Below are 54,574 nucleotides of genomic sequence, written 5' to 3' on the forward strand. Positions count from 1 at the left end.
TACAAATCAAACGGAATGCCGAATGCCTGCATGCAGTCCTGGGCGACTTTTACTTGTGCAAATAAAGGCAACGGCTATTATGCAATTCTGGCGAGCGTAAATAAAAACGGTCATTTTTATAAATCTCTCAAAGAAACTGGCGATGCAGTAATCAATTTTATGTCGGCAGAAATTTTTACAAAATGCATGGCAACCATTAAAAACAATCAGTTTGAGGTTGATGAGATTACTGCCTCTGGACTCACTCCTGGCAAGGCAAGCTGGGTAAATGCACCGCTTGTTGAAGAATGTTTTATGAATCTTGAAAGCAAATACGTTTGGGAAAAAGAAATTGCACCAGGCGATGACCATGTGCTGCTTTGTCTTGAAATTATCGGTGCTCATATTGACGACGAACATCTTTCTGATCGTACAGGAGAAAATGGAATTCTCTTCAATATTCATCATCAGCAGAACCCAGAACTCACCGAAAAAACAGGACACGACTGGGCAGCTGTACTTTCAAAAAAGATTGATATGGGAGAATACTAAAAAATAGAATTAATTTCCTCTCCACTCTTCCAGAATCTTCAAACCTTCTTCAACATCATAGCCAAGAACTTCCTGGATTTTTTCGAACTTCTTTTTGGAATGAATGGTGTCCATAACTTTGAGCAATTCTTTTTTGTCATGTCTTTGAATGAACAGTGCCATCACTCTTATAGCGTTAGTATCTTTACCCAACGCGTAAAAGCCTTTCTTACAATTATAAAGCTCGTCACATTCATAACAGCCGTCGAGGCCTTTTTCCTTGCAGCAGGCAGTATTCGGGCAAACTCCATCCGGCGAAGAAATTGCATAAGAACAGGTATTGTAAATTGTTCTGCATGAACCACACCAGGAAGTCAAAAAGCAGTGTCCACACGAAAGCCCGCAGTAAGCAATCTGATCTACACCTTTCTTTGCCTGCTGGCACAGTTTATTTTTGATACGCTGCATTGCTTCAACATGCATAATCCAGTGACGCGAGAATGGCATCTGTATCAAACCTTTGATATTTTTACCGCACCAGTAATCTATCAGCCACGACGCACGCTCGTCAGAACTTACACATTTACTTTCGACAAGTCTTTCTCTATCCTCACCTGTAAACGTTTTTTTCAAGTCTTCAAACTTCAAATGTTCCAACATCTCATTTGTAAAATCCATCACAGCCTTGCAGTAATCATAAGTTGCCTTGATATTAAGCTTCTTTGAAAACTCAATCAGTGTGTCACCAGCAAGTTCGTTGCCGGTTGTGATGATTGGACTGGATGTTTTTTCCTGCCAGCCGCCATCAAAAAGAATCCGCTTATTTTTCAAAATCAATTCGTGGGAAACAATATCTTCAATGCGGAAAGTATGCCAGAGGGACCACGCAAGGGTTGTGCAATGGTTCCCCTCGCCGTCTCCGAAAGGCAGCTGGTAAAAAGCCACCGGTGGAAAAGTTTTCACAATGAAAGAAATCTGTTCAAAAAGTTCGGTACGCAATTCAATCAGCAGCTTTATGCCTTCATCAAAAGTTGCTTCCTTTGAAATGAGAGCCTGCATTTTTTTATTTTTTTCAGACCAGTCTTTATTCATCTAAGCCTCCGCTAATCACTCTGCCTCTTTACAATTTTCAAGAATCCGCGCCAGCATCTCTTCAAACTGAATTATTTCATCATCAGAAAATCCCTTGTAAAAAATTTTATTCATCTGAGTTGAAACCTTCTGAATAATCTTTGCAAATTCCTGTTCTTTTCCGGTAAGGGAAATCAAGGTAGAACGCTTGTCCGTTTCAGATGATTTTCTTTCAACATATCCATCACGTTCAAGCCTATCGATAATCCCCGTTAATGTCGATTTATCCAGACTCGTTTTTTCGCAGAGAGTTTTGATTGGAACACCATCTTTTCCCCATAATGCAAAAATGATTCGTCCACGGGCACCTTCTAAATCTGCCATATCGTTTTCGCGTAAGATTTTATTCCAGACTCTTCCGCAAACCTGATGCACCTGAGACAGAAGAGTTCCACCACGTGTTTTCTTTACCATTAGTTTATGTTCCCAAAACAATGCGGACTGGCATTGTACCAGCCTTCAATTTTTGTAGAAGTAAATTTGAGCACAGTGTAGTCAGGATCAGTCTTTCCCTTATGATAATAAATAAGCCAGCCAGTCTGCCACAAATCTTCTTTAAGACTCTGGTCAGTTACTTCTTCGATTGTTCCAGTAGCGCAGATTCCCTTGAACTTTTCCGGCTCACAAAAATAAAGCGCCGCATTATGATTGTTTCTAATTCGCTCAACCTTTTTAGAAGACGTATTAGTTGTAAAATACATAGTCAACTTTTCACCCTCGACAATCAGCGTCTTGCCTTCTAACTTCTTATACTTCTTCGGGTTACAGAGATTCAGCAATGCACGGATTTCAGGCCGACCTTCCTTATCAACAGTTGCAAGATAAGCCGCTTCAGATTTCTGAATAATCGAAATTACATCTTTCATTTTTCATACCTCGATTTTTAATATAGTTTGCATACAAACTATATTAAATCACAACAAATAAACTGTCAAATTTTTCTTACCAAGACTTTCAACGCACAAGCTCACTAATCATATCCCAGTCAAAACATCTCTTATAATTCTGATTTGGAAACTCACATTCCCTATTCCACGGACGGTCAAAGACCATAACCTTCAAATCTGGAAGATGGTTTAAAAACTTAAAAGCCGCCGGAGAATCTTCAACTGCAAAATCAAAATGCATTTTGTAATAATCTTCAAGTTCAAGATTAAAACTGCTTCCCTTTATAAAATTATCCCGACCATATTTATTAAGACAATACAAATTAACACGTTCCAGTCCGTGCACATTCAGCCATTCCCGAGAGGCCTCGTAAGCACTGAAAGGACGTCCGGTTATTATTTTTACATCATGTCCCTTATCAATCCAACTGTTAATAGTTTTGATTGCCCCTGGAGTCTCCTCATAAGCAAGCAGCACATCCTTCGTATGTCCTTTAATCATCATCTGATCATACTGCTCATCTGTCAAAGAAAAAGATTGCTGCAAATTAAAATATTTAATCTTCTCATAAGGAATATCAAGCCCAAAAAGTTCATCAACAAGTTTAGAAAAATGCCGTGCCGTCTCACATAAACAATCATCAAAATCAACATAAATAATCATAATTTCACTATAAAACTTTTCCTTCGTAATATCCAATCATTTCATATAAATAGCAATCTTCTGAAATCAATTTTAATTTTTGTCATAAATTTTTGGCTTGCCTAAAAAGAAACCTTGCATAAGTGTTATTGGATAATTTTTGAGATAGTCATATTCTTCCTGGGTTTCAACACCTTCCGCTAGAATTATAATATCTTTCTTCTGCAGGTAATTACAGATATCAATCAATGTTTTTTGATTTGTGATATTTGTATGAATATTTGAAATTAGTTTGCGGTCAATTTTTACAATATCGGGGTTATAGAAATTGATACATTCCTCATCGATATTTTTTCCAGTACCGTAGTCGTCAATTGCTACAAACTCACCTGTCTGAGATCTTTTAAACTGTGAAGTTTTTTTATAGTGGGCATGACTGTCAAACTCTGTGTATTCGAGAATTTCTAGTACAAGGCGTTCTTTTAATCTGTGCTGTACCAGCTGATGTACTTTTTCAAGCATTTCATCTGAAACAAAGGCTGAGGGAAATGAATTTAAGAAAAGTTTTCCTGTAAGATTATTTTCTAAAAAATGTTTTGCTCCATAATAGGTTGTAAACTCTTCAATTTCATTTAGCCGATTGTGACGGGCATATTCTGCTATGACTTCCATTGGTGTATAAGGTGTAGGTCTCATGAGTGCTTCATAGCCATAAATATTGCCTGTCTCAATTTCGAAAATCGGCTGATAAGCGAAATTAATCTTCTCCGGTTTTGACATCAAGTCAAAAATTACAATATCTTCTTTGCACATTACTATAAGTATAGCATAGTATTGAAAATTTACACTTTTTAATTTGTTTCATCTTTTATTTAGCTTTTGACTTTGTGATAACCGGAATCAAAAGAATCATCAAAATCAGAACGACAGGGAAAGCAGTTCCAACCAGTAAACCTGCTTTTAGGTTGTTGCTGAAAATCTGTGAAATGTTTCCAACAAGAGCAGGCCCTGCTGCGCCACCTAAATCTCCAGACATGGCGAGCATAGCAAAAAGCGCTGTTCCGCCCTTAGGGATTCTTGGAGAGCAGATACTGATTGTTCCCGGCCACATGATTGCTACTGAGAAGCCGCAGAGAATACAGCCCAGAAGTCCGAGCATTGGAATTGAAGAAAGAGATGCAAGCAGATAACTTACGACACACAAGGCTCCTGAAAAAATCATAAAGCGCATAAGGTTAAGCTTGTGACCGAACTTTCCAAAGAATGCGCGGACTGTTCCCATCGCAACTGCGAAGAGACATGGACCTGCAAGGTCGCCAATATTTTTTGAAAGCCCGAGAGCCGACTCTGCAAATGCCGAAGCCCACTGTGCCATAGAAAGCTCGGAAGCACCTGCGCAAATCATAAGGATGATTGCCACCCAGAAAAGTGGAAGTTTGAACAACGCCACAAGCCCCATTCCCTTTTCACCACCATTAGGCTGTTCAATCGGACAGGTTGCAAAATTGTAAATGTTATAAAGCGGAATTACTGCCCAGATGCAGGCAAGGATTTTCCAGTTGCCAATACCAAGGAACTTAAAAAAGAGCGTAGAAATAACAATCACTCCTACAGAGCCCCAGCAGTAAAATGAATGCAAAAGACTCATAACAGCTTCCTTGTGATCAAAAGGACATGCCTCTACAATCGGGCTTCCAAGCACTTCGACCAGCCCGCTTCCAATTGCGTAAACGACAACACTTATGATGATTCCGACAAACGGATCAGGAAAAAGCTCCGGCAGAAAAGCAAGAAGAATAAGGCCCGCAGCAGAACACAGACAGGAAGTTATGATGCATTTTCTGTAGCCGATTTTATCTACAACCTGAGCACAGATTATATCTACGACAAGCTGTGTAAGAAAAAACACAGCTGGTATAAGTGCAATTTTTCCAAGCGAGACCTCATAACTTTTGTTGAACATCAAAAACAAAAGCGGTGTAAAATTCGCAGTAATCGCCTGAGTAATAAATCCAAGATAGCAGGCAAGCAGTGTTTTGTTATATTTCTTTGAGTTCTGTGTCATGGGAATCTCCTTGTTGATTTTAAGATATCACAATCCAGCTCTTTTGTATCGTATTGAAAATCTTATCATCAATTTTCAACTCACCGATTAACAGCGGAGAAACTGGATTATGCGCTTTCATATTTTCCAGAACCAGCTTTGAATCTGCATTTGCATAACAATAACGGCACAAATGACCACAGGAATTGTATGCACCTATATCGCCGTTTAAAAAACAGGCACATTCTTTTCTTGCTGAATTCTTTTTCGGAATCTTAAGCTTTTTACCGACAGCATTTTCAAGAACTTCGATAGTCTGACAACCGGAACAATCTGCCCCAAACTGCTCCAGTTCTTTTCCTTCAGCACAGGGGCGCAAAGTCATTCCATATTTTGCAGCAATTTCTACAAAAGCTTTTCCGAGAGTCAGTCTCTCTTCCCTATTCACTTCTCTTGCTTCAGGAAAATTTCTTCGCACTTTCGGATACAAATCAATAAAGCTGATTACAGCTGTTTTCGTTGCACCACACAATCTGCGTGCAATATTTTCAAAAGCCTTAAGGTGATATGGAATCGTATATTTTTCAGAAATAAAAATCGGGTCGTATCTCCAGCCAACTTTGTCAGCTCCAAGTCGTTTTCCAAGTTCAATAATCCCATCTGCAACTGCAGCTTTCTCCGGAACGTTCGGTTCAATTTCCTTACCATAAGGAGTGAGCGAAACATACCACCACTGGTTATATTTCGAAAGCTCATTCCATAGTTCTTCATTTTTCAAAACTGGCAGAGGATTCTTTGTGCAGAAAGTAATCAAATCTACAATCTGAGGATTCAATTCATAACTCGAAACAGATGAAGGATAAAACGGATTTCTCACCATCACATATCCTTCTTTAAGCCGGTTCAAAAACCACTGAGAATAAAAAGCCGGTATGTCTGTTCTCTGCCCAGTCTGAATTATCATATCTATAATTATATCGTAATGACACGTATTTTATTCAATGACTTTCAAATAATCCTATGTTATACTTAAAAAATAAGTAAAATGTCTTATTCAATCATAAGTTTACTGGCATTAATACTCAACCTCATTCTAAACCGAGAAACTCTTATAAATGTTAAGAGCCGGTCCGGTGAACTGAAAACTGAACAGAAGTTTATTACCCGTTACCGACAATTTCTAATTATTTCGAACTTTTACTTCATTGTCGATTTTGGCTGGGGTCTTTTGTACGAATATCACGACATCGATGCTCTCTTTCCAATTTTATATTCCGATTGTGTTTTCTATTTTCTGCTTATGTTCATGACAATGCTGACATGGATGCGTTCTATTGTTGCTTATCTGGACAAGAAAGGTCGCCGCAGCAAAGTTTTGCTTTGTGCAGTATGGACAATGTTCACGCTTGCACTTATATATCTGATGATCAATCGTTTTCATCCATTTATTTTTTCTTTTAATGAGAAGCATGAATACGTAACCGAATCGGGTAGACATATAGCTTTTATTCTTCAGATTATACTTTATTTTGTGACTACAATTTATATGTTTTTTATAGCCCTCAAATCAAAGGGTACAGAGAAAGCAAGGTATAGAGCGGTCGGGCTGACTTGTTTTGTGATGAATTTGTTCCTGATATTACAAATTTTTGATTACAGATATCCTTCTTACGCTACGGGGCTTATAATCGGAATCTGTGTGATTCACTCCTTTGTCGAAGCCAGTGAAAGAAAAGAAAAAGAGATCTATGATAATATCGCATCATGTATGGCAGAAGATTACGAAGCAATGTACTACATCAATATAGAGACTGGAGAATACAGGGAATTTTCAACCAGCCAGAAATATGATTCTATGAATGTTCCGGTTGCAGGCAAAAATTTTTATACTGAAACTCAATTAAATATTGAAAAATATGTACACCCCGATGACAGGGAATTTGCTAAAAACCTGCACTTAAAAGAGACAATGTTAAAAAATCTCAAAGGTAAAGAATCATATTCTTATAAATACAGGATAATGATTAACGGACAGCCCCGACATTTCCAATTTACAGTAATGCTTGCAAATGATAAGAGGCATTTTGTTCTGGGCGAAAAAGATATTGAAGATGAATTTACCGCCGAAAATATGCGGCTCGAAAATCAGAAAAAGAATGTTACCTTCACTCAGATTGCAGAAATCCTTGCTGTCAATTTTGACGTAATTTATTATGTTGATGCAAAAGACTCCAGTTATATCAGTTATGAATGCAGGAATATTTATGGACAATTAGATATGCAGAAATCGGGTGATGATTTTTTTGCTGATTCTAAAATTGATATCACAAAAATTGTTCATAAAAATGACCGCGACCTGCTGACCAATTTTATCAACAAAGATTATATAATCAGTGCGCTTACAGATAAGAAAAGCTGCAGCGTAGATTATCGTATTGTAACATTCAAGCAAACGCATTTTGTCAGAATGACAGTTCGAAAAACTTTGGATGACACTCATTATATCTTTGGAATCGAAAATATTGATGATGAAATCAAAAAAGAAAAGCAGCATCTTAAAGCACTGAATACAGAAAAAGAACTAGCCAGACGCGATGAGCTGACAGGTGTAAAAAATAAAACTGCCTATAACGAACTGGAAAAATCGATTCAGGATAATATCGACAACGGAATGGATTATCTGCCTTTTGCACTTATTGTATGTGATGTAAATAACTTAAAGAAAATAAACGATACATTAGGTCATGTAGCCGGAGATGAATATATTAAAAAATCAGCAATGCTTTTATGTAATACATTTGTACACAGCCCTGTATTCCGAATTGGTGGAGACGAATTCGTTCTGTTCCTTGCTGGTGATGATTTTGCAAACAGAGAAAAACTTATAATCAGTTTGCGTTCTCAAGTTCAAAAAAATCTGCAGTCAAAATCAGGTCCAATCATTGCTTCCGGAATGACAGATTATAATCCCGAAACAGATACTCTTGTAACAGAGGTATTTAATCGGGCTGACAAAGAGATGTACAAAAATAAACGTGAACTAAAGAAAGAAGAGAATCAGCTTAAGAATTAAATTTTCTTCTGAAACCATTTAAGATCGTACCAGCGATCAAATTTTTTCCCGATTCCAATCATATGAGCTGCTTCTCTGTAGCCCTGCTTCAAATGGAACTTTGGGCTGTCCTGTGTAAGATACTCATCTTCCGTTTCTATAAAAGCTGTTCCTGCCAGAAGATTGATAATTCCCATTTCTTTTAAACGAGCTTCCAATTCTCTATAAAGCAGTGTTCCTGCCCCCTGCCTTCGATAATCTTTATCAACATAAATGGAAGTTGAAACTGTCCAGGAATAAGATTCTCGTGAACTGTACGCACTGGCATAGACATAGCCGATTATCTTTCCATCTTTTTCGCAAACAAGATATGGATATTTCTTTTTTGTATTTCTGATTCGTTCTTTGAATTCTTTTAAGGTTGGAACATTATATTCAAACGAAACCACTGTATTTAAAACATAATGACTGTAAATCTCTAAAAGTCTTTCAGCATCTTCAATCTGTACATCTCTGATTTTTAATTCGCTCATTTTTTTCTCCAGTAATATTGTTATAGCAGTTTACGAATTATTTCTCTATAAAAAGATTCTTTAATGCGTTTGATATTTTATTTTTTTTCTGATCTGGATGTCCATGTTTTTAATCCGCGTTCAAGTCCTTCATATAAAGCACTTCATCTTCAACAACTTTTCCCATTACAGTCTTGGTAAAAGATTTTACAAAGGTCATACCATTTCGTTCTGCTACATGGCGGGATGGAAGATTGTCAGACTTCATATAAGAAATGATTTGTTTCACTCCCCTGTTCTTTGCGTAATCTGAACAGGCACGGGCTGCTTCAGTTGCATACCCCTTTCCGCGGTATTCTTTTCTAAGATGATAGCCGATTTCATGAAACAAATCATCTTCCACCTGCTGCATTGTGATTCCGCAGTCGCCTATAAATTCGTCTGATTCTTTTTCAATTACAGCCCAAAGTCCAAAGCCATATTTTTTGTAATTATCAATATTCCATTTTATCCAGTGCTCAACTTCTTCCCTCGAAAAAGGATGTGGATAAAATCTCATAGATTGTGGATCCGAAAGCACAAGAGCAAGTTTATCGGTATCGTCCAAAGTTAGTTCCCGTAATTTTAGACGTTCTGTTTCAATTATGTAATTCATTTTTAATTCCTGCAAATCCATATTCCCGTATATTCTTTTATTACATTCAACTGCTTTTGAATTATATCATTCTTCATTGAATCACCAAAAAAGGCACCCATTATTTTTCCAGCATCTTCATAATTGTTGAATTTATAATCTGTTTGAATTATGTGTTCCTTAAAACCATTTTCAACAAGTGCTTGGTAAAATTTAGAAAGCTTTTCTCCCGGAGGATTTGGAGATTCAACATTCGTTCCCAATGTTTCAATGAAAATGATTTCCTTTGCGCGTTTTTTAGTTTCGCTGATAAGATACTGAATAGTCTGATCTCTATTTTCATTTTCCTGAACAACCAGATGACCGAAACTCCAGCCTTCAATTATTATGTCAAAGGTATTTTCAATAGTATTTAATTTACTGTTATCAAGAACTGAATATTCAATTTTATCCGTCCACTTTGATAAGTTCTCTTTTGCTTTATCTAGCATATGCTGTGAATTATCATACGCAAAAAGTTTTTTCGCCTTGTCGATGTAGTTTCTGGAAACACGTCCGGTTCCTATTCCAAATTCACCGACAACTTTATTTTCCCACTGGATATTGTCATTCAAAAACTTATAAAGATTGTTTTCGTAATCTTCATGATTTACTAATTCATCATATAAATCTGAAAAGTTTTGATAGACATCGAACATGTTTGACATAAATTGACTCCTGTTTTTTAATCGAATATTATTCTATAACAACATCTGCTGTTTCCAGACAAAATTGTTTCTATACATTCAATTTTGAATTTTCGGTCTGGTACAAGAGTCTGAAATACATATATCATACTTTGTCTCGAGCATTCACAAAGCTTGCTTGATTTTATTTCAGCCTCGGTATACAAGGGACAGCCACATTTTGTGAAAATAAGCTCATAGACTTTTCCTGATTCTATAACTTTTCCAGCAAGTTCTTTCTGTTCATTAACCTGCAAAAAGAATTTATCCAGATTGCCGTTGCATTCAGAAAATAAATCTCTGTAAAAATATTTTAATGCATCACAGGCACACTGCTGGGCGCACTTGGAAAATAATCGCGAACATTCTTCTGTACCCATTTTTTCAAGGCCATCATTTAAACCTTTAAACCAGTTATTAAAAAACTTTGTATCCATATTTATCCTTTTTGAGATTAAGCATTTTTACAGTTTCTTAAGGAACGAATGTTTTGTATCCTTTTCGAAACCGTTTTCTTTATAAAAGTTTAATGTAGTTTCGCGGTTTGAACCTGTTTCCAAAAAGATTTTATAACAATTCTTGTTCTGTGCAATTTTAATTGCTTCCTGCAAAAGCATAGATGCAAAACCTTTTTTACGATAATCCTCGTGGGTAACTACATTTTCTACAACTGCAAATGAACGCACGTTATGAGTGAGGCTCGGAATAATTGCAAGCTGTACGGTTGAAACGACACGATTATCTTCCTCAACTACCAGGAGATATAAATTTTCGCTTCTATTCATTTCATTGATAAGCTTTTTCCAGACCTCAATGTCCTGTTCTTCTTTGGGCGGATACTGTGTAAGGAAATTGAAATACAAATCCTTAATATCAAATACGTCTTTTTCTTCGGCTTGTCTTATTAACATTTTTTAACTCCTTTTTGTACTACTTATGTACTTAAATTAAATTCCCATAATCACGTTTCGCATAAAAAATACGCATTATGTAAACTTCTTTTTTATCATCATTAATCAAATATAGTGCTATATAATTTTTGTAGAAGATAAATCGATGATATCCTTCTGACTGTAAAAATGAATCTGGACTTAAAGAATACATATATGGATTTTCTGCAATATTATTTGTCTCTTCAATAAATTCTTTAAGGAGATTATCAGCAGCCTGTTTATTACAGAGCGTATTGGAAATATAAGTTACTATTTCTGATAAATCTTCCTCTGCCTTTTGCATAAGATGAACATTATAAGCCATGCGATTTCCTTATTCTTGAAACCGCATCTTCAACGGAAGAGTAGTTTCCATTTTTCAGGTCCTCTTTTGCTTCTTCTAATTTTCCATAAACATTTGCAAGGAACATATTTTTTTCGTAAGTTTCCATGCTCATTATTACCATATCGCCATAACCATTTTTTGTTATGAAAATAGGTTCTTTGTCTTCATGACACAAATTAGAAATTGCTGTTGTATTTTTCAAATCTCTGATTGGAACTATTCTTGGCATATTTTCACCTCGTGGGATTATTATACCACGACATATAAAACTATGTCCATTAAAATACGCAAATTCAAAAATTCTTCCATTTCGGGATTCCAAATATATGTCATTTCAATATTTGGATTTATAGAACTATCATATTTTGTACCTTTATAAATATCAACTATTTCAATTTCTATATTTTTAATTTTCTTTGATAGAGAAATCTCATTTCTTTTGTATATTACCCCCAAAGTTTTATAATCCAAACTTTTTTGAAACGAGTTCTAAAGTGCCCTGAACACCTAATTTTTCGTCACGGAGAATTACGTTGAAGCCGGAGTTTAGGAGGCGGTTGTAATTTTCCTGAGAATTGATGAGTTCGAGGCCTTTGCGATAATTTTGGAGGGCGGCTTCGGGATCGGGCTCTTCCATAATCAGCTGATATAAAAACTGCTTTTCCTTATCGGGACGTTCGAAAAATTTTCGGACAGAAATATCCGGGTCGGAAAGCATAATCAGGACATGGTCGTGTTTTGCAATTTTTCGCAAGGTTTCTATTGAGATATTTGTATCGACGAAAATCTTTTTATTCTGCGAATCTTCTTTTTTAAGCATGTCCTCCAGAATCCGTAGTTCGAGGATTTCGCACTCTTTTGCAGCACCGTTAATCCATGCAAGATATTCTTCCGGGCTTCGTCTGATAAACTCGTGCCAGTCCTGCAAATCACGTGTATATGTAACGTATGGAAATTCCTTTGCATCTAACTCGGGCAGTAAAACATCATGATAGTTTTCCTCGCAGGCAATACCGTTGTATTTTTCTGCAAGCAGTTTAACCATTGTAGATTTTCCTGCATAAGCAGTTCCGGTTATAAAATAAACATTTTCAAAAATCATTTTGTAAACTCCGTATTCTCATCTGGCTGTGATTCTGCTTCTACCCAGAAAGGTTTGAAACCGCAGTCGAGAGCGGTTTTCCAGGACGGAAGATTTGCAAGACTCGTACCGTAATATGGAATTGCTCCGCGACGGAAAGTTTCGTTTCGTAAAAGTGTTACGAGAGATTTTGCGATTCCACGGCCACGGTATTCTGGTAAGACGTCGATTCCAATCTGCCACAATTCTGGTGTATCTGCTGAGCAGCCGGCCATTCCCATACTTTTATCGCCATCCATTGCAACTACTGCAAGTACGTCGGGACGCTCTGGTTTGAACTTGTCGCAGATTGCGTTCGGAAAGTTTTCGTTTCCGTAAAAGGGAGTGATATCATTCTGCTCAAGCCATTTGATTTTCAGGTCAGTTTTTACATCTATCAATTTTGCTTCTGGCACAAACATGTGATGAGTCAACGCCATTTTATAACCATGCTTTCTAAGCTCTGTTTCTAGTTCGAAATAATTATGCTGCTCGAACAGCCAGATTCCCTGTTTGCCTTTTACCCAGTTTGTAAGCCAGGGATGTATTGATTCATCAGCTGAAATTACTGTGTTCTTTCCAAGAGTCGCCATCTGCAGGAAGAAGGGCTTATCTGAAAACTTTCTGCGGTCTGGATGCTGGTGCTCAGTGGTTATTATATTTTCTGTTTTATCAAAATCCTGCGGCGAACAATTAAACTCGACCGCAAGCTGATTTTTTATCTTTTCTTCAATTTCTTTTTTACCTGGATTAAAACTCATTTTTACCTCTGATTTGATTATATCAGAAAAATCCGCCAACACCACAATTTTTGTCACTCTGCCGTTACATTTTTGCAGCCAGAAAGCGGTGTAAATAAATCATCTTCTGTGTTACCTTATAGTCAGCGAGGTGAATATGATTTTAGGTGAAAAACTCAGCTTACTCAGAAAGCAAAACGGATATTCGCAGGAAGAACTGGCAGATAAACTGCACATTGCACGTCAGACTGTAAGCAAATGGGAAAACGGGCTTGCCGTTCCGGAACTCGACGGGCTCATTGCTCTGAGTAATCTTTATCATATTCCGATTGACCGCATTGTAAAAAATGATGATGACTGTAATATTCCCCTGACGGAAAATGAAGATAAAACTGACCGCACAGAACTCATCCGATTCCTAATAAAAGCAAAGCAGAAAACCTACGCAGGACACGGAGCTGAGGTTGCTCCCAGCCGCCCTGCTTCACACGATTTAAAATATGAAGAAAAAACTCCGGCTGGTGAACTCCTTTACATAGACACTTATCTTGGTGGAAAGGATTTTGCTGGTGAAGAAGCTGTCTGGAAAGATGGAGTACCGCTGTGGTCTATGAATTACTACGGCCGGGTAACAGGAGAGCCGTTCTCTGGAGATTTTCTAAAGGCAGCCCTTTTTGAAGTTCCAGCTGATAAGCCTTACCGCGGTCCAGACATTTTCCGGCAGGGAGATTATACCTACCACTGCCAGACCAACGGGGACTTTAACTGGTTTCAGGGTTATGAAGATATCTTCTATCTGGATACAAAGATTTACGAATTACATTTCCATGGCGGGATTATTGTATAAACGAAGTACCTGAAATGCTGACGGCGGAACAGCCCGCCTACTGAATCTCAATTCCTGTCATATCAACACCAAAGCCGGTAAGCACACCTTTTATTTCTTCGGTATAGGCAAAAACATCAGGCTCATAGCCGACACCCTCGCCCTTCCATTTTCCATCATCGGGAATACCGCAGATTATTGTTGGAATCCAGCCCCATACATTATTCTTGTGTATTGATTTGCATTCACCATATCTTTGCATTCCGCCGGTAAAAGTGCCGACAGTTGTAATGTCCAGCTTATTTACGTATTTCCCGGCAATCATCCACATTTCGGCGGCAGAAAAACTGTATTTATCCTGAAGAATGTAAATCTTTCCTTTATAGTTTTTATTGATGAGTGATTCAAAAAACCGAACCTGCTGCATCTGGCCGCCACCATTATTTGAACGCGGATCAAGAACTATATAATCATATTTACAGGCCTTTGAGGCGGCTCTTGGAAATTCTTTCCAGTAAGGATTATTAAAATCTTTTGTACTTTCTGAACAACTATTAAAGCGGATGTAATAAGCGTTTGAAGTTGCTTTCTCAAAATAGGTGACTATAGGATCAATACTTTTTTTGCTTTTTTCATCTGTAACAAGATTCTTGAACTTCCATTCAAGACATCCTTTTTCACCCCTGTCAATTGTTATCGAGAAATGATAATCAAAAACGTATTTATCTAACAGAGCAAAGAGTTCTCCAACGTTTTGGCATTCATCAATCATCTTGAGTTTAAAACCCTTTTCTTTCATTTCTGTAAAACCAATGTAGGTAGTTCTAATCATAGTAGAAACTGCAGACTTCTCTTGTTTTGTAAGAGAAAAAAAGGAAAAGTCGTATTGTTTAAAAGCATAGCCGGGTTCCCATGTATTTGCTTCAGTGATAGGCCCTTCAGCGAAGCCCCACCAGCAATTATTATCACTTCCCCACGAAAGATTGTATTTGATATTATCTGGATCTATAAGTTCATACGAAAAAGTCTTTTCTGACTTGGGAGCCACATGCAGTTCCTGTGCTGAATCTCCCTGAAAAACTGTAAGCCAGACTTCAAGATCTGTTGTGTTTATTACCTTTGTTTCAAATGCAAAAATACTGCTGAAAAGTAAACAGATAATAAAACTTGTAAATAATCGCTTTGATGTTTTCATTTATAACCTCTCTTCTTTTATTCTACCATAAATTGTTCCCCCCAGGAACACATTGCATCCAGAATTGGAATCAGCGACTGACCAAGCTCCGTGAGACTGTATTCAGTTTTTGGAGGAACAACCGCGTAGACCTTACGGTTAATCAATTTATCATCCTCAAGTTCATGAAGCTGCTGTGCCAGCATTTTGTCTGTTATCTTTTTGATTTTTCTTTTGATTTCATTGTAGCGCAAAGTTTCATCTTTCAGATGATAGAGAATAACGGCCTTATACTTGCCGCCAATTTTGCTGATAGTTGCATCTACAGGACAGTTATATTTATTCATAGCTTATACTTTCCTTTTGGATAGTATATAACAAAAAAGTACATTCTTGTCAAACCGATTTAATATGCTATAATGACGGCGACTAGTCGTAATAAATATTTTTGGAGAAATATTATGAATTTTTTGAATCTTGCTAAAAATCGTTTTTCTGCCAGAAAATATCTGGATAAGGAAATCCCACAGAATGTTCTTGATGAAATTCTTGAAGCCGGCCGAGTTGCCCCAACTGCTGCTAATTTACAGCCAGCCAGAATCATCGTTATTAAATCTGCAGAAGCTAAAGAAAAGCTTGCAAAAGCTGCAAATATTTACAAAGCACCGGTAGCTTTACTCGTTTGTGCTGATGCTTCAAAAGCATGGAAACGCCCATTTGATGGACATCAGACAATTGATATCGATGCCTCAATCGTAACTGATCATATGATGCTCAGTGCCGCTGATAACGGAGTTGGTTCTGTATGGATCTGCTATTTTAAGCCGGATGTTATCAAAGAAGAGTTCAATCTTCCAGATAACCTTGTACCGGTAAATATTCTTGCCCTCGGCTATACAGAAGAAACAACAGACAGCAACCGTCACGCGACAGCAAGAATCCCTATGGATGAGCTGGTGTCTTATCTGTAATTGCTCCTGGTAATTTTCCACACAAAGCGCTGAATAAACTCTTGTTTCGTGATATTCTATAGACAAACATGAAGTCAATTTTTACAATTCGTGTGGAAAAACCGCGCGATTAAGGAACAAATATGGCAAGCATTTTGATTAAAAACACAACCCGAGAACAGCGCGAGCAGATTGTCCGCGAGTCGCTTGGTGATGAATATGATGTTGGCTGCGGATACGAATCTACAGGTATCAACTATCAGCTTTATATTGACGGTGTAAAAGAACTCCGCGAACTCAATATGGAAGCAAACTGCGGCTTTGAAGTAGCTCATCCGGAAGAAAGAAAATCCGGCTGCAATATGATTTAAACTGATATAAAAAGAGGACAGAAAATGGTAAAGCACATCATCTTATGGACATTAAAAGAAATGAGTGATTCTGAAAAAGAATCAGTAAAAGCCGGAATCAAAGAAGGTCTCGAAGGCCTCAAGGGAAAAGTCCCAGGCCTCGTAGATATCAAAGTAATCACCAGCGGCCGCCTCGCTTCTTCCACTGCCGACCTTATGCTGGACTCAAGCTTTGAATCAGAAGAAGCTCTGAAAGAATATTCAAAACATCCGGAACACGTTGCCGTGGCTGACAGCAAGGTTCGTCCTTATACTGCAAGCCGTTCATGCCTTGATTTTGAGGTGTAAAAAATGAAACTCTTCGGTAACAGTAAAAAGCAAGAGCCTGCCGTACATTTCAATCCCGAAACTCAGTATGCCGTAATCCGCTCTTCAATCTGTACCGGAGAAAAAGTCGCCGGCTTCAAAAACAAATCCGACGGCCACTTCACCGAAGTAATGCTCATCCGTTCTGCTGCGGATGAAAAAGAATTCAAAGAGACATACGGTGTTGAATCGGTGTAGGTGGAGTATTAGCAATGTTCTTCAATTAGAACTGAACAAGGTTTAATATTTCCATCGTATTTGTAACCGTAAATTCCTGCCCATAATCCTGCGATGGCCCGCCTGAGCGGTTTATCAGAATTGAATGACAGCCGATATTTTTTGCAGCGTTAACATCTCGGGATGTGTCGCCAATCATAACCATGTTTTCTGGTGCAATTCCAAAATGTTCAGAGATGTCTCTAAGTCCTTTTGGATTTGGCTTTTTATATCCGCATGAAAGAGACGAAACATATAAATCAAAATAAGGAAAAAGTGGCGATACATAATTCTTGTGCATAAGATCGGGCATGCCGGTCGCGACATCTGTCATAGCTGCAATCTTAAATCCGGATTTTTGCAGCTTCTTCAGGACAGGAATCGAATCATCATAAATTACTGGCTCAAGATGAAGGGACTCAAAAAAGACATCGATGATTTTGCTGATTGGAAGAGTTGTGTTCCACCCTTTTATGATATCTTCAAAAATTATTTCCGGATCAATCTCCTTTTCTCGAGGATTCACTGCCGGGTTATAATCTGTAAAAATCTGAACTGAAGCTGCAATCTGCTGATCGGACAGGCCGAGCTCTAATTTTTCATTTACATACTCAAAGGATGTTTTATAATACCCGGCCCAGCTCAGATGCATGCCCTTATATTCCATCAGAGTTCCACCCAGGTCAAAGACAAATAGTTTTATATTATTCAGCATTCTCTAAATCTCCAGCGACACTGCAGAATAAACTGCATCACGCAAGGTGGTCCATTTATTATCTTTTTCAACTTTTGCAAAAAGAGTTCTGTCTCCAAATGCATCAAAGTTATTTATCTTTGCAGTGAAGGCCAAGCCTGTCGATATGACATCCTGCTCTATTGATTTAGCCAGGTTTTCAGTTGAATATTCTTCAGGCAATCTGAATGGCGGAATCAAAGTAACATGAATCGGAGTTAAATGTCCGGAACGGCAGCCGTAAGCCTCGTTCATATAACGGCGGCAATCTTCAAGTGTAAGGGTAATATCCTCTGGCGTAAGAACTCCAATAAAATGTGTCTGCTGTGGAAGGTTTTGTTTTTTCATATTTATCTGATTATATCATATTTGAGATATTTTGAAATTAAACTACAATTTTAATGCAAAGCAGCTTACTTCTATGCTACAATCCTAAAGAGATATAATTATGAAACATATATTCCACGTACATACATTCAGATGCAAGCATGGTTCCAATGAAAGTGACGAAGAGTTTATAAAAGAAGCTTTATCTTTAGGAGCTGAAAAAATAACTTTTACAGAGCATTGTCCATTCCCGGAAAATCCGTTCAACAACCGTATGGAAATAGAACAGCTTTCTGAATATATTGAATCGCTAAAAAATCTACAAATAAAATATCAGGGACAGATTCAAATAGAAACAGGTCTTGAAGTTGAATTTCTTCCTTCAATGATAAATTACTATAAATATCTGTATGAATTAAATCTGCATCCTCTAATTATCGGGCAGCATTTTTTTCAGCATCCGGATGGAACTTATAGTTTTGATGACAAGGACAAATCTGATGAATATATCGGCTGTTGCAATGCAATGATAGAAGGAATGAAAACCGGATATTTTAATATTGTTGCTCATCCAGACAGATTCTTTCGTCGTTGTAAAAAATGGACACAAGAGCTAACTGATATTTCAAACAAACTTATAGCCACCGCTTCTCAATACAATATCATTCTCGAAAAAAATCTTTCGTCATATGAAAAACATATCGAAAAATCCCATCATATTTTCTGGAGAAAAGAATTCTGGAATCTGGTTGAATTGTATAATCAGACAACATCAAATCCAATAAAAACTATTATTGGTTTTGATGCCCACTCAACAGAACATATGATTAAACGAATGGAATATATTGAATTATTAAACCAGAAAAAATAGAAACCTCGGAATAAAAGGATTCAAATAAATGAAAGTAATCATACTAAACGGACCGATGGGGGTTGGAAAGACCGCTGTTGGCAAATACATTGCAGAACATACTCCGGGAACAGCCTTTATTGACGGCGACTGGTGCCTCGACATTCATCCTTTTGTTGGGAACCGCGAAACCAAGACTATGGCCGTGGACAATATTCTTCACATGATCGGCAACTATAAAAAATGTTCTGAATGTAAGATGATTGTCCTGGTCTGGCTGATGGATAATGAATGGGTCTACAATTCGATAATCGAAGGCATCAAAAAACTGGAACTGGAAATAAAATCCGTTACCCTGACCTGCAATCACACAACCCTTACCGACCGCTGGCACAATGACAAAGAATGCCCGTGGCGAACAGACGAGTGGCTAAAAGTCAGCACAAAATCTCTTGATTATTTCTCGTCGCTGGGCAATACTCTTGATACAACCAATCTTTCAATAAAAGATGTTGCTGAAAAAATTATAAACGGATAGTTCCTATGAGTTACGAAAAGCCTTTTATCACATATGCAGTTTCTCTTCATTTTACTCAGGATGTAAATGAAATCATTTTTAATACAATGTCCTCAATCGCAGAACAGACTGGCAATGATTTTATGATCAAAAACAAGGTTCCGCCACATGTGACAATCGGCGCATTTCACGGAACAAAAGAAACAGAAGAGAAACTGATTCAGATTGTTAAAGACTTTTCCAAAACACAAAAGTCCGGCGTAGTGAGATTTACAGAAATCGGAAACTTCAACAACAAGGTCCTTTTCCTCAAGCCTGCAAAAGACGACTTTCTTTCTACAATAAATGATGAACTTCACAAAATAGTGCTTCCAGAATTCGAAGCAGGCGAAAACGAATATTACATCCCGGAAATCTGGTTCCCGCACACTACCCTTGCCACAGGCCTGAATCAAACTCAGTTTTCCAGAGCGCTAGAACTCGCAGAAAAAATCACCCTGCCACTGGAAGCAAAAATCCACGACATCGGCTTTTACCAGTGCTCACCGTTCCTGGAATTAAATAGATTTCCGTTATCTTCAAATCTGCCTTAATCAGGTTACCTCGTGCAGCCACTTTCCGCTTAATATTCTGATTACGCCAATAATCGCCTTTACAATCGATTCACTTGAAAGGAATAAGAATATCATTGGAGCTGGAAGATGGAGTACAAAGGCTGCTACATATCCCAAAGGAATCGCAACACCCCATAGAACAACCAGTTCACCGACCGCAGAGAAAACAGTATCTCCGCCTGCCCTGCACACACCGACAATCCAATCCATACAGAAAGAATTGAACGGATAAAGCAGAATCAGAATCATAAGAATCTGAGTTGCCATCTTAATTATTTCAGGTTCAACATTGAAGAGGAACGGCAGTAATTTAGAAAGTGGTAACAGAAAGATTCCAACGGCCGTCCCAATCAAAGGCATAAACCACATTGAACGCAGTGCATATGCGCGGGCTTCATCAAGTTTCTTTTCACCGATTCGTTTTCCAATCAGAACACCCATTCCGTTTCCAAAGCCCATACAGAATACCCATGTCAGCTGACTGATAGTTCCCGTAATACTGTAGGCAGTAAAAGCATCTGTTCCTGCATGAGCATAGATTCCGTTGTATACAGAAGTTCCAAGCCCCCAGAAAGTTTCATTGATAATAACCGGAAAAGCAATCTTTATATATTTGAAAACAAAACTCCAGTCAAAGCCCAGAAGTTCACGGAGCTTACCACTGATTTCATATTTGTGAGAATATGACCAGCTTACAAGAATTATAAGTTCAACAACACGGGCAAACACAGTTGCAATTGCAGCCCCCTTAACACCCAGATGAGCAATAAAAATCAAAACATAATTTGCACCGGCATTTGTAAACAAAGAAACTGACGTACAAACGAGCGGTAGTTTAACACGCTCTGTACTTCTCAAGGCCAGCGTAATAGAAAAACTGATAGCCGTAGGAATGTAAGACAAACACGCCAGACGAAGATATTCACCGCCAACCTTTACAACCTCAGGATCCGGAGAATAAATACCAATCAGTTTATTCGGAATAAAAATTCCAAGAATAGTAAAAACAACAGAAACAAACAGCGCAATCAAAGTCATCAAACCTAATGACTTTCTGATTCCCTTAATATCTTTCTTTCCCCAGAACTGAGCGATAAAAACTCCGCCGCCAGAAGTAATTCCAAAAAGAATCATATTGAGAATAAAAAAGATCTGATTGCCAAGCCCTACCGCTGCAATTTCAACACTTCCAAGCCGCCCGATCATAACAGTGTCGAGCATGTTTACAAAGTTCTGTAAAAGCGCCTGAAGAGAAATTGGAATTGCGATTGCCACAAGTGATGAGTAAAAGCCTTTAAGTTTCATATCGCACTATTATGAGGATTATTGTGAAAAAATCAATCTTTTCGATTACAGTTGTACTTTAATGAAATCTAGTATCCCATAGTTCCATCTATAGATTCATCATTTTCAACCCAGGATGAAACTTCAATAGTTTTATATTCTTCGTGATTCAGTCTAATTACAACAGTTTTTATACCAGCATTGATTACCATTCGCTTACACATAGAACAGCTGTTTGCATTTTTGATATAAGATTTGTCGCTTACTTCAATACCAGTCAGATACAAAGTCGAGTCAATCATTCTGTCTCTAGGAGCCGAAATAATCGCATTAGCTTCTGCATGAACACTGCGGCAAAGTTCGTAACGCTCACCACGCGGAATATTCAGTTTCGCCCGAATACAATAACCAAGGTCCGTACAATTTGCCCGTCCCCTTGGCGCACCCACATAACCCGTCGAAACAATTTCATCATTCTTTACGATAATCGCCCCATAATGTCTGCGCAAACATGTGCACCGTTTAGAAACCTCCTCCGCAATATCAAGATAGTAATTTGTTTTGTCTCTTCGTGTGTCCATTTTTTTCTCCTGGCCCGACTCGTAATATTCATATAGTATAACACAGATTTTTATTTAGGGAGTTTCAATTTCAAATTTTTATGATGAAGGGGAAAGTCTTCCCCTCGCTCCAGCCCGCTGCGCGGTCTTCCTCTACCCCTTCTCCTAGGGGGACACCCCCTAAAACCCCCGCCGCATCCCATAACAAACCGCACATTGTATAACACACTCTCTACTTATTATAATAAAACCAACAATAGTAGAGAGAAAAATCTAAAAGTCTGGAGATTTGAAAATGAAGAAATCAATTATCACAACCTTCCTTCTAGTTTTTACGAACCTCTTATTTGCCAATGAATATGAAATAAAAACAGTTCAGGAATATAATAACGACAAAAACCTTATTTCCATAAGGCCATCAGAAAAAGTTGTCCCACAGGATGATGAAACCGGCAATCGTTTATTCATAAATGATAATGGAGATTTTTTTATTTATAACTGGGACAAACTTACAACCTTTAATCTGGCAGATAAAACCCATCTTCCTGAAAAAGAATATAAATATGACTTATCAGATTTACCATGTCTTTATGGATTACACAGAGTAAGCAGTGATTATTTATATTATTCGTGGACATATACTTCTTATCTGGCAGTAAACATTAAAACTGGAAAGCGAAAATTTCAGGTTAGCATAAATGATATTTTTTGGGATGATTTTGTTTACTATGATGAATCAACAGATATTTTGTTTTTCCGTGATTCAAACAAAGCTATGCATAGTATAGTTCATCCGGGAATGAATGATGAAGAAATAGAGTCCATCGCAATTCATCCAAGCGGCGACATCTACATCCTCCGCATAAACTGGCAGACAAACAAGCACACCCTTTACTGCATAGAAAACACCTGGGATCCACAGTGGCGCGAGCAGTGGTACAAAGAACATCAAAAGAACTAAGGTAGCAAAAATGAAAAAGAAACTTTTACTTACAGCAACCATTTTCTCCATGAGTCTTTTCTGCTTTGCGCAGGAAGTTGAAAGATTATTTCAAACCAGCGAAATAAAGCATCATGAATCACTAACTTCTGAAAGCCCGTTTGGAATATATGTTGATGAGGTAACTGATAATATCGAAATAATGAATGGTAACTGGGATGGAGGTACACGCATCTCTCTAAACGGTAATCATGAATCTGAAACGATAAATGATTTTACTTCGTTCTGGGCATCAGCATCTATTAGATTAGAGAATAAAATTATAAGTTTTTCTGATTCATTAATTACAATTCAGGAAAACAAAAACATATTTGTAAAAATAAAAAATGAATGTGCTAATGGAATTAGTTTTATCCTGAAAAAAGGAAACGGATATATTGTCTATTATGTTGACGAGTCAGGCTATCCCGGAGCCGTAGATACAACCAGTCGAATTTATTCAAGTGAAGAAGCAATGGCATATCTTAAAGAATATGACCCCGAAAAATATAGGCAAAGCGAAAAAAGGGCAGCGGAGCTGGAACTCTATAATGATTTTATCTGCAATCGTATCTTAATTTGGGGAGAAACATATTATACTGTTAAAAATGATTCATATATTTTAAATGGGTTAATTCAGTATGACAAAAATGGATATGGCTATCAATTATCATTTGATTATGAAAGTACAGAGTTATGTATTGTAAATCCAGAAGGAAAAAGAAATATGCTCATACAAATTGATAATGGCTATAAACATCTACTTAAGAATGAATATTCAGGTCTTTCATCCAGCTGGTATGTTGGATATGGTGGTAACATCTACTATTATATGGCGGGTGAAGCTTACACCGAAGTTTTCCGCATCCGTCGCACCTGGGGTGATCCAGATTTTTATGCTATGGCCATCAACGGGTACACAGACGACTCTTACGGCCAGTACGTAAACAAGATTCTTCCAACCTTGAGCAAAGCAGAACTCCGCCTTTTGCGGAACACAATATTCGCAATTTACGGCGTTCATTTTAAGAGCGCAGACCTTTCCGCTCATTTCGCAAAACAAGTCTGGTACACAGATGAAGGCAAAACCTCCGGCGAAATCACACTACCAGCCCATCGCCAGAAGCTTGTTGAAATGATACAAAAGTTAGAGAAATAATTAGAATATATCTGGAGATAAAAGAAATGAAAAAACTTATTTTATCAGTAATATTTTTACTAAACACCATTTTTATTTTTGCTCAAAAATTTGAAGTCACCAAAGAAATTAAATTCGGACAGCCAATCAAATATTATGAAAACTGGGATCCAGTAGAAGGTGGAAATCCTGGTATTTATCAGATGCAAAGCTGGAAAAATCAGTTGATTCTATTTGATACAGATAATCATTTTTATTTTAATTTAGAGAATCCAAATCAGAAAAGGGAATATAAGTCTTTATATAACATTCTTTCTTTTTCCCAGAATGATGAGATACTTGTTTTAGGTGAAAAAGGTTCTATAAATAAAATTGATATCTATACAAAAAGCAAAAATATAACCCAACCAGATTATTCTATTGATTATAGTGATGTAAAAGATAACTTTAGTTTTTCTCTTTATTATACTGAAAATAAACTTTTTTCAAATGGAAATTCTGGTTTGATATATTGGGAGCTTCTTCCAGATGGAAAAACAAAGTTTCATAATGCTACTCAAACAAAACAAGAAATGGAAAATGGTCTTGCTGAACATTTAGGATTAAAAAAAATTGGCTCTCAAAAATATTTTGGTGATAATTGTATCAATGTAAAAAAAGCTCCAAATTTTGCTAATTATTGGAAAAATATAAGTATCAGGAATGAAAAATATGAATGGCTTTCTAAAAGTTTTTCAACTGCGTTTAGCTATGAGGGAACCGATAAAAAAGGTTTATCATATTATTCTGCTATTGGTAATGGCTTTAATATTAATTTATCAACTCATCCAGAAATACCATATGAATTTATTGTAGCAGTATTAGATCCTTGGACTTATGAAGTTTATATATGCGAGTTACCTGCTGGGGATTGGAATCCTGTTCGCAATTCAAACGGTCTTATTGCAATGAATAGTTCTTGTATAGATTTTGAAGGAAATTTTTATTTGACCGACTGTAACAAAGAAAAAGGCTGTTATGAAATTAAAAAGCTCAGTAATGACTGGATAAAACAATATGATTTCTATAAACGAGAAATCGGAATCATGAATACAAATCACATTCCACTTCAAAATGAAGCAAAACTTTCAGCTGAAAATAATGGCTATAATTTTGATCATGAATATCTGTGGATATTAGAACACCAAAACGATTGGTGCAAAGTTCGTAAAGTAGACGGCCGCGAAGGTTGGGTAGAAACCAAATACATCAATTTTGATAATCAGGATTCAGCTTCATCAACAAACGTAGCTGTAAGCAAAGTAATGACTTGCAACGACAATCTTCGCCTTCGTTCTCAGGAAGCAACATCAAGCAGTGTAATCACAACCATGCAAAAAGGTACAAAAGTCAAAATCCTGAAACTTGGTAAAGCAGAAACTATCGATGGCATAAACAGCAACTGGGTACAGGTAGAAGTTCTTTCCGGTGCAAAAGACAAAGACGGTAAAGAAATAAAACCAGGCACCACAGGCTGGTGCTACGGCGGATATTTGGATTAAGGTTTGAATATGAAAAGAACAATTTTACTTATGGCAATTATTTTCTCAATGAGTCTTTTCTGCTTTGCGCAGGAAGTTGAGAAACTTGGTGAAATACAAGATATATATTATAGGGATGGTGTCGCAGGTGGCCCCGGAAGTCCAAATGAGCTTGCCGTAAATGAAGTTGATAACACGATAAAAATCATTAATAGCACATCTGATTATACTTATTATGATTTGACTACTCTGGAAGGTATTAAAAAAACTGAATATAGGAATACCTTTGCTTTGATGCAAATAGAATTGGGAGATTTCGATATAAGTTACTATAGCGATGTGTTAATTCTGGAAAAAGACAATGAACAAATTCAATATATAGCTGGATATGAAAATATCTTGTCTGGAATCAGTTTCATTCTCAAAAAAGATAATGGCTACATAATTTATTATGTCAACGAATACGGATATCCAAATGCCGTAGATACCACCGGTCGTATCTATTCATCTGAAGAGGCTATGGGATATCTGAAAACTTATGACCCCGAAAAATATGCCCATAGCGAAAAAAGGGCAGCGGAACTCAAGCTCTACAATGATTTTATTCGTAATGATGTTCTTATTTGGGGTGACACTTATTATTCAACTTACGATATTTTAACGGATTTTTGGAAACCAGAACAATATTTATATGGAAAAACTGACGGAGCCATTTTATATGATGAACAAGGAAATGGTTATGGTGCTAATATCCGGTTTGAAGGTATAAACAGTAATATCTGCATAAATGACACAAATGGAAAAAGAATTGCAAGAATTTTATTGCAAGACTATTCCAACATATTGTCCGATCCTGATGTTTATAATCATTTATTTGTATCAAGCTGGTACGTAGGCTTCGGCGGCAACATCTACTACTACATTGCTGGCGAAGAATACACCGAAGTCTTCCGCATCCGCCGCACCTGGGGAGAGCCGGACTTCTACGCCATGGCAATAAACGGCTACACGGACGACAATTACGGCAAATACGTTGATGAAATCCTGCCGACTTTGAGCAAAGCCGACCTTCGCCTTTTGCGCAACACAATCTTTGCAATTTACGGCGTTCATTTTAAGAGCGCAGACCTTTCCGCGCATTTCGCGAAGCAGGTCTGGTACACGGATGAAGGCAAAACATCCGGTGAAGTGACGCTTCCGGCACACCGCCAGAAGCTTGTGGAGATGATACAAAAGCTGGAAAAGCAGTAGCTATAATCCCAAAAGAAAATCTGTGATTCCAATAATTGTAAAGCCGTTTTCATCTTTTGTTTCTTTGACAGGACGGTTGATTACTATGATTTTTTTTATCTGGTCGTTCAATAGGATAAATGGGCGGACTTCGCGTTTTTTTGTTTGTGCATCCGATATGTTGTCGGTAATCTGAAGGTATATTGTTTCGTTGCCTTTTGTTGCCATAAAATCAACTTCGTAAGTTTTTCTGACGCTTTTTCCGTTTTCGTTTTTTTCTACAGAATCAAAACAGCCGACATTCACATTGTAACCGTGGTAAACAAGCTCATTGTAAACAATGTTTTCAAGAATCTGTCCTTCATCTGGATACATAAAATCAAGTCTGGCATTGCGAAGCCCTGTGTCGCAGAAATAATACTTTCGGGTAGAATTGATGAAATTCCTGCCTTTTAAATCGTATCGTTTGGCTTCACGGATTATGAAAGCATCTTCGAATGCCTGAATGTAAGAAGAGACCGTTTCTTTGCTGATTTTTTCTTTTCGCTTTGAATGAAAAGTATTGGAAAGCTTTTCGGCATTAACAAGTTCTCCTGTGCATGTAGCAAGAATTGTGCATAATTCGTCTAGAGCTTCTTCGCGACGGAGCTTTTTTCGTTCAAGGATGTCCTTAAAATATGTTGTCTTGAAAAGTTCCTTAAGGTAAGTTTCTTTTTCATCGCGAGATTTTAAAACTGCAAGTGGCATGCCTCCGTGCTGCATATATTCATACAGGGCTTCTGATTTTTCCATTTTAGTCCAGTCACAGAATTCTGCAAATGAAAGTGGCTGAAGATGAATTTCTGTAGCTTTATCACGAAATTCTGTCACAATGTCACTTGAAAGCATTTTAGAATTTGAGCCGGTAATATAAAGATCAATGTTGCTTTCGTGAGAAAGCCCAAGCGTTACATCTATAAATGAAATTACTTCGGAATCTTCTTCTTTTGCAAGAACGGTTTTTCCGTCTGTTAAGTCAGGATTTACAATCGTGTAGACACGTTGGATTTCGTCAATGAAAACATAGAACTGCCGTCTTTTGTCGGAGCATTTTGAAAGAATGTATTCATTTAATGTAAGGGGATTTCGGTAAGCCGCATTTTTTGCATCATCAAGTTCAAGAATTATTATGTTGTCTTCTTTAACACCTTCATTTATCAGATGAGTTCTATAAAGTTCTTTAAGGAGATAGGATTTTCCGCATCGCCGTATGCCAGTAATAACTTTAGGAAAGCCGTCATGTTTTGCATTTATAAGCTGATTGAGGTATTTTGGACGATTCGGCATTGATTTTATTCTCCTTTTTTGTAGAATTCTACAGAATTGTCGATTAGATAATAGAGCATATAGTGATAGTTTTCAATAGAGAAATAAAATTTATGCGCTATTTAGTGAAAATTGCTAAATCTGATTTTTGTTATTGAACGAATAACATAATTGGGATAGGCTAGGTGTTGAATTATTTAGGAGTACAGGAAAATGAAAAAACTGGTAGTTTCAATACTGTGCATGATGATTTTTGGCGCAATATTTGCAGATGACTATAAGCTTGAAAAACTGCACGAGTTCGAAAATAAGAAAGAAAACGGATATCTCTTTATAAGGTCTAACGATATGTTAGGAGCTTACGAAGATGTTACCGGGAATTCCCTGAAGATAGATTCAGACGGCAAAATCTATGTATATCAAGAAGATACAAGGGTTGTATATACTCTGGACACAGCGGATTATTCTTTGAAAAACAGAAAAGATTTTGGCCTGTTCCCTGGAACAGCCTTTTTGTCTGTGGACAAGGGCTTGTTGGGCTTTCAGGTTTATGAAAATGGAGTTTGTATAATTGACGAACAAACAGGCAAGAAAATCGTTGATATCGAGAATCTGAGCACAATTATCCGAGCCTCTTATTATTCAAAAGAAAATAACGTATTTTTATATGTAGATTATAATTCCGCCATTCACAGCATAATTAATCCGGGGGTGAGCATTGAAGAGAACAAAAAAAATTACAAAACCCCAGATCAGACGATAAGGCTTTTTTCTAAAAACAGCGAATATGGCAAAAAAGGACTTTTGATAGAGGACGATGCATTGTATATAAACGGAGTTGTTTATTATTGGTATGGTATACAGGTAAATGGATATATGTTCTATACTTCAGATGCCCCAAATATCTATTTATTCAAGAACAATGAGCTGATAAAAACTATGAAAGTATATTCTGAAAATGAACAATTAGAATCGGTGGCTGTTCATCCTTGTGGCGACATCTACATTCTGCGCATGAACTGGCAGACAAACAAGCATTGCCTTTATCGCATCGAAAACACCTGGGATCCAGAGTGGCGCACACAGTGGTATAAAGAACATTCTATAAAATAGTAATGATGTGCATAATGAGGTAAAAAAACATGAATATAAAAATCACAAATACAATTACCACAGAAGAATATTTAGGATTACGACAGGCTGTTGGCTGGAGTGTATTTCCGGCTGAACAGGCTGAAGGTGGATTGCAAAACTCTCATGTAATTTGTTTCAGAGATAATGATAAAGCGGTCTCACTGGGACGAGTAATCTGGGATCATGGATATTCTGTTCTTATTGCAGATGTGATTGTTGCTCCCGAATATCAGGGAAAAGGACTCGGCCGAAAACTGATGGAAGCAATCATGGAATATATCCGAAGCCTTCTTAAACCCGGCTATCGAATTATGATTTCGCTGATGGCCGCCGAAAACAAACAGGGCTTTTACAAAAAGTTCGGCTTTATCGAAAGACCAAGCGATTTGTTCGGTCCTGGCATGCATCAGTGGATTGAATATTAAATGGACTACAGTTATATTTTTCGATCGGCAAAAATTAAGAAAGACTCTCTGAAAGCGACTGGTTTTACAACAAGCGATGACAACAGTTATGAAATGGGAGTGCCAGTTTCCAACGGTTCATTCAAAGCCGACATCACTTTAGTGCTTTCCGACCAGACACTCACCGTCCAGCTTTTTGATTCTGCAACCGGCGAAAAATATCCGCTTTTTGATATCCCTTCTCACGGCGCATTTGTAGCTTCATTACGCGAAGAAGTCCAGAAGATTATTGATGACATTAAAACAAAATGTTTTGAGTCAAATGATTTGAAAGATGATTACATCGCCTGGATTAAATCAAAATTTGAAGCAGAGCCTGATTACCCGTGGCCGGATGATGCGCCCTACTCTTTTGTCTTCCGCTGTCCGAATGAAAAATGGTTTGCACTTGTTATGAGAATTAAATACCGCCAGCTCGCTCTCACAGGCGATGAAAACGTCTGGGTTGTAAATATGAAAGCCGACCAGGATGCCATCCCGAATCTCATAGATCACAAATCAATCTTCCCCGCCTGGCATATGAATAAGAAACACTGGATTACAATTCTGCTCACTGCAGTAACTGATTTCAATAAGCTGTGTGAACTAACAGAAAAGAGTTTTACGCTTGTGAATAAAGCATAAATCCGAATCCGATATACTATAAGCTCTTTTCTTCTTCCAGAATCAGTTTAACATTGTACTTTTCAATGTCTGATAATTTGTCTTCTGAAAAGTTTTTATCTAATGGGTAATAGCCTTTATATTTTCCATCTATTTCCTTAAAGCCAAACCATCCGTATTCTGCACATTCGACTTCAAACAATTCAATTAAATCTTTTGATTTAAAAGGATAGCCATTAAAAGCATAGATTGCGTTTCTGAGCAAGCGTAACTGAGGCTTTGTATACCAGAATAAACTCTGCTTAGTCAATTCCACGTTGCAAGGAACAAATCTCTTTTTTTGCAGAACTCTTGGACCTGTATCGCCAAAAATATTACCCATCACAATTGTAATGCATTTTGTGTATTCATCCGGTTCAATATTTGTATAAACAGCTTCCCAAACATTGTCACTGACTCTTTTCATTGAACCTTCTTCTGGAAGTGCAAGCTGAATTGGAGAAGAATAGATGAGATTACTCTGGATTCTTACTGTCATCTTTCCAATCGCATTTTTCCAGCTGGAACCGGTGCCATAAAGATACTTTGCTATATTGTAGGATGGAGCTTCGCGACCATAAGTAGCTTTATATGAAATTCTGGTTTTTGTTGTCTTCTTAGAAGGAAACTTAATTGTTCTTACATATGCATTTTCAAGTTCTGTAGGTTCATTTGAACTCCAGTTCTTCTTAATCGGGTAATCGGTATAACTGGTTTCAACATCATTAGTCCAGCATTTGAAATCAGAAATTGTTCCTTCTCCTCCAATTCCTAAACAGAAAAAAGGAAAACCGATTTCGAGACTGATATCTTTCCCGGTATTGTAAAAAGAGAAATCAACAGTAATTTCGTAATCCTTAGGATTTAATACAATGTTTATGATTTCCTCAGACATTTCGACATCAACATTGCCTTCCTTAGTAGGAACAAGTTGGCCGCCTGCCATAAAGAAATAAGTATCGTTTGCATAAAGGCTGAAAACCGAAAATAAAAGGCTAAATAATATAATAATTTTTTTCATAATTTTTTTTAACTCCATTTTTTAATATATAAAATCGAACCTAAACTGTCTATCTATTCTCTAAACAGATCCGTAACATGGAACTGAGTTAAATCTTTTACAACCTCTGCAGCAATAATCATTCCTGCAACCGAAGGCACGAAGGCATTGCTGCCGGGAGTCTGTTTTTTTGGAGAACCTTTGCGGTCAGGTGTAACTCCGGAAGTATCTTCAAAATCAGGATCAGCTTCATCGACCTGCGGAGGAATTGCAGTCTCAGTTGAGAACACAACCTTGAGTCGTTTGATGCGTCGCTTCTTAAGTTCGTTTCTCATAACTCGGGCAAGCGGACACACTGAAGTGCGCGTGATGTCAGCAACCTTGAGCTTAGTCGGGTCAACCTTATTTCCAGCACCCATGCAACTGATAACCGGCTTTTTAAGCGCCTTTGCACGAGTGATGATTTCAAGTTTTCCGGTCACAGTATCAATGCAATCTACAATATAATCGTACTGAGAAAAATCAAACTGATCGGCAGTGTCGGGCATGTAGAAGGTCTTCCATTTTGTTACTTTACAGTCCGGGTTAATGTCATGAATACGCTCTTCGGCAACATCAACCTTGTCCCTGCCGATTGTAGACTGCAGCGCGTAAAGCTGGCGGTTCAGATTTGAAAGACAGATTTTATCATCATCAACAATATCAATTGCACCAATCCCGGAACGAACCAGAGCCTCAACAACATAGCTGCCTACCCCGCCAATGCCAAAAACAATAACACGGGCATTGTAGAGTTTTTCCATATTCTCTTTTCCGAATGTAAGTCTGGTTCGTGCAAACTGATTTGTGTTCATATTAAATTATTTATCAAACTCAGCAGGTTCTGCTGCAGGTACTTTTGCGAGGACATCATTGAACTTATCTTTTGAAGCTCTCTGAGCACGTGCTTCGAGGTAATGCTGAGTTTCAAAAGCGGCAATCTTTTCTGCTACAGCTGATACGATAAACTGATTAATTGAGATATTGTCCTGATTTGCAATATCTTTTACAGCTGTGTGATAAGAATCTGGTAATCTTAAGCTCAGTGTACTCATATTTATACCTCATCATTTGAGTTAATCACTACATTGAGTATATGTAATACATTAAAGTAAGTCAATTTTTAAGCTGGTTTTCTCATTCTACGAATTTCTTGTTGACAAGTTTACTTGGCAGTGTTATAACACTCTTAGTTGCAAAGTATACTTGGCATTGCCGGTGGTTGAGCCAGTCGAAACCACCATAGGAGTTACTATGAAATTACAAACCTTTCGCAAATTTCTTATTACATTCTCAATGCTGCTTTTTCCAGTTACGATTTATTATTTCTCACCCTACCTCATCATTATGGCAGCGATGCAGCATATCATAAACGGAAGCTTTATTGTTTTTACCCTGATGTTTATTCTTGGAATGTTCTTTGGAAGATTATGGTGCGGCTTCCTTTGTCCTACCGGAGGTTTGAGTGAATGCTTTGAACGCTTCTCTCCAAAAAGTCCGAAGCAAGGCTGGCGCAATTATCTCAAATATGGAATCTGGGTAATCTGGCTTTCTGGACTGATTATCTGCCATGTACTGGGAAAAGGCGATTACACGATTCAGCCATTTTTTATGACTGATCATGGGATTTCAATCTCGAACATTTACAGCTATGTAATTTACTATGGAATTGTAATTTTGTTTCTGATTCCAGCAATCATTCACGGAAAACGGGCTAACTGCCACTACATCTGCTGGATGGCACCCTTTATGATCATGGGGTATAAGGCAGGACGTCTGCTTCATCTGCCACAACTGAAAATTAAAACAAAGCACGAGAACTGCATTGGCTGCGGTGCCTGTAACAAAATGTGCCCAATGAGTCTTGATGTAAAAAATTTAGTTGCCGACGTAAAGCATGACGAGCTTCGCAACGCCGAATGCATCCTCTGCGGAGAATGTATTTCGACTTGTCCTAAAAAGGTTTTAAACTATAAAATTACAAATAAATAAGGAGCAACCGCTAACGCGGAGTTTATAAGGAGAACGAAAAATGACAAAAGAAGAAATCCTTGAACAAAGCAGAAAAGAAAACAACGATAAAGACGTATTTGATTTAGAGGTTCAGAAAACAGCGGCCACAGCAGCATTCTTTTCTTCATTCGGATTGTGTGCTTTTGTTTCAATCCTCAGCTGGATATTCACAAAGCGAGTAAGCGTTCAGTGCTGGATGATTTTCTTCGGTATGCTCACAGTTGCTTTTTGCGTAAAGTTTTTCAAGATGAAAAAACTGCATGAACTTTTTGTTGCGCTCGGCTATCTTGCCATTTTTATTTTGCTGACAGCAGTATTCATTCTGCAGCTGACAGGCCGCCTTTAAGGAGATTTAGAATGAATGACACACTTGTTTTAAAAAATCATCTTAAAGAAATCCGAAGTGAAAAAAATCTTTCTCAGAATGCACTTGCAGAAATGGTAGGCGTTTCGCGCAACACAATCAGTTCCATAGAAACCGGCCAGTTCTGCCCTACAGCAAAGCTCGCCCTGATTTTATGCGTTGCGCTCGATAAGAAGTTTGAAGAGATTTTTTATTTTTAAGAAGGGGAAAGCCTTCCCCTGTCTCCAGCCCGCAAGCGGTCTTACGCCACCCCTTCTAACGGGGGCCAGCCCCCGTAACGCCCCCTAAAATTATCTGTACAATTACACAGTTATATTGCGTGTTATTTTTTTATCTAAATACATTTCATACAAAATATCACCATCAAAGCCTATAATTGATATTTCATACTCTTTATTATCTTTTGTTTTAAGTCTTAACTTTGATAGCCCTGTTCTTTTTCTCAATTTTTTAATTTCTGTAATTTCAGAAAATGGTACATAAAGATTCAGAAAGTGAAAACCATCTTTATCTATGTATTCATATTCAAGATCCGAATGCTTTATTCTTCTGAATGACAAAATAAAAGCAAATAATGATATTGTAGCTAACAAACCTGTAATACCCAGAAATAAATAAATAAAATAGCCTTTAGATCTTTCTACATAAAGGTTTAAAAAGCATAATGATGAACCCAAAAATATAAACAATACATCTCTTTTAGTGTTTTTATGTCTTTCTGTAATATGAATAAATCGTTTAGAGTTTTCAAATTCCAGGAATTTCTTATTGTAAATATTTTCAATGCTGTTATTAAAAAAGTATTCCAGGAGTTGAGCTATATTTTTATCATGAAATACTTTTATTGTTTCTTTTGGAAATTTAAATGAAAATACAGGCTTACTTGCATTCTCTGATACTAACACTTTCTCCAGTTCATCAAATAAATATGTTTGCGTTCTAAATAATTTTTTTATAATCAGAGAATCATTATCTATTTTATATTTATACCAGATATATCTTTTTTCTATTATTATGTAAGGAATTGCACAAAGAAAAAGAATTGAAAACGCAACCGGATATAGTTTTTCGACAAATCCAAATACAGACAAAGCTGGCATAATAATCAAGCAAAGCAAGTAAATTATCTGCTCTTTTGTTGTATAACCAATGTATTTTTTCATTTTTTACTCCAGATACGCTGCAGAATCTTGTACAAAAAATCTTAGAAACCAAGTTTTGTCTGGATTCTAAAAAATTCTTCAGGACTTACTTCCATCGATCTTTTATATAACTTTTTTAAAGTTTCTGCATTTTGCTTTTTGTCAGTATTGTATCGTTTGTATGAAGTTGCCAGAATTGAACTAAAACATGTATCCTGGTATTTTGTTCCAGGATATACTTCTTGAATTGTAAGTCGAATTTTTGTTGTTGGTTTTTCAAGAATTACTTTATTGAAATATACATAATCATCAAAGGAAATCGATTTTGTAATATCATTGTCCAAATCTTCTAATTTAAAAGTTTTTACACGGGCATTCTCTTTATAAAGCTTCATGTTATTAATATCTGAGTATCCATTAATCAGTTCAAGTTCAATTACAGGTTCTGTAAATTCAACTGTAATGAATTCTCCAATACCGTTTCCATCAACTCCTTCTACCCATGGAATATGATTATAGTTCCACCAGTATGGATGACATCTACAACCTACTTCAAAGGCTTTACCTAAATTGTCAGGAGTATATTTTATAATGCGTCCTTTTATTGTTTCCTCAAAAGAAGATGAAGCTGAAATTGATTTAATATTTCCATTATGAAAACCTTCAGTTCTATCTGAATCATCATAAGTGTTTTCTCCATCGTTTTTAAAATCCCTGAAGACCTGATTAATTCCACCTGTTATGAACAACATAGAATACTGATTGTATTTACATTTCAAGTAACCGTCCTTATCTATTGCCAGACAAGATCTTGGAAGTACTGTATATAAACCAAGATATCCAGTTACAAACCATATATTATTATCATCATAAAAGAAATAAGATTCTGCATCCGGTTCAATATCAAAACAATCTAATACAGCAGGTAAATTATCTGTATCAGCTTGAACAATTTGTACTACACCTGCTTCTTCAAGTTTATCTATAAATGATGCAAAGCGTTTTTTTGATACATCTTCTTTATCAAACCTGCTTGTTGCTTTTCTATTTATCCACCCGTATTTTGAATCAGTAAGATTGTCGATTCTTACATAATACCAGACTTCCTCTTGTTTATCCGTTGCGACATATGTTGCCCTTGTCTGAAGACGCACACCTTCAGCAACAGGAATAGAAAACTTCTTATTTATAATTTTGAGTTTCTGATTAAAATTTCTTCTATCATTTGAATAACTAAAATCAGCGATTGGGTTCTTTGTTATAAATATTTTATTGCTTGAAGAATCCGGGGCTTCAAAAAAATACGTTTCTTCTGAAACTGTTATATTTATATGAGAACAAGTAACATCGTAATTATTTATTTTAAAATTATTTAGAGCCTTTGATCTGCTATCATCTATAAAAGAAAATCCATTTATTACATATGTTCCTGATTTTTGTTCCTCTAAATCAAAACCTTCTGGCTCCCATATTAAGAAAGAATTGTCTTTATTAGGAAACAGAATCTTCTGCCATTTTGAAATATATTCAGGATCAGATTCATCTGCAATGTACTCCGGATATTCCAGATGAATTTCATCTTTTGTCATTCGAAGATTTCCTCTCATCAATGGAATTCCATTTTGTTGAAATTCATAAACTGCTGATGTATCATCATCTGTCTTTGGGCCATTAAAAACTATCTGTGAAACAACCCCATCATCATCAATATATTTTAATTTTCTTGTTCTTGATGGAATGGTTATAAACTGTTGTGAAGCTTGATCACTAGATTCAACTTTTATTTCTTCTGTAAGAATATTAGATGATTCAGTTTTTTTTGTGCATCCAAAAGCAAATATACAGATAAATAAAATAATAAATAATTTATTTTTCATTTTTCTTTCCTTTGCGCCTTAGTACAGACATTTACATATTTTCTTCTAAAATATTTTACCATAGTTTTTTACACGATGTAAAACATCGGAAAGATCTATATAATTTCATATTATTGCTTTCTCCTAGATTGAAATATAAAAGATTTGTATAGATTTATTCTTTCTTTTTAAAAGTGAGAAGATTATTATAAAAATATGGCTGATTTCTTTTCAATGTCTGCAATCTCACAGGAACGTCACTTTGAATTAGTTAATGATAAATCTGATAATTATGATGTTCCTCTTTCTTCATTCTGGTTTTCTTGATACTAAGCTATGCTAAAATATATTCAATCTAATTTAAGGAGTCATTTATGAACGAAATTATCAAAGCAATGAAAGAACGCAGAAGTATCCGCAAGTTTAAGGTAGAGCTTCCATCAAAAGCAGATCTTGAGCAGATCGTTGAAGCTGGACTTTATGCCGCAAGCGGAATGGGAAAACAGGCTACAAAAGTCATCGTTGTAACAGACAAAAAGCTTCGTGATAAAATCATGGAAATGAACCGCAAAGTTGGCGGATGGGACAAAGGTTTTGATCCTTTTTATGGAGCTCCGGTAATGATCATTGTTCTTGGAGAACTCGAGAATGGTAACCGTGTTTATGACGGCTCGCTTGTAATGGGAAATCTTATGCTTGCAGCTCACTCTCTTGGACTCGGAAGCATCTGGATCCACCGTGCAAAGCAGGAGTTTGAAAGTGATGAAGGAAAAGAAATCCTGAAAGAACTCGGCATCGAAGGTGAATGGGAAGGTATCGGCCACTGCGCTGTAGGCTACATGGATTGCGAACTTCCACCACCTCCTGCTCGCAAAGAAGGCCGCGTTGTCTGGGCAGAATAAATCCATTATGTTCAGACAAATGAAAAAATTCGATAGAAAAACCGTAATAGAATCTTTTCGAACTTCCATTCCGATTATGGTAACCTTTGTTGTTATAGGAATTGGATATGGAATTCTTATGCAGAAGCACGGCTTTGGACCTCTGTGGTCTTTGCTCTCTGGTTTTGTTATTTACAGCGGAACAGCTCAGTTTGTAAGCGTTGCGATGCTTGCTGATTCTTCTTTTTTTATGGCTGCAGTTACTGCACTGATGATCAGTGCACGCCATATCTTTTTCAGCATTTCCATGATTGGCAGATACAAAAACGAGGGCCACAGAAAATGGTATCTTTATTACGCTCTGTGCGATGAAACCTATGCCATGCTGAGCAAAGATAAAATGCCCGAGGGCGTGAACGTCAGCTTGTACCGTGTGCTGGTAACCGCCTTAAATCAGTCATCATGGATTATCGGTTCTGTACTTGGCGGCCTGCTCGGCTCGCTGCTGGAGTTTGATTCAACCGGAATTGATTTTGCGATGACGGCTCTGTTCACAACTGTATTCATCGAACAATGGCTTTCTTCAAAATGTCACATTCCATCAATACTTGGTGTTGCCGCTACTCTGATCTGCCGCCTTCTGTTTGGAAGAGATTTATTTCTGATTCCTTCAATGGTGGTCATAATTATTGTGCTGACACTCTTACGTAAAAAAATCGAACCAGAAGGAGAACTGAACGATGAGCGACTTTAAGCATTCCTTAATTATAATTCTTGTCATGGGTGTCGTTACGCTTGCTACAAGAATTCTTCCTGTTCTGATTTTTGGACGGAATGAAAAAATCCCGAAATACATTATGTATCTCGGAAAAGTTGTTCCTTATACTGCAATGGGACTTTTAATTGTCTATTGTTTTAAAGATGTCTCTGTAGTCCAGGCACCGCATGCAATTCCAGAACTGATTGCCATGACCGTCGTAATCGCTTCATACCTTTGGAAACGCAATGCAATTTTCAGCGTGGTCATTGGAACTGTGCTTTACATGCTGCTGGTGCAGCTGGTATTCACTGTCTGAAAGTCTTTTATCAATTTGTCAAAAATCCCTTTTACCCTATCCTCTGGATTTCCATGCAGGAACTCATGCCAGAACTCGAACGTTGTTATAACATTTGACGCCGCAATATGTTTTTTTATAAGCTCAGGATTTATGACTTTTCCAGAAATCTCTTTTACGGCATTGGTATACATATTAAGAATTTTATCCAAATCAATCTGAATGCCATCAGCTCCGAGTCTGCTCATAAAGAAACTCAAGTCTTCGGAAGCTCCGCCTATAGCAACGTTCTGCCAGTCGCAGACGCAGATTCTTCCATCATCAGTTTTTAATAAATTATCCCAATGAAAATCTCCGTGAATCAAAACTCTGTCTTCATTATTATGCCAGCAGATTATTTCATTTATCTTTTCAGCGATAGGATTCAATGACTCTTCATCAAAAACTTTTGGATGCTCATTCAGAACACTTCTCCAACCGTTGAGACAGTAATCAACACGTTCTTTATCTAAAGGCTCTTTTCTGTTCTTCTTCAGAAACTCAGGGATTTTATCATTATGAATCTTCGCTAAGGTATTAATGATTTTTTGAAGCTCACCATCAGAATTGGAACGTTCAAGCGAAACATATTTTTTCATAAGAATGATTATCTCATCATCAGATAATTCCACACTTAATATTTCCGGGAGATATTCAGACGAAGTATTCATTTTGCTCTGATAGAACAAGGCCTCTTTTTGATATGTGTCGAACATATCGTTCTTTAACATATCCCTCTGAACATGTTTTAAGATTTGTTCGCCATTGATTTCATATACATTTGCGCCGCTTTGGCCCACCCTGATTTCTGAAACTTTATTTCCTGATAAATACTTTTTGATGTCCAAAATATTATTTCCTTCTTATTATGTTTAATATAGAAAAAGGCAAACTGAATAGCCCGATAACGATAAATGCTATTCCCATTACAAAACCAGTTTTTTCCTTAATACCAGACACCATCATAATACCGGCAAAGAGGATCATCAATGAGTTTAATATAAGAGTCTTAGGATATCGTTTTACCTTTTCTTCTTCAGATGCATCTTTTTTTAAAACTGGAACAACATTAATCATTTCCAGAATAAAAAGAACAACAATTGCAGAAAAACCTAACCAAAAACAAATATTCATTTTTAACTCCTAATCTATTATAACATATTTTATAATCGAAATTGGAAATATTCGTATAGATCTATTCTTTCATTTTACTGATTTGAAGATTATCATATAATTATGATTCCGCAGATACCTATGGTTTGAGCTATAAGAAATGCATCGTTTTACCCTTTTCTTATACTCTGCATACTCGTCGCCATAAAGTGTGGAAGTACAGGCGTCATACTAAAACCCTCACATAAAAAGTACCGCTACCACTTCCCTGCTTTTTTATTTTGCCGGAATCGCAAAGTTGCTTAAGGGCTTTTTCTATGGTCTGACGAGCTAAAGATGGGCACTCTTCCTGTATGTCACTTTTTGTAAATTTTCCAAGACGAGAGCTCGTTACCTTTTCAACCATTTCAAGAGCAGAAAGCTTATCATCAATAAGATTAAGGCGTTCTTCAAAATCGCGATAAGCAGAAAGAATAATTCCTAAAAGATATTTTACAAAAGAAGTGTTGTCATTTTTACCTTCGTTCCATTTTTCTGAACTTTGTTCCAGAACATCATAATAAGTGTCTTTTGTTTTTTCGATCTTCTTCTCAAGACTTATGTATTTACAGACAACAAAGCCGGAACGATAAAGCAGAAGCGTTGTAAGAAGTCTGGACATACGACCGTTACCATCATTAAAAGGATGAATACACAAAAAATCCTTGATGAAATTTATGATTAACAGGAGAGGTTCTATTTCACCAAGCCCCATCGCTTTATTAAATGTATCGCAAAGCTCCTGAACTGCACCCGGTGTTTCAACAGGAGAAAGCGGTGTAAAAAGAGTACGAGAAGTTCCGTCCGCAAAATTGGCAACAATATAATTCTGCGTGTTTTTTAACTTTCCTCCAAAATCAGGATTAGAATACTGATACAAATATTTATGGAGCTGCAGAATGTAATTTGGAGTAACAGGAATATATTCATAGTTTTCATGAACAATATTTAGAACATCCCTGTAACCCATAATTTCTTTTTCATCGCGGTTGCGTGGAGTAGTCTTGTCCTGAACCAGTTGCTTGATTCGAGTGTTTGTAGAAACAATACCTTCTATTTTATTTGAGCTTTCGGTGCTCTGGATTTTGGCAATTTCAACAAGTTTTTCCAGCTTGTCTTTTTTCTGTCGCACAAATAATTCCTGTCGGCCTTTGTATTCATGAATTTTTGCAATATACCCAAGCACTTCGGTATCAACTGTGCAATTTGAAAGCTTTGAATAATTAAAACTTCGCATCTCCTACAAGACCTCTTTATCTCCTATTTTAGTGCTATAAATAGGAGATGTCAACAAAAGGTAGGAGAAAGCTGAATTTACTCAATAGTCTCGATAAAAAAGACCGGCATGCCTCAAATGAAGTATACCGGTCTTACAGGTATTTATGCCGTTATTTTTTAGCCGGCTCCCACTTACACCTTACAGGTGACATAATTGAGCCATCTTTCTTCATTTCTGCAAAAGCCTTATCAACAACCTTGCGGTCTAGTCCGGTCAACTCAGCAACCTTTCCTGCATTCAATGGTTCTCCGGCCTTTTTAATGGCATCTAATATTGTTTCCTTTTCAGTCATGGCAATATATTTTTACATACATCATTTCCTCGTGGGTTAGCTTCCGATTTCCATTGACAGAAAGAATGTACTTTTCCAGAGCAGCGCAATTTATTTCATTCATATATCGTATAAATGAATCGTAACCCGAAGTGTGCAGCAGGAGATTCACAAGATATTCTTTATTTTCTTTATACAAACGTGCTCCATCATAAAGCGTTTGCTTCCACGGATAACCATCTGCCCCAATCTGATTCATGATGTCTGCAACAGCTCTGGTGTGTTCCCATGCAATAAGATCATATTTATCTTTAAAATGGCGGTAAAAGGTTGCCGGTGAATATCCGCAGTTGTCTACAATCTCTTGTATTGTAATCTTATCAATAGTCTTTTTCGCAGCAAGCTCCTGAAAAGAAGCTGTTAAAATTTCTTTTGGCGTTTGTCTTTTCATATCTGATTTTTCATCCACTCAATATTCATCAGAATAAAATCTTTTACATCGCGCTCAAGATTTAATTCCTATTGAATTTCTTTTAGATCTTACAGCATCATTTTGTGATATTCTTAAATTATTATTTGAAATTAAGGTTCCGATTTTATAAATTGTATTACTTCTAGATTCAAATTTCAAACTTTTTATTCCCAAAAGAAAACTTGTGATCTTGTTTCTTCTATTCGATTAATAGTTTTATATTGTCGACTACGAAATCAATTTCTTCATCAGTTGCCTTTTCTATAAAATCGCAGTTTCTTTGTTTCCAATCGAGATTCTTTATTTGGTCACTAAGAATACAACCATTTATTGAATGATAATCTAATACCCCAATAATCTTTATAAGCAAAGTTATCTATACCAATTAAAAGTTCAGTAGTTTTTTTGAATCCGATTTTTTCGAAAGCAGCCTGGCGCTCAACGGCATACAAAGGGATTTTTGTTATTATTTTATCTGTATCAAATAGCTCGTAAGCAGGAGGAACAATTAAACCTGCAATACTTTGAATAACCTCTGCAGTTTCGAATTCAGATTTCAAATCAAGTCTGAGAACTCCTGTGTGATTGAAATAATCTTCGGCTGTACGATGAAACAATTCTATTGTGCCGATAGCGGTATTGCTCTTTTTTTCAACGATGGCCCAGCGTACAAAATATTTTTCTTTGTACGAATACAGCCAAAATTGAATTGCTTCATTCATTCGTTCAATTGTGGAATAATAAAAGTTGTCACCATGGCAATTGTCGCTGTTAAAAAATGGCAGCGCGTTTTTATCGCTGTAAACTTTCAGCAAATCATTTGCATCTTCGGGTGTTACAAAGCGCAAGAGATAATCGCTGTTTTCAAATACTGGAACTTCTTCGTATACGGGCTTCATTGTTTTCTCCTTATCAATAAATTAAGGGAAATTTTCCTCTAATTTCCCTTATTTCCCTCTATTAATTATTCATATCTAGAATAAACTTTTTATTAATATATTTCGTTATCAAAGCGTTAGCGATGGGAGCCCCTGGCCGACCGCAGGCGAAGCCGAGGACGGTGAGCGCCCAAATACTTTTCATTGACTATACCGTTCCTGACTGCTATTATAACCCTACCTATACAATAGGCAAATAAAAAAAAGAGGACTATATGAAAACAATCGAAACAAAAACTGCACCGGCAGCAATCGGACCTTATTCACAGGCAATTCTTGCAAACGGATTTCTTTATACTTCGGGACAGATTCCGCTCAATCCTGAAACTGGAACAATCGAAGGATCTTCTATCGAGGCTCAGGCTGAACAGGCTATAAAGAACCTCGGCGAAATTCTTAAAGCCGCAGGAACAGACTTTTCTAAAGTTGTAAAGACTACCTGCTTCCTCGCCCACATTTCAGACTTCGCTGCCTTCAATGCAGTTTATGAAAAGTACTTTGTTTCAAAGCCTGCACGCAGTTGTTTTGAAGTTGCAGCTCTTCCAAAAGGCGCGCTTGTTGAAATTGAAGCTGTAGCTGTTGTAGAGTGATGCAACCGGCTGGTGCGATGTCTGTAAGGGATGGGAAGAATGATTATTATATCCACACACTTATAAACTTTTTAGTAATCATGATTTTGCCGTACTCTGTTGTAATTGGATAGGCATCGCCAAAGTCTATCATCTTTCCTGAATCATCAAATACTTTTCGATCTTTTACAAGCAGGGCTTTCTGTCTTAGATTGCCATTTTCATTGATTTCCAGAATTAGAATCGCATTGTCACCTGAGTTTGATTTTCTTTTTATGAGGACTTTTACTCCGTTTTTTATTTCAATCCATTTATCAAAAATTATATTATCCATAAACTATACTTTCTGTACTTCAATTATTTAGAATGCTATATATTTTTGCTTAAACGAAGCATATAAAATTTTTCTGTTTCATTCTCATTACTTTGAAAAGAAAAATCTATATTTTTAAAACCCATTTTTATCCAGAATAAAATTGCTGCAGAATTTTTCAAATCAACATTCAGTACTATTCTATTAAACCCTGAATTTTTCCATTCGGTCTCAAGAAGAGTATAGATTTCCTTACCATATCCTTTTCCATGAAATTTTTTATCTTCAAAAAAATCTCCAAGAAAAATAGTATCAGCAGACATAAATTTTTCGTAATATTGAACGTATACACAAGGTTCTTTGCTTTCAGTCAGTCTGAAGCCAATAAAATGATTGTTTTCTAATACCCCATTTTCTGGTATTGACGGATTTTTTATATCAGCATCGTACTCAAAATCTGAATCATATCCATTGAAACTACATATATATCTTATTGAATCTATCAAGCACTTATAATCTTTTATATTTTCTTTAGTTATTGTTTCTTTATAAAATTTCATTGATACCTCTGAGAGATAATACTTTACATCATTCTGATTGCGTCGTTTTTTATTTATACCAAATTCTTCTTAAAACTGATATATCATCATTTACAGAAATCTCTTATTTCTATAATGCAAAGAATTATTTAAAAAACTAGACTCTTACATTTTAATTGATTACTTTTTAATTGTATACAATCTATTATATAAGGGGTATTTTATGACAATTTATGATTTTATCGTACAAGACAAAGATGGAAAGAAAGTTAGCCTTTCTGAATACAAGGGAAAAACTGTTCTTATTATTAACACTGCTACAACATGTGGATTCACTCCGCAGTATGCAAACCTTCAGGACTTATATAGCCGCTACCAGGATAAAGGATTTGTAATTTTAGACTTCCCTTGTGATCAGTTTGGACATCAGGCTCCGGGAAGTGACAATGAGATTCATCAATTCTGTACATCCCGTTTTGGTATAAAGTTTCCTATGTTCCACAAAATTGAAGTAAACGGTGAAAATGAAGAGCCGCTTTTTAAATATCTGAAATCACAGAAAGGTTTTAAAGGCTTTGATATGAATAATACTCTTGCCAAAGCCATAGCTTTCCAGCTTAAGCTCAAGGATCCAGATTATGAAAAGAATGCTGATATCAAATGGAACTTTACAAAATTCCTTATTGATAAAACCGGCACTGTTGTTGAGCGCTACGAGCCAACTGCCAGTATGGAAAAACTGGAAGATGATATCAAGCAGATTCTTTAGTAATTCTTAATGGTGGAAGTGAACACCACAGCCAGAAAAAGCACTTGTTGAAATCGAACCCTTGGCTATTGTAGAGTGAGATTCAGGTTAGGCTAGAATCTCACCGTTTCGCGAAATCACAACAACTCGCCATGGAAGGAATTTTCCGCTGGCTTTTAAGGCTTCGGTTGCAGCACGCTCAAGACCTCCACAACAATGTACTTCCATACGAACGATTGTAATGCTTTTGATGCTGTTGTTACTGATTATTTGAGTGAGCTTTTCTGTGTAATCACCTTCATCAAGTTTTGGACAGCCAATCAGAGTAATATGATTTTTGATAAAGTCACGATGGAAGGCCGCATAGGCATAAGCTGTACAGTCTGCCGCAATTAAGAGATTTGCGTTTTCAAAGAAAGGTGCTTGTGTCGGCAAAAGTTTTATCTGAACTGGCCACTGCATAAGTTCACTTGGAACTGTGTGATTATCATAACTTTCAGAAGATTCATTCCGATTAAAAGTATGCATTGCGCTGCCAGGACATCCTCCTGCATGAGCATGTGCCATATGACCGGCTCCGCCTTCATTCTGAGCTGCTAAAATCTGTTTTCTCATTTCTACAGCTTCAGGACTATAAGCCGCGCTTTCGCGCTCTTCAATTGTGATTGCATCTGCAGGACATGCTGGAAGACAATCCCCAAATCCATCACAAAAATCATCTCGCAAGAGATGAGCTTTTCCATTCTCCATAACAATCGCATTTTCATGACATGCAGAAGCACATAATCCACACCCAGTACATTTTTCTTCATCAATCTTTACAATCTTTCTAATCATTTCAAAACCTCACTATGGAAATCATAACAAAGATACTAAATAAAGAATGTTGTTAAAACAACAAAATGCGATTATTATAAATAATATGGAAAATCAGGTTCTTCTGAAAAATCCGCTTTTCTCTGGAATTAAGGAAACAAAACTTCCTGCCGTTCTGGAATTTCTATCTGCAAGCGAGCACGACTTTATTAAGGGTGAATCAGTTTTTCATTCGGGCACTGTAACCAACCAGATTGGAATTGTTCTTGAAGGACGAGTTCAGATTGAGAGCAATGATTTCTGGGGAAACAAAACTATTTTGGATAGTCTTGGAAAAGGAAAAGTTTTTGCAGAAACTTATGTACTTACAAAAGTTCCTCTGATGGTTGATGTTGTTGCGACTCAGGATTCAAAAATCCTTCTGCTTCAGATTGACAATCTGGGCCTTGGCAAAAATTCATTCTCTCAAATCATTACAAAAAATATCCTTGGAATCTCAATGAAGAAAAACCTTCACCTCTCCCAGCGGATTTTCCATACAAGTTCAAAAACAATTCGCGGCAGACTTTTATCATATCTTTCTTCTCAGGTTCCAGCCAAAGCACCCGCCGCTGAGTTTGACATTCCCTTTGATCGTCAGCAGCTAGCCGACTATCTTGAAGTTGACCGCTCTGCCCTTTCCGCCGAACTCAGCAAAATGAAAGCCGATGGCCTGATTGATTACTGGAAAAATCATTTTAAGCTGCTGTCTGGAGTTGAAAATTGAGCATATGACGGGTAAACTAGTAAACAAATAATAAAGATGTACAATATGAAAGTAGCAGTAACTTACGAAAAAGAAACTGGAAATATATTCCAGCATTTTGGAAAAACTCAGTATTTTAAGATTTATCAGATTGAAGATGGAAAGATTGTTTCATCAGAAGTAATTGATAACGGCGGAAACGGACATCACGCTCTTCCACCATACCTTAAGAGCCTTGGAGTAGAAACTCTGATTCTTGGAAATCGTGGACAGGGTGCTGTAGATGCAATTACCGCAGCCGGTTTAAAAGAGCTTCCAGGAATTACAGGTAGTGCAGACGAAGCAGTTGAGCTTTTTGCAAAGGGAGAACTCAAGCCTAACTTTGATGCTAAGTGCGATCATCACGGAGAACACCACGAAAATCATCACCACGGAATTTTGGCCAGAGGCTAAAATGAAATTCGCGGCAAATCTTACAAATTGATTGTGCAGATTTTATAAATCATATCAGGAATGATCTGGCATCTGGTTTGATGATAACGTTCCTGATAGTACCCTTCTCTACCGAGGAGGGGAACTCCAGTTGTAGAATTATCAGAAACAACAAGTAAAGCAATGGAAGGCACTTCCATTAATTCTGTGACTTTATAAAATGTACTGGTTTCCATTTCAATCAGTTCTGCTCCAGTAGCTTTGATTTCATCCAGATGTGAATACTCTAAAGCAATTGAATCTGTAGAAAAAACTTTTGCAGTCTTTAATAAACAACCATTTTCTTTTGAAAGCTGACAAATCTTATCTACATAATTTTTATCTGGATAGATTTTTTCAAACGGATGAAAATCACTAAGTTTGTTATCAAAATAATGAGAAGCATAAACTCCTGAAATACACTCCACTGGCGTACAAAAATCACCTATTTCAAAGTTTTCAGATAAGCCTCCAACAGCTCCAATGAAAATACACTTTTTGAACTTCATTTCAGAACAAATAATCAGATTATCCAGTAAATTACATCCCCCACTGGCAGTCTGAGCCCAGGCTATTTTATAACCATCTTTTTCAACTAAAAAACCAGAAAAGTATGCATGCTGAGCTAATTCCGTAACCTTGAAACTTGGATCCTTAATAATTTTTGTTGGTTTCCAACCTGGAGCAACTACAAGAGCGTCATAGAAAATGTCAGAAGGAAAACCAAACACTTCTTTGTACATTACCCCTGAGTTATATTTCTTCATGTTTTCAATTGCTTTTTTTAATTCTTGTTTCATTCTTTTATCCTGAATTTTTTTATAGCAGATTATAAATTATTTCTCCATAAAGCGTTTCTTTAATTTTTAAACTAACTCTTTGTCGATTGGGTATTTGGTTTTCATTGTAATCTCCTAATTTCCTAACCCAAACTTTTTTGAAACAACTTCCAGTGTGGTTATAAAATAAACGTTATCAAATATCATTTTTTTTCCTTTTTTTATTATATCATGTTTTTTAGAAAATACACTCATTGAAATCTAAGTAGTGGCTATTGTAGAATAACAGATATGAAAGTCGCAGAAATTTTTACAGAAAGAGCACATTTAATGTGTCCGAACATGTGCTTTGGAATAGTAATTTGCATAAACAAAGAACTTAATGAAAACAAGATAGCCGATACCGTGAAAAGGCTTTCTGCGGCTCATCCTTTTCTCAGGGCACTTATTTCACACGAAGAACAGAGAAACAGATTCTTTTATGATGTAAAGGAAGACTCGCAGGTAGAGTTTTCGCTCTGTTCCGGTAATGTTTTGAATGTAGATTCACCTGAGATTATTGCTGAATTTGAGAGAATCACTTCAAGGGATTTTGATCTTTTCAAAGAAGGAATGCTAAAGATTTCTGTCTGGCCATCGGGCAGAAAAACTATCGTACTTATGGTTTTCCATCATCTTCTTGCAGATGGACGTGCCGCCCTGGAACTTTCAAAAGAATTCGCGGATTATTATGCACTTGAAAAACAGCCTGTATTTGCGGAAGAAAAGCTTATATCATCTGCTGCGGAATTCCCTGAAAACTCACGTCTTTCATTTATCAGCAGATTGCTCGTAAACAGAGCAAACAAACAGTGGAAGAAAGAAAATAAAAGACTGACCATCGAAGATTACCACCACTTTGCAGATGATTTTCTCAAAAATGATAAGGTAAAACATAACCTTTCTGTTTTTCAAATTTATGAAACTAACAGTATCGCAGAAAAATGCAAAGCGGAAGGCATAACGGTAAACGATTATCTTCTGGCAAAACTGTTTACCGAAGATAAAACCAGAAGAATTGTTATAGCAGCGGATCTCAGAAAATCCTTAAAATGTTATAATCCCGGGGCAATGGGAAATTATTCCACAGCTTTTTCTGTTGAGATTAATAAATTCGATGATGATCTTTTTGCAGTAGCAAAGCAGGTGCATGACAAGGTTCGAATAACAGCTGCCAAGCCGTCATCTCTTTATCTTGTATTGCAATGCTATGCCGCTCTTGAGCCAGGTCTGCTGGATGCGGCAATGATGGCAAGCAAAGGCAAGTTTGAAAGTAAAGCTGCTGAGTTCATAGGCAAGAAATTCTTCCACCTGGACAGCCCGGAAGGATACAGCATCACAAATCTCGGAAAAACAGAATGCGCTGTAATAGAAGATGCATACTTCATTCCGCCTGCTTCACCCGCAATAAAGAAAACCTGGGGCGTACTTACAATGAACGGCAAAATGAGAATATGCACAAGTGAGCGATAAGTAAAGAGTATTTTGAAGAAGGCATTCCACAGAAGAAATAATCCAACCTTACCCTTCAATAACCCGCTTCATCTCTTCCAAAAAGACATCTGCAGCCTTGGTAAACTGCTGACCTCGTCGCCAGACTACATACATTGCTGTTGTAAGCTCCGGCATTAGCGGTTTAAAACAGAGAGGACTTTCTGCGCTCGTATCTACAAGTCCTTCAAATGTTAATAGATAGCCGGTTCTTTCGCGGGCAAGAACAGAGCCGTTGTAAGTCAAATCAAGAGTAGCGACAACATTGACCCGCGAAATATCATCGCCCATCCATTTTGGAAGGTCGGCCGCAAGTGACTGACGGGATATCATAATCGGCTTATCAATTAAATCTTTAGGCTCAATAAAATCACGGTCAGCAAGTTCTGCATCGCGTCTCATTACAACCCCCCATCGGTCAACTGCATGGACAGTAAGACAGTTGAATTTTTCAAGATCTACATTTTCTACGATTACGGCAAAATCAAAAAGCCCTTTATCAAGCTTTTCAAGAACTCGTTCGCTGTCTCCTGCATAAAGATGATATTTTATTTTTGGATGTACAGTTTTAAGATGATTTATACACTTTGCCAGAAAAGAAATATTTTTGGACTCTGCGCAGGCAATTGCGATGTTTCCGGTAATCTCATCTTCTTTAAGCGCCTTAAAATCAAGCAAGGTCTTATCTGCCATCGAAAGAATGTCTTCTGCACGGTCGCGTAAAAGTTCTCCGGCTGGAGTAAGCTTTATTGCATAGTTGGTTCGTTCAAAAAGCTTTTCGCCAAGCTCCCATTCCAGGTCTTTAATCTGGCGGCTCATGGTTGGCTGAGTAACATTCAGATTTTCGGCGGCCTTTGTTATGTTGGCACAGCGGGCAGCTTCAAGAAAATATTTTAAAACACGAAGTTCCATAAGATTAGTATAATACAATAGGAGAAATCAGTCATTCATAAAAAGCATTTCTAGTTATTAAAACAAAGTATTGGTAATATCAAAAAACATGCGTTATCTTTTAAGCATGGAGGACGCAATGAACGAACATTACACATTTGAACTTTTACCAGAGGTTTCACGCAATAAAGTAACTTTTAAAAATCATTTTGGAATTGAACTGGCAGGTGACCTTTATATTCCAAAAAACGCTGCCGAAAAAGGCAACCCAGCTATAGCAATTTCAGGCCCCTTTGGTGCAGTAAAGGAACAGTCATCTGGATTTTATGCAAATCAGCTGGCACACCGTGGATTTATAGTTCTTGCTTTTGACCCTTCATATTGTGGTGAATCTGGAGGACAGCCCCGCTACATGAACAGCCCGGACATCAACACGGAAGATTTTATGGCAGCAGTAGATTTCCTTTCAACACGCGAAAACATTGACAGCGAGAAAATCGGGATTCTGGGAATCTGCGGTTGGGGTGGCATGGCTTTGAATGCAGCTGCAATTGACACAAGAATCAAAGCGACCGTTACTTCAACTATGTATGATATGAGCAGGGTTACAGCCAACGGATATTTTGACAGCGCCAATTCCGCACAGGCAAGACACGAAGAGCGCAAAGCTCTTATGGCACAACGAACAGCAGACTTTAAAGCTCTTTTGGCTGGCGGAACTTATGCACTTGCCGGTGGAGTTGTTGATCCTCTTCCTGACGATGCACCTTATTTCGTAAAAGATTATTATGATTATTACAAAACTCCACGCGGTTACCACGAACGCAGTCTGAACTCAAACGGCGGCTGGGCTATCAGTGCCTGTACATCACTATTGAACACAAAGCTTCTTGCTTATGCAGATGAAATCCAGAGCGCAGTTCTTGTAATGCACGGTGAAAAAGCTCATTCGCGATATTTTTCTGAAGATGCATTCAAGCGTCTTACCGGCTGCAACAAGGAACTGGTAATTATTCCCGGTGCAAGTCACACCGATTTGTACGACGGCGGAAAAAACAATGCAATTCCTTTTGATAAGCTTGCGGATTTTTTTGCAAAGTATTTGAAGTAGAGGGTTGCTGATGAAAAAAATATTTATAGTTTTAATGTCAATTTTTCTTCTTGCTTCTACGGCCTGCGCTAATGGCAGCAGGGGAATAAAATCATCTGACATAGGAGTACTTTCTGATATGAAAATCTCAATTCAAATTACAAGTGATAGTGGCAGCCACACGCTCGCCGCCACACTGGCCGACAATTCTTCTGCCATGGCGTTTTACGAGTTGCTGGAAAAAGGCCCTGTCACAATCAAAATGACCGACTACGGAAACTTTGAAAAAGTTGGCCCGCTTGGAACAAAGCTTCCACGCAACGACACCCAGATTACCACACAAGCCGGCGACATCATTTTGTATCAGGGAAATCAGATTACAATTTACTATGACTCTAACAGCTGGAACTTTACCCGCCTTGGAAAAGTAGACGGGGTAACACAGGCCGAGCTCAAAAAGATTCTTGGCAAAGGCAATGTGACGGCTGTCTTTTCTGTAATGGAATAGAAGGAAATGCTTTTGAAAAAACTATTACTGATTTTTGCGGTATTGCTTATGACAGACTTAATAGCAGCAAAAGAAAACCAAACTGTAAAACTAAACTCTGGATATGAAATGCCTACTCTCGGTTTGGGCACATGGACGCTCACAGGCGAGACTTGTGAAAATGCCGTTTATGCCGCGCTCAAATCTGGCTACAGATTAATTGATACTGCAAAATATTATGGCAACGAGAGTGAAGTTGGAAACGCAATTCGTCGTGCTATAAAAGATGAAATCTGTAAGCGGGAAGAAATCTTTGTAACTACAAAACTCGTTCCCTGGTCAAACAATCCGGATCGTGATATTGACGATTCGCTTAAACAGCTTGGTCTTTCTTATATTGATCTTTGTCTGCTTCATCAGCATGGATCGACTTCGGGTGATGATGCAGTTTACAAGGCTATGATTCGTGCAGTTAAAGACGGAAAAATCCGTTCCATCGGAATCTCAAATTTTTACACCGAAAAAACTGTTTCGCATTTCATAAAGGACTTTGAAATCCCACCGGCAGTCATTCAAAACGAAAACCACTTGAAATATCAGAATAATTCTTTACGTGACTGGGCAGCCAAAAAGGGAATCTTTATAGAAAGCTATTATCCATTCGGCGGTCGCGGCCACACAAAAGAGCACCTGCAAAATGAAACCGTGCTGGAAATCGCTCGTGCCCACGGCAAGACGGCTGCACAAATCATCGTCCGTTGGCACCTGCAGTCGGGCTACATCACAATTCCCGGAAGTTCAAACCCAGCACACATTGCAGAAAACTTTGATGTTTGGGATTTTGAACTTACTGAGAATGAAATGAAAAAACTAAACGCGCTCGATACAGGGCGACGTTATGAAAACTGGTAATAGATTTAACACAAGGAGACTATTATGATTTTAGACAAGATAAATTCACCGGCAGATTTGAAAAAGATTTCTGTTTCAGAACTTCCAGTAGTAGCAAATGAAATCCGCGAAGGTCTTTTCAACCGCCTTACAAAAATAGGCGGACACTTTGGACCGAACTTTGGTTTTGTAGAAGCAACAATTGCTCTTCATTATGTTTTTGATTCCCCAAATGATAAATTTGTATTTGACGTTTCCCACCAGGCTTATGCCCATAAAATGCTCACAGGTCGAAAGGCCGGCTACTTTGACGACAGCCGCTTTTCAGAAGATTCTGGCTATACAAATCCAGATGAAAGTGAACACGATTTTTTTAACATCGGGCACACTTCTACTTCAATTGCACTGGCTTTAGGTCTTGCAAAAGGAAGAGACATACTCGGCAAAAAGGAAAATATCATTGCCATCATTGGAGACGGATCTCTTTCTGGCGGAGAGGCACTGGAAGCTTTGAGCGTTGCAGGAAGCGAGCTTAATTCAAATTTCATTGTGGTAGTAAACGACAATGAACAGGCAATAGCTGAAACCCACGGCGGGCTTTATAAGAATCTAAAGGCCCTCCGCGACTCTAACGGCAAATCTGAAAACAATATGTTCAAGGCATGGGGCTTGGACTATATCTACGAAGAAAACGGAAATGACATTGCTTCATTGATTGCGGTTTTTGAAAAAGTCCGGGATTCAAATCGCCCTGTTGTTGTTCACATTCACACACAAAAAGGTAAAGGATACGAACTGGCAGAAAAAGACAAAGAAGGATGGCACTGGTGCGTTCCATTTGACCGGGCAACCGGAAAACCGACCGTTAATTTTGGAAGCGGTGAATCATACTTTGGCGTGACCAGCCAATATATAGTTGAAAAGGCTAAAAAAGACAAGGATTTTGTAGTGGTAACTCCTGCTATGCCGATGTCTGTGGGACTTGGTCCTGAAGAGCGGGCTAAGCTTGGAAGTCAGTACATCGACACAGGCATTGCCGAAGAAGCGGCTGTTGCCATCGCGTCGGGAATTGCCCGCCGGGGTGCAAAACCTCTTGTTGTGACCAACATGACTTTCTTACAGCGTGCCTATGATCAGATTTCCCAGGACGTGTGCATCAACAAAACTCCTGTCACCATGCTTATGAATTATTCATCATTTGACGGACTTACAGATGTAACCCATCTTGGCATATTCGGTCTTGCCGCCTTTACAAATATTCCAAACCTTGTGGTGCTCTGCCCTTCAAGCGCAGAAGAATACATTTCCATGCTGGACTGGAGCATTGACCAGAAAGAAAATCCTGTCCTCATTCTGATTCCCGGCAATGCCGTGAGCCACCGCCCTTCAGACAAAAACTACAGTGCCCTGAACCGCTTCAAAATTGAAGAGCAGGGAGAGAAAGTTGCAGTCATCGCCCTGGGTGATTTTTTCCAGAAAGGAGAAGAACTTGCCTCTGCAATCAAGGAAGGCTGTGGATTTACCCCTACCTTGATAAATCCTCGTTTTGCCTCAGGCCTAGACAAAGAATTGCTTTCAAGCCTCGAAAAAGACCATCAGCTTGTAATCACTCTTGAGGACGGAATCCTTGAAGGTGGGTTCGGCCAGAAAATTGCTTCCTTCTATGGACCAGACAAAATGCTGGTAAAAAATTACGGCCTGAAAAAACAATTTTATGACCGCTACAATCCCTCAGAACTTTTGCAGGAA

70 protein-coding genes and 1 pseudogene (2 of these 71 cut by a window edge) are annotated in these 54,574 nt (G+C 37.4%); 32 read left to right on the top strand and 39 right to left on the bottom strand.

The annotated features are described in order from the left end of the window. Positions 1-531: the 3' portion of a flavin reductase family protein gene (locus BMY21_RS05080; protein WP_083379694.1), read on the top strand. 129 nt of this gene lie to the left of the window's left edge; the window shows 531 of its 660 coding nt (coding positions 130-660); the start codon falls outside the window, past its left edge; the stop codon is at positions 529-531. 9 nt (positions 532-540) lie between these two features. Here the strand turns inward: BMY21_RS05080 and BMY21_RS05085 are convergent, their stop codons facing one another. From BMY21_RS05085 to BMY21_RS05115, 7 genes are all read right to left on the bottom strand, one after another. Next, complete coding sequence (locus BMY21_RS05085; protein WP_074641497.1) at positions 541-1,602, bottom strand: DUF3795 domain-containing protein; 1,062 nt, start codon at positions 1,600-1,602, stop codon at positions 541-543. A 15-nt stretch (positions 1,603-1,617) separates the two neighbouring features. After that, a complete protein-coding gene (locus BMY21_RS05090; RefSeq protein WP_074641499.1) occupies positions 1,618-2,055 on the bottom strand; it encodes a MarR family winged helix-turn-helix transcriptional regulator in 438 nt (145 codons plus the stop codon). Beyond that, a complete protein-coding gene (locus tag BMY21_RS05095; protein ID WP_074641501.1) occupies positions 2,055-2,507 on the bottom strand; it encodes a pyridoxamine 5'-phosphate oxidase family protein in 453 nt (150 codons plus the stop codon). Before BMY21_RS05095 ends, BMY21_RS05090 begins: the two co-directional genes overlap by 1 nt. Before the next feature lie 88 nt (positions 2,508-2,595). After that, a complete protein-coding gene (locus BMY21_RS05100) occupies positions 2,596-3,192 on the bottom strand; it encodes a 5' nucleotidase, NT5C type (protein WP_074641503.1) in 597 nt (198 codons plus the stop codon). 72 nt (positions 3,193-3,264) lie between these two features. After that, positions 3,265-3,984, bottom strand: coding sequence for an EAL domain-containing protein (locus BMY21_RS05105; protein ID WP_074641505.1), 720 nt, complete (start codon positions 3,982-3,984; stop codon positions 3,265-3,267). Between the two features lie 55 nt (positions 3,985-4,039). Next, positions 4,040-5,236, bottom strand: coding sequence for an MFS transporter (locus BMY21_RS05110; protein ID WP_074641507.1), 1,197 nt, complete (start codon positions 5,234-5,236; stop codon positions 4,040-4,042). Between the two features lie 19 nt (positions 5,237-5,255). Beyond that, positions 5,256-6,179 (bottom strand): DUF1848 domain-containing protein, encoded by a 924-nt coding sequence (locus BMY21_RS05115; RefSeq protein WP_074641509.1) that lies wholly within the window; start codon positions 6,177-6,179, stop codon positions 5,256-5,258. Positions 6,180-6,260: 81 nt separating this feature from the next. On the opposite strand from BMY21_RS05115, the gene BMY21_RS05120 reads away from it, so the two are divergent. Continuing rightward, on the top strand, positions 6,261-8,288 hold the full coding sequence (locus BMY21_RS05120; protein ID WP_074641511.1) for a diguanylate cyclase domain-containing protein: 2,028 nt from the start codon (positions 6,261-6,263) through the stop codon (positions 8,286-8,288). Here BMY21_RS05120 and BMY21_RS05125 read toward each other — a convergent pair. The 9 genes from BMY21_RS05125 to BMY21_RS05170 form a co-directional block, all read right to left on the bottom strand. Next, positions 8,285-8,800: a GNAT family N-acetyltransferase gene (locus BMY21_RS05125; RefSeq protein ID WP_074641513.1), complete on the bottom strand. Its 516-nt coding sequence runs from the start codon at positions 8,798-8,800 to the stop codon at positions 8,285-8,287. The genes BMY21_RS05120 and BMY21_RS05125 overlap by 4 nt on opposite strands. 109 nt (positions 8,801-8,909) lie before the next feature. Beyond that, positions 8,910-9,434: a GNAT family N-acetyltransferase gene (locus BMY21_RS05130; protein WP_074641515.1), complete on the bottom strand. Its 525-nt coding sequence runs from the start codon at positions 9,432-9,434 to the stop codon at positions 8,910-8,912. 2 nt (positions 9,435-9,436) lie between these two features. Continuing rightward, positions 9,437-10,120 carry a methyltransferase domain-containing protein gene (locus BMY21_RS05135; protein ID WP_074641517.1) on the bottom strand — a complete coding sequence of 228 codons (684 nt, stop codon included), beginning with the start codon at positions 10,118-10,120 and terminating at the stop codon, positions 9,437-9,439. 17 nt (positions 10,121-10,137) lie between these two features. Beyond that, positions 10,138-10,575: a hypothetical protein gene (locus BMY21_RS05140; protein WP_074641518.1), complete on the bottom strand. Its 438-nt coding sequence runs from the start codon at positions 10,573-10,575 to the stop codon at positions 10,138-10,140. 27 nt (positions 10,576-10,602) lie between these two features. Further along, positions 10,603-11,049 carry a GNAT family N-acetyltransferase gene (locus BMY21_RS05145; RefSeq protein ID WP_074641520.1) on the bottom strand — a complete coding sequence of 149 codons (447 nt, stop codon included), beginning with the start codon at positions 11,047-11,049 and terminating at the stop codon, positions 10,603-10,605. 31 nt (positions 11,050-11,080) lie between these two features. Next, the gene (locus tag BMY21_RS05150) at positions 11,081-11,374 is read right to left on the bottom strand and encodes a type II toxin-antitoxin system RelE/ParE family toxin (RefSeq protein WP_256210263.1); all 294 of its coding nucleotides are present in this window, start codon (positions 11,372-11,374) and stop codon (positions 11,081-11,083) included. Between the two features lie 10 nt (positions 11,375-11,384). Further along, complete coding sequence (locus BMY21_RS05155; protein WP_074641523.1) at positions 11,385-11,645, bottom strand: type II toxin-antitoxin system Phd/YefM family antitoxin; 261 nt, start codon at positions 11,643-11,645, stop codon at positions 11,385-11,387. 231 nt (positions 11,646-11,876) lie between these two features. Further along, positions 11,877-12,518, bottom strand: coding sequence for a hypothetical protein (locus tag BMY21_RS05165; RefSeq protein ID WP_074641526.1), 642 nt, complete (start codon positions 12,516-12,518; stop codon positions 11,877-11,879). Further along, positions 12,515-13,297, bottom strand: coding sequence for a GNAT family N-acetyltransferase (locus BMY21_RS05170; protein WP_074641527.1), 783 nt, complete (start codon positions 13,295-13,297; stop codon positions 12,515-12,517). Before BMY21_RS05170 ends, BMY21_RS05165 begins: the two co-directional genes overlap by 4 nt. Before the next feature lie 136 nt (positions 13,298-13,433). Between BMY21_RS05170 and BMY21_RS05175 the strand changes: the two genes are divergently transcribed. After that, positions 13,434-14,123: a DUF5680 domain-containing protein gene (locus BMY21_RS05175; protein ID WP_074641528.1), complete on the top strand. Its 690-nt coding sequence runs from the start codon at positions 13,434-13,436 to the stop codon at positions 14,121-14,123. Between the two features lie 37 nt (positions 14,124-14,160). Here BMY21_RS05175 and BMY21_RS05180 read toward each other — a convergent pair whose 3' ends face one another. Both BMY21_RS05180 and BMY21_RS05185 read right to left on the bottom strand, forming a co-directional pair. Beyond that, on the bottom strand, positions 14,161-15,297 hold the full coding sequence (locus BMY21_RS05180; RefSeq protein ID WP_074641529.1) for a S41 family peptidase: 1,137 nt from the start codon (positions 15,295-15,297) through the stop codon (positions 14,161-14,163). Between the two features lie 17 nt (positions 15,298-15,314). Beyond that, complete coding sequence (locus tag BMY21_RS05185; RefSeq protein WP_074641530.1) at positions 15,315-15,623, bottom strand: winged helix-turn-helix transcriptional regulator; 309 nt, start codon at positions 15,621-15,623, stop codon at positions 15,315-15,317. 114 nt (positions 15,624-15,737) lie between these two features. On the opposite strand from BMY21_RS05185, the gene BMY21_RS05190 reads away from it, so the two are divergent. From BMY21_RS05190 to BMY21_RS05205, 4 genes are all read left to right on the top strand, one after another. Next, positions 15,738-16,247, top strand: coding sequence for a nitroreductase family protein (locus tag BMY21_RS05190; protein ID WP_074641531.1), 510 nt, complete (start codon positions 15,738-15,740; stop codon positions 16,245-16,247). Between the two features lie 122 nt (positions 16,248-16,369). Beyond that, positions 16,370-16,597, top strand: coding sequence for a hypothetical protein (locus tag BMY21_RS05195; RefSeq protein ID WP_074641532.1), 228 nt, complete (start codon positions 16,370-16,372; stop codon positions 16,595-16,597). A gap of 24 nt (positions 16,598-16,621) precedes the next feature. Next, positions 16,622-16,924, top strand: a complete 303-nt coding sequence (locus BMY21_RS05200) for a Dabb family protein (protein WP_074641534.1) — start codon at positions 16,622-16,624, stop codon at positions 16,922-16,924. A 3-nt stretch (positions 16,925-16,927) separates the two neighbouring features. Beyond that, positions 16,928-17,140: a hypothetical protein gene (locus BMY21_RS05205; protein ID WP_074641536.1), complete on the top strand. Its 213-nt coding sequence runs from the start codon at positions 16,928-16,930 to the stop codon at positions 17,138-17,140. 25 nt (positions 17,141-17,165) lie between these two features. On the opposite strand, the gene BMY21_RS05210 is transcribed toward BMY21_RS05205, so the two are convergent. Together BMY21_RS05210 and BMY21_RS15655 are read right to left on the bottom strand one after the other, a co-directional pair. Further along, positions 17,166-17,873: an HAD family hydrolase gene (locus BMY21_RS05210; protein ID WP_074641538.1), complete on the bottom strand. Its 708-nt coding sequence runs from the start codon at positions 17,871-17,873 to the stop codon at positions 17,166-17,168. A gap of 18 nt (positions 17,874-17,891) precedes the next feature. Beyond that, positions 17,892-18,239, bottom strand: a pseudogene (locus BMY21_RS15655) (2'-5' RNA ligase family protein); the annotation flags it as partial. A gap of 100 nt (positions 18,240-18,339) precedes the next feature. Here BMY21_RS15655 and BMY21_RS05220 point away from each other — a divergent pair. Genes BMY21_RS05220 through BMY21_RS05230 form a run of 3 tightly spaced genes read left to right on the top strand, consistent with a single transcriptional unit; the run spans position 18,340 to position 20,178 of the window. Further along, on the top strand, positions 18,340-19,089 hold the full coding sequence (locus tag BMY21_RS05220) for a PHP domain-containing protein (protein WP_074641540.1): 750 nt from the start codon (positions 18,340-18,342) through the stop codon (positions 19,087-19,089). Between the two features lie 28 nt (positions 19,090-19,117). Then, a complete protein-coding gene (locus BMY21_RS05225; RefSeq protein ID WP_074641542.1) occupies positions 19,118-19,606 on the top strand; it encodes an AAA family ATPase in 489 nt (162 codons plus the stop codon). Between the two features lie 5 nt (positions 19,607-19,611). Continuing rightward, positions 19,612-20,178 carry a 2'-5' RNA ligase family protein gene (locus tag BMY21_RS05230; protein ID WP_074641544.1) on the top strand — a complete coding sequence of 189 codons (567 nt, stop codon included), beginning with the start codon at positions 19,612-19,614 and terminating at the stop codon, positions 20,176-20,178. Here the strand turns inward: BMY21_RS05230 and BMY21_RS05235 are convergent, their stop codons facing one another. Together BMY21_RS05235 and BMY21_RS05240 are read right to left on the bottom strand one after the other, a co-directional pair. Then, entirely contained in the window at positions 20,179-21,504 is a 1,326-nt protein-coding gene (locus tag BMY21_RS05235; RefSeq protein WP_074641546.1) for an MATE family efflux transporter, read from the bottom strand. A 68-nt stretch (positions 21,505-21,572) separates the two neighbouring features. Beyond that, entirely contained in the window at positions 21,573-22,064 is a 492-nt protein-coding gene (locus BMY21_RS05240) for a deoxycytidylate deaminase (RefSeq protein WP_074641547.1), read from the bottom strand. Between the two features lie 274 nt (positions 22,065-22,338). Between BMY21_RS05240 and BMY21_RS05245 the strand changes: the two genes are divergently transcribed. Genes BMY21_RS05245 through BMY21_RS05260 form a run of 4 tightly spaced genes read left to right on the top strand, consistent with a single transcriptional unit; the run spans position 22,339 to position 26,931 of the window. Then, positions 22,339-23,004: a hypothetical protein gene (locus tag BMY21_RS05245; RefSeq protein ID WP_074641549.1), complete on the top strand. Its 666-nt coding sequence runs from the start codon at positions 22,339-22,341 to the stop codon at positions 23,002-23,004. A gap of 10 nt (positions 23,005-23,014) precedes the next feature. After that, positions 23,015-24,181 carry a YARHG domain-containing protein gene (locus BMY21_RS05250; RefSeq protein WP_074641551.1) on the top strand — a complete coding sequence of 389 codons (1,167 nt, stop codon included), beginning with the start codon at positions 23,015-23,017 and terminating at the stop codon, positions 24,179-24,181. 26 nt (positions 24,182-24,207) lie between these two features. After that, entirely contained in the window at positions 24,208-25,701 is a 1,494-nt protein-coding gene (locus BMY21_RS16030; RefSeq protein ID WP_074641553.1) for an SH3 domain-containing protein, read from the top strand. Between the two features lie 9 nt (positions 25,702-25,710). Continuing rightward, entirely contained in the window at positions 25,711-26,931 is a 1,221-nt protein-coding gene (locus BMY21_RS05260) for a YARHG domain-containing protein (RefSeq protein ID WP_074641554.1), read from the top strand. Here the strand turns inward: BMY21_RS05260 and BMY21_RS05265 are convergent, their stop codons facing one another. Continuing rightward, positions 26,932-28,236 (bottom strand): ATP-binding protein, encoded by a 1,305-nt coding sequence (locus BMY21_RS05265; RefSeq protein ID WP_074641556.1) that lies wholly within the window; start codon positions 28,234-28,236, stop codon positions 26,932-26,934. A gap of 192 nt (positions 28,237-28,428) precedes the next feature. Here BMY21_RS05265 and BMY21_RS05270 point away from each other — a divergent pair, with 192 nt between their 5' ends. From BMY21_RS05270 to BMY21_RS05280, 3 genes are read left to right on the top strand one after another with little or no spacing between them, the layout of a single operon-like run. Further along, on the top strand, positions 28,429-29,328 hold the full coding sequence (locus BMY21_RS05270; RefSeq protein WP_074641558.1) for a hypothetical protein: 900 nt from the start codon (positions 28,429-28,431) through the stop codon (positions 29,326-29,328). A gap of 29 nt (positions 29,329-29,357) precedes the next feature. After that, positions 29,358-29,774 (top strand): GNAT family N-acetyltransferase, encoded by a 417-nt coding sequence (locus tag BMY21_RS05275; RefSeq protein WP_074641559.1) that lies wholly within the window; start codon positions 29,358-29,360, stop codon positions 29,772-29,774. After that, entirely contained in the window at positions 29,775-30,437 is a 663-nt protein-coding gene (locus BMY21_RS05280) for an MmcQ/YjbR family DNA-binding protein (protein WP_074641561.1), read from the top strand. 16 nt (positions 30,438-30,453) lie between these two features. Here BMY21_RS05280 and BMY21_RS05285 read toward each other — a convergent pair whose 3' ends face one another. From BMY21_RS05285 to BMY21_RS05295, 3 genes are read right to left on the bottom strand one after another with little or no spacing between them, the layout of a single operon-like run. After that, entirely contained in the window at positions 30,454-31,476 is a 1,023-nt protein-coding gene (locus BMY21_RS05285) for a YARHG domain-containing protein (protein WP_074641563.1), read from the bottom strand. A 53-nt stretch (positions 31,477-31,529) separates the two neighbouring features. Beyond that, positions 31,530-32,309: a tRNA threonylcarbamoyladenosine dehydratase gene (locus BMY21_RS05290; protein ID WP_074641565.1), complete on the bottom strand. Its 780-nt coding sequence runs from the start codon at positions 32,307-32,309 to the stop codon at positions 31,530-31,532. 6 nt (positions 32,310-32,315) lie between these two features. Next, positions 32,316-32,549 carry a DUF6290 family protein gene (locus BMY21_RS05295; protein ID WP_074641567.1) on the bottom strand — a complete coding sequence of 78 codons (234 nt, stop codon included), beginning with the start codon at positions 32,547-32,549 and terminating at the stop codon, positions 32,316-32,318. 199 nt (positions 32,550-32,748) lie between these two features. Here BMY21_RS05295 and BMY21_RS05300 point away from each other — a divergent pair, with 199 nt between their 5' ends. The 3 genes from BMY21_RS05300 to BMY21_RS05310 are packed head-to-tail and all read left to right on the top strand — an operon-like array spanning position 32,749 to position 34,071. Further along, on the top strand, positions 32,749-33,486 hold the full coding sequence (locus BMY21_RS05300) for a 4Fe-4S binding protein (protein WP_074641569.1): 738 nt from the start codon (positions 32,749-32,751) through the stop codon (positions 33,484-33,486). A gap of 40 nt (positions 33,487-33,526) precedes the next feature. Continuing rightward, positions 33,527-33,853 (top strand): DUF6442 family protein, encoded by a 327-nt coding sequence (locus tag BMY21_RS05305; protein ID WP_074641571.1) that lies wholly within the window; start codon positions 33,527-33,529, stop codon positions 33,851-33,853. 11 nt (positions 33,854-33,864) lie between these two features. Beyond that, positions 33,865-34,071, top strand: a complete 207-nt coding sequence (locus BMY21_RS05310) for a helix-turn-helix transcriptional regulator (RefSeq protein WP_074641572.1) — start codon at positions 33,865-33,867, stop codon at positions 34,069-34,071. A 102-nt stretch (positions 34,072-34,173) separates the two neighbouring features. On the opposite strand, the gene BMY21_RS05315 is transcribed toward BMY21_RS05310, so the two are convergent. After that, complete coding sequence (locus BMY21_RS05315; RefSeq protein ID WP_074641574.1) at positions 34,174-35,034, bottom strand: hypothetical protein; 861 nt, start codon at positions 35,032-35,034, stop codon at positions 34,174-34,176. A gap of 41 nt (positions 35,035-35,075) precedes the next feature. After that, positions 35,076-36,890: an NADase-type glycan-binding domain-containing protein gene (locus BMY21_RS05320; protein ID WP_074641576.1), complete on the bottom strand. Its 1,815-nt coding sequence runs from the start codon at positions 36,888-36,890 to the stop codon at positions 35,076-35,078. Between the two features lie 353 nt (positions 36,891-37,243). Between BMY21_RS05320 and BMY21_RS05325 the strand changes: the two genes are divergently transcribed. From BMY21_RS05325 to BMY21_RS05335, 3 genes are read left to right on the top strand one after another with little or no spacing between them, the layout of a single operon-like run. After that, positions 37,244-37,771 carry a nitroreductase family protein gene (locus BMY21_RS05325; protein WP_074641578.1) on the top strand — a complete coding sequence of 176 codons (528 nt, stop codon included), beginning with the start codon at positions 37,244-37,246 and terminating at the stop codon, positions 37,769-37,771. Positions 37,772-37,790: 19 nt separating this feature from the next. Then, a complete protein-coding gene (locus tag BMY21_RS05330; protein WP_074641957.1) occupies positions 37,791-38,504 on the top strand; it encodes an AzlC family ABC transporter permease in 714 nt (237 codons plus the stop codon). Then, positions 38,491-38,826 carry a branched-chain amino acid transporter permease gene (locus BMY21_RS05335; RefSeq protein WP_074641580.1) on the top strand — a complete coding sequence of 112 codons (336 nt, stop codon included), beginning with the start codon at positions 38,491-38,493 and terminating at the stop codon, positions 38,824-38,826. Before BMY21_RS05330 ends, BMY21_RS05335 begins: the two co-directional genes overlap by 14 nt. Here BMY21_RS05335 and BMY21_RS05340 read toward each other — a convergent pair. The 6 genes from BMY21_RS05340 to BMY21_RS05370 form a co-directional block, all read right to left on the bottom strand. Then, entirely contained in the window at positions 38,790-39,575 is a 786-nt protein-coding gene (locus BMY21_RS05340) for a phosphotransferase (protein ID WP_143064162.1), read from the bottom strand. The genes BMY21_RS05335 and BMY21_RS05340 overlap by 37 nt on opposite strands. 121 nt (positions 39,576-39,696) lie before the next feature. Further along, complete coding sequence (locus tag BMY21_RS05345) at positions 39,697-39,978, bottom strand: hypothetical protein (protein WP_074641584.1); 282 nt, start codon at positions 39,976-39,978, stop codon at positions 39,697-39,699. A 205-nt stretch (positions 39,979-40,183) separates the two neighbouring features. Beyond that, positions 40,184-41,233, bottom strand: coding sequence for a Fic family protein (locus tag BMY21_RS05350; RefSeq protein WP_074641586.1), 1,050 nt, complete (start codon positions 41,231-41,233; stop codon positions 40,184-40,186). A gap of 151 nt (positions 41,234-41,384) precedes the next feature. Then, complete coding sequence (locus tag BMY21_RS05355) at positions 41,385-41,567, bottom strand: transcriptional regulator (protein ID WP_074641588.1); 183 nt, start codon at positions 41,565-41,567, stop codon at positions 41,385-41,387. Beyond that, complete coding sequence (locus BMY21_RS05360; RefSeq protein WP_143064163.1) at positions 41,560-41,997, bottom strand: TetR/AcrR family transcriptional regulator; 438 nt, start codon at positions 41,995-41,997, stop codon at positions 41,560-41,562. Before BMY21_RS05360 ends, BMY21_RS05355 begins: the two co-directional genes overlap by 8 nt. A 332-nt stretch (positions 41,998-42,329) precedes the next feature. After that, positions 42,330-42,917: a GNAT family N-acetyltransferase gene (locus BMY21_RS05370; RefSeq protein WP_074641591.1), complete on the bottom strand. Its 588-nt coding sequence runs from the start codon at positions 42,915-42,917 to the stop codon at positions 42,330-42,332. A 254-nt stretch (positions 42,918-43,171) separates the two neighbouring features. Here BMY21_RS05370 and BMY21_RS05375 point away from each other — a divergent pair, with 254 nt between their 5' ends. After that, entirely contained in the window at positions 43,172-43,546 is a 375-nt protein-coding gene (locus BMY21_RS05375; RefSeq protein ID WP_074641593.1) for a RidA family protein, read from the top strand. A 46-nt stretch (positions 43,547-43,592) separates the two neighbouring features. Here the strand turns inward: BMY21_RS05375 and BMY21_RS05380 are convergent, their stop codons facing one another. Together BMY21_RS05380 and BMY21_RS05385 are read right to left on the bottom strand one after the other, a co-directional pair. Beyond that, a complete protein-coding gene (locus BMY21_RS05380) occupies positions 43,593-43,859 on the bottom strand; it encodes a hypothetical protein (protein WP_074641594.1) in 267 nt (88 codons plus the stop codon). Positions 43,860-43,894: 35 nt separating this feature from the next. Next, positions 43,895-44,398 (bottom strand): GNAT family N-acetyltransferase, encoded by a 504-nt coding sequence (locus tag BMY21_RS05385; protein WP_074641596.1) that lies wholly within the window; start codon positions 44,396-44,398, stop codon positions 43,895-43,897. Positions 44,399-44,600: 202 nt separating this feature from the next. Between BMY21_RS05385 and BMY21_RS05390 the strand changes: the two genes are divergently transcribed. Then, the gene (locus tag BMY21_RS05390) at positions 44,601-45,146 is read left to right on the top strand and encodes a glutathione peroxidase (RefSeq protein ID WP_074641598.1); all 546 of its coding nucleotides are present in this window, start codon (positions 44,601-44,603) and stop codon (positions 45,144-45,146) included. An 87-nt stretch (positions 45,147-45,233) separates the two neighbouring features. Here the strand turns inward: BMY21_RS05390 and BMY21_RS05395 are convergent, their stop codons facing one another. Further along, positions 45,234-45,962 carry an ATP-binding protein gene (locus tag BMY21_RS05395; RefSeq protein WP_074641600.1) on the bottom strand — a complete coding sequence of 243 codons (729 nt, stop codon included), beginning with the start codon at positions 45,960-45,962 and terminating at the stop codon, positions 45,234-45,236. A gap of 85 nt (positions 45,963-46,047) precedes the next feature. On the opposite strand from BMY21_RS05395, the gene BMY21_RS05400 reads away from it, so the two are divergent. Continuing rightward, entirely contained in the window at positions 46,048-46,707 is a 660-nt protein-coding gene (locus BMY21_RS05400) for a Crp/Fnr family transcriptional regulator (protein WP_074641601.1), read from the top strand. Positions 46,708-46,752: 45 nt separating this feature from the next. Beyond that, positions 46,753-47,139 (top strand): NifB/NifX family molybdenum-iron cluster-binding protein, encoded by a 387-nt coding sequence (locus BMY21_RS05405; protein ID WP_074641603.1) that lies wholly within the window; start codon positions 46,753-46,755, stop codon positions 47,137-47,139. 20 nt (positions 47,140-47,159) lie between these two features. Here the strand turns inward: BMY21_RS05405 and BMY21_RS05410 are convergent, their stop codons facing one another. Beyond that, positions 47,160-47,957 carry a phosphorylase family protein gene (locus tag BMY21_RS05410; RefSeq protein ID WP_074641605.1) on the bottom strand — a complete coding sequence of 266 codons (798 nt, stop codon included), beginning with the start codon at positions 47,955-47,957 and terminating at the stop codon, positions 47,160-47,162. Between the two features lie 270 nt (positions 47,958-48,227). On the opposite strand from BMY21_RS05410, the gene BMY21_RS05415 reads away from it, so the two are divergent. Beyond that, on the top strand, positions 48,228-49,448 hold the full coding sequence (locus BMY21_RS05415) for a condensation domain-containing protein (protein WP_083379701.1): 1,221 nt from the start codon (positions 48,228-48,230) through the stop codon (positions 49,446-49,448). Positions 49,449-49,496: 48 nt separating this feature from the next. Here BMY21_RS05415 and BMY21_RS05420 read toward each other — a convergent pair whose 3' ends face one another. Beyond that, positions 49,497-50,378: a LysR family transcriptional regulator gene (locus BMY21_RS05420; RefSeq protein WP_074641608.1), complete on the bottom strand. Its 882-nt coding sequence runs from the start codon at positions 50,376-50,378 to the stop codon at positions 49,497-49,499. A gap of 118 nt (positions 50,379-50,496) precedes the next feature. Between BMY21_RS05420 and BMY21_RS05425 the strand changes: the two genes are divergently transcribed. The 4 genes in view from BMY21_RS05425 to BMY21_RS05440 are tightly spaced (at most 24 nt apart) and all read left to right on the top strand, a layout consistent with a single transcriptional unit that may run on beyond the window. Next, positions 50,497-51,468 (top strand): alpha/beta hydrolase, encoded by a 972-nt coding sequence (locus BMY21_RS05425; RefSeq protein ID WP_256210271.1) that lies wholly within the window; start codon positions 50,497-50,499, stop codon positions 51,466-51,468. A 10-nt stretch (positions 51,469-51,478) separates the two neighbouring features. Next, a complete protein-coding gene (locus tag BMY21_RS05430) occupies positions 51,479-51,955 on the top strand; it encodes a cyclophilin-like fold protein (protein ID WP_256210272.1) in 477 nt (158 codons plus the stop codon). A 6-nt stretch (positions 51,956-51,961) separates the two neighbouring features. After that, entirely contained in the window at positions 51,962-52,846 is an 885-nt protein-coding gene (locus BMY21_RS05435; RefSeq protein WP_083379705.1) for an aldo/keto reductase, read from the top strand. Between the two features lie 24 nt (positions 52,847-52,870). Continuing rightward, positions 52,871-54,574, top strand: partial view of a 1-deoxy-D-xylulose-5-phosphate synthase gene (locus BMY21_RS05440; RefSeq protein ID WP_074641614.1) — the 5' portion only. 54 nt of this gene lie beyond the right edge of the window; only the first 1,704 of its 1,758 coding nucleotides appear in the window; it begins with the start codon at positions 52,871-52,873; the stop codon falls past the right edge of the window.

It is taken from the genome of Treponema bryantii (assembly GCF_900111035.1).
GTDB classification, from domain to species: domain Bacteria; phylum Spirochaetota; class Spirochaetia; order Treponematales; family Treponemataceae; genus Treponema_D; species Treponema_D bryantii_C.

Bases quoted from the DNA above. Each gene is read 5' to 3' on its own strand.
- BMY21_RS05085 (WP_074641497.1), bottom strand. From the start codon at position 1,602: ATGAATAAAGACTGGTCTGAAAAAAATAAAAAAATGCAGGCTCTCATT.
- BMY21_RS05090 (WP_074641499.1), bottom strand. From the start codon at position 2,055: ATGGTAAAGAAAACACGTGGTGGAACTCTTCTGTCTCAGGTGCATCAG.
- BMY21_RS05095 (WP_074641501.1), bottom strand. From the start codon at position 2,507: ATGAAAGATGTAATTTCGATTATTCAGAAATCTGAAGCGGCTTATCTT.
- BMY21_RS05100 (WP_074641503.1), bottom strand. From the start codon at position 3,192: ATGATTATTTATGTTGATTTTGATGATTGTTTATGTGAGACGGCACGG.
- BMY21_RS05105 (WP_074641505.1), bottom strand. From the start codon at position 3,984: ATGTGCAAAGAAGATATTGTAATTTTTGACTTGATGTCAAAACCGGAG.
- BMY21_RS05110 (WP_074641507.1), bottom strand. From the start codon at position 5,236: ATGACACAGAACTCAAAGAAATATAACAAAACACTGCTTGCCTGCTAT.
- BMY21_RS05115 (WP_074641509.1), bottom strand. From the start codon at position 6,179: ATGATAATTCAGACTGGGCAGAGAACAGACATACCGGCTTTTTATTCT.
- BMY21_RS05120 (WP_074641511.1), top strand. From the start codon at position 6,261: ATGTCTTATTCAATCATAAGTTTACTGGCATTAATACTCAACCTCATT.
- BMY21_RS05125 (WP_074641513.1), bottom strand. From the start codon at position 8,800: ATGAGCGAATTAAAAATCAGAGATGTACAGATTGAAGATGCTGAAAGA.
- BMY21_RS05130 (WP_074641515.1), bottom strand. From the start codon at position 9,434: ATGAATTACATAATTGAAACAGAACGTCTAAAATTACGGGAACTAACT.
- BMY21_RS05135 (WP_074641517.1), bottom strand. From the start codon at position 10,120: ATGTCAAACATGTTCGATGTCTATCAAAACTTTTCAGATTTATATGAT.
- BMY21_RS05140 (WP_074641518.1), bottom strand. From the start codon at position 10,575: ATGGATACAAAGTTTTTTAATAACTGGTTTAAAGGTTTAAATGATGGC.
- BMY21_RS05145 (WP_074641520.1), bottom strand. From the start codon at position 11,049: ATGTTAATAAGACAAGCCGAAGAAAAAGACGTATTTGATATTAAGGAT.
- BMY21_RS05150 (WP_256210263.1), bottom strand. From the start codon at position 11,374: ATGCAAAAGGCAGAGGAAGATTTATCAGAAATAGTAACTTATATTTCC.
- BMY21_RS05155 (WP_074641523.1), bottom strand. From the start codon at position 11,645: ATGCCAAGAATAGTTCCAATCAGAGATTTGAAAAATACAACAGCAATT.
- BMY21_RS05165 (WP_074641526.1), bottom strand. From the start codon at position 12,518: ATGATTTTTGAAAATGTTTATTTTATAACCGGAACTGCTTATGCAGGA.
- BMY21_RS05170 (WP_074641527.1), bottom strand. From the start codon at position 13,297: ATGAGTTTTAATCCAGGTAAAAAAGAAATTGAAGAAAAGATAAAAAAT.
- BMY21_RS05175 (WP_074641528.1), top strand. From the start codon at position 13,434: ATGATTTTAGGTGAAAAACTCAGCTTACTCAGAAAGCAAAACGGATAT.
- BMY21_RS05180 (WP_074641529.1), bottom strand. From the start codon at position 15,297: ATGAAAACATCAAAGCGATTATTTACAAGTTTTATTATCTGTTTACTT.
- BMY21_RS05185 (WP_074641530.1), bottom strand. From the start codon at position 15,623: ATGAATAAATATAACTGTCCTGTAGATGCAACTATCAGCAAAATTGGC.
- BMY21_RS05190 (WP_074641531.1), top strand. From the start codon at position 15,738: ATGAATTTTTTGAATCTTGCTAAAAATCGTTTTTCTGCCAGAAAATAT.
- BMY21_RS05195 (WP_074641532.1), top strand. From the start codon at position 16,370: ATGGCAAGCATTTTGATTAAAAACACAACCCGAGAACAGCGCGAGCAG.
- BMY21_RS05200 (WP_074641534.1), top strand. From the start codon at position 16,622: ATGGTAAAGCACATCATCTTATGGACATTAAAAGAAATGAGTGATTCT.
- BMY21_RS05205 (WP_074641536.1), top strand. From the start codon at position 16,928: ATGAAACTCTTCGGTAACAGTAAAAAGCAAGAGCCTGCCGTACATTTC.
- BMY21_RS05210 (WP_074641538.1), bottom strand. From the start codon at position 17,873: ATGCTGAATAATATAAAACTATTTGTCTTTGACCTGGGTGGAACTCTG.
- BMY21_RS05220 (WP_074641540.1), top strand. From the start codon at position 18,340: ATGAAACATATATTCCACGTACATACATTCAGATGCAAGCATGGTTCC.
- BMY21_RS05225 (WP_074641542.1), top strand. From the start codon at position 19,118: ATGAAAGTAATCATACTAAACGGACCGATGGGGGTTGGAAAGACCGCT.
- BMY21_RS05230 (WP_074641544.1), top strand. From the start codon at position 19,612: ATGAGTTACGAAAAGCCTTTTATCACATATGCAGTTTCTCTTCATTTT.
- BMY21_RS05235 (WP_074641546.1), bottom strand. From the start codon at position 21,504: ATGAAACTTAAAGGCTTTTACTCATCACTTGTGGCAATCGCAATTCCA.
- BMY21_RS05240 (WP_074641547.1), bottom strand. From the start codon at position 22,064: ATGGACACACGAAGAGACAAAACAAATTACTATCTTGATATTGCGGAG.
- BMY21_RS05245 (WP_074641549.1), top strand. From the start codon at position 22,339: ATGAAGAAATCAATTATCACAACCTTCCTTCTAGTTTTTACGAACCTC.
- BMY21_RS05250 (WP_074641551.1), top strand. From the start codon at position 23,015: ATGAAAAAGAAACTTTTACTTACAGCAACCATTTTCTCCATGAGTCTT.
- BMY21_RS16030 (WP_074641553.1), top strand. From the start codon at position 24,208: ATGAAAAAACTTATTTTATCAGTAATATTTTTACTAAACACCATTTTT.
- BMY21_RS05260 (WP_074641554.1), top strand. From the start codon at position 25,711: ATGAAAAGAACAATTTTACTTATGGCAATTATTTTCTCAATGAGTCTT.
- BMY21_RS05265 (WP_074641556.1), bottom strand. From the start codon at position 28,236: ATGCCGAATCGTCCAAAATACCTCAATCAGCTTATAAATGCAAAACAT.
- BMY21_RS05270 (WP_074641558.1), top strand. From the start codon at position 28,429: ATGAAAAAACTGGTAGTTTCAATACTGTGCATGATGATTTTTGGCGCA.
- BMY21_RS05275 (WP_074641559.1), top strand. From the start codon at position 29,358: ATGAATATAAAAATCACAAATACAATTACCACAGAAGAATATTTAGGA.
- BMY21_RS05280 (WP_074641561.1), top strand. From the start codon at position 29,775: ATGGACTACAGTTATATTTTTCGATCGGCAAAAATTAAGAAAGACTCT.
- BMY21_RS05285 (WP_074641563.1), bottom strand. From the start codon at position 31,476: ATGAAAAAAATTATTATATTATTTAGCCTTTTATTTTCGGTTTTCAGC.
- BMY21_RS05290 (WP_074641565.1), bottom strand. From the start codon at position 32,309: ATGAACACAAATCAGTTTGCACGAACCAGACTTACATTCGGAAAAGAG.
- BMY21_RS05295 (WP_074641567.1), bottom strand. From the start codon at position 32,549: ATGAGTACACTGAGCTTAAGATTACCAGATTCTTATCACACAGCTGTA.
- BMY21_RS05300 (WP_074641569.1), top strand. From the start codon at position 32,749: ATGAAATTACAAACCTTTCGCAAATTTCTTATTACATTCTCAATGCTG.
- BMY21_RS05305 (WP_074641571.1), top strand. From the start codon at position 33,527: ATGACAAAAGAAGAAATCCTTGAACAAAGCAGAAAAGAAAACAACGAT.
- BMY21_RS05310 (WP_074641572.1), top strand. From the start codon at position 33,865: ATGAATGACACACTTGTTTTAAAAAATCATCTTAAAGAAATCCGAAGT.
- BMY21_RS05315 (WP_074641574.1), bottom strand. From the start codon at position 35,034: ATGAAAAAATACATTGGTTATACAACAAAAGAGCAGATAATTTACTTG.
- BMY21_RS05320 (WP_074641576.1), bottom strand. From the start codon at position 36,890: ATGAAAAATAAATTATTTATTATTTTATTTATCTGTATATTTGCTTTT.
- BMY21_RS05325 (WP_074641578.1), top strand. From the start codon at position 37,244: ATGAACGAAATTATCAAAGCAATGAAAGAACGCAGAAGTATCCGCAAG.
- BMY21_RS05330 (WP_074641957.1), top strand. From the start codon at position 37,791: ATGAAAAAATTCGATAGAAAAACCGTAATAGAATCTTTTCGAACTTCC.
- BMY21_RS05335 (WP_074641580.1), top strand. From the start codon at position 38,491: ATGAGCGACTTTAAGCATTCCTTAATTATAATTCTTGTCATGGGTGTC.
- BMY21_RS05340 (WP_143064162.1), bottom strand. From the start codon at position 39,575: ATGTTAAAGAACGATATGTTCGACACATATCAAAAAGAGGCCTTGTTC.
- BMY21_RS05345 (WP_074641584.1), bottom strand. From the start codon at position 39,978: ATGAATATTTGTTTTTGGTTAGGTTTTTCTGCAATTGTTGTTCTTTTT.
- BMY21_RS05350 (WP_074641586.1), bottom strand. From the start codon at position 41,233: ATGCGAAGTTTTAATTATTCAAAGCTTTCAAATTGCACAGTTGATACC.
- BMY21_RS05355 (WP_074641588.1), bottom strand. From the start codon at position 41,567: ATGACTGAAAAGGAAACAATATTAGATGCCATTAAAAAGGCCGGAGAA.
- BMY21_RS05360 (WP_143064163.1), bottom strand. From the start codon at position 41,997: ATGAAAAGACAAACGCCAAAAGAAATTTTAACAGCTTCTTTTCAGGAG.
- BMY21_RS05370 (WP_074641591.1), bottom strand. From the start codon at position 42,917: ATGAAGCCCGTATACGAAGAAGTTCCAGTATTTGAAAACAGCGATTAT.
- BMY21_RS05375 (WP_074641593.1), top strand. From the start codon at position 43,172: ATGAAAACAATCGAAACAAAAACTGCACCGGCAGCAATCGGACCTTAT.
- BMY21_RS05380 (WP_074641594.1), bottom strand. From the start codon at position 43,859: ATGGATAATATAATTTTTGATAAATGGATTGAAATAAAAAACGGAGTA.
- BMY21_RS05385 (WP_074641596.1), bottom strand. From the start codon at position 44,398: ATGAAATTTTATAAAGAAACAATAACTAAAGAAAATATAAAAGATTAT.
- BMY21_RS05390 (WP_074641598.1), top strand. From the start codon at position 44,601: ATGACAATTTATGATTTTATCGTACAAGACAAAGATGGAAAGAAAGTT.
- BMY21_RS05395 (WP_074641600.1), bottom strand. From the start codon at position 45,962: ATGATTAGAAAGATTGTAAAGATTGATGAAGAAAAATGTACTGGGTGT.
- BMY21_RS05400 (WP_074641601.1), top strand. From the start codon at position 46,048: ATGGAAAATCAGGTTCTTCTGAAAAATCCGCTTTTCTCTGGAATTAAG.
- BMY21_RS05405 (WP_074641603.1), top strand. From the start codon at position 46,753: ATGAAAGTAGCAGTAACTTACGAAAAAGAAACTGGAAATATATTCCAG.
- BMY21_RS05410 (WP_074641605.1), bottom strand. From the start codon at position 47,957: ATGAAACAAGAATTAAAAAAAGCAATTGAAAACATGAAGAAATATAAC.
- BMY21_RS05415 (WP_083379701.1), top strand. From the start codon at position 48,228: ATGAAAGTCGCAGAAATTTTTACAGAAAGAGCACATTTAATGTGTCCG.
- BMY21_RS05420 (WP_074641608.1), bottom strand. From the start codon at position 50,378: ATGGAACTTCGTGTTTTAAAATATTTTCTTGAAGCTGCCCGCTGTGCC.
- BMY21_RS05425 (WP_256210271.1), top strand. From the start codon at position 50,497: ATGAACGAACATTACACATTTGAACTTTTACCAGAGGTTTCACGCAAT.
- BMY21_RS05430 (WP_256210272.1), top strand. From the start codon at position 51,479: ATGAAAAAAATATTTATAGTTTTAATGTCAATTTTTCTTCTTGCTTCT.
- BMY21_RS05435 (WP_083379705.1), top strand. From the start codon at position 51,962: ATGCTTTTGAAAAAACTATTACTGATTTTTGCGGTATTGCTTATGACA.